General features: G+C 62.6%; 49 protein-coding genes and 10 pseudogenes (2 of these 59 cut by a window edge). 33 read left to right on the top strand and 26 right to left on the bottom strand.

Features of this window, described 5'->3' with window-relative positions:
- The 3 genes in view from M3I56_RS12880 to M3I56_RS12870 are tightly spaced (at most 31 nt apart) and all read left to right on the top strand, a layout consistent with a single transcriptional unit that may run on beyond the window.
- Nucleotides 1-1,796, top strand: the 3' portion of a protein-coding gene (locus M3I56_RS12880) for a PAS domain-containing protein (RefSeq protein WP_254354254.1). The gene continues 649 nt to the left of window position 1, outside the view; the window shows 1,796 of its 2,445 coding nt (coding positions 650-2,445); its start codon lies beyond the left edge, outside the window; its stop codon occupies nt 1,794-1,796.
- On the top strand, nt 1,796-2,167 hold the full coding sequence (locus M3I56_RS12875) for a response regulator transcription factor (protein ID WP_254354253.1): 372 nt from the start codon (nt 1,796-1,798) through the stop codon (nt 2,165-2,167). The genes M3I56_RS12880 and M3I56_RS12875 overlap by 1 nt, the downstream gene beginning before the upstream one ends.
- Nucleotides 2,168-2,198: 31 nt before the next feature.
- The gene (locus tag M3I56_RS12870) at nt 2,199-2,867 is read left to right on the top strand and encodes a response regulator transcription factor (RefSeq protein ID WP_254354317.1); all 669 of its coding nucleotides are present in this window, start codon (nt 2,199-2,201) and stop codon (nt 2,865-2,867) included.
- Between the two features lie 106 nt (nt 2,868-2,973).
- On the opposite strand, the gene M3I56_RS12865 is transcribed toward M3I56_RS12870, so the two are convergent.
- The 3 genes from M3I56_RS12865 to M3I56_RS12855 are packed head-to-tail and all read right to left on the bottom strand — an operon-like array spanning nt 2,974 to nt 4,238.
- Entirely contained in the window at nt 2,974-3,417 is a 444-nt protein-coding gene (locus tag M3I56_RS12865; protein ID WP_254354316.1) for a hypothetical protein, read from the bottom strand.
- A complete protein-coding gene (locus M3I56_RS12860; protein WP_254354252.1) occupies nt 3,417-3,659 on the bottom strand; it encodes a hypothetical protein in 243 nt (80 codons plus the stop codon). Before M3I56_RS12860 ends, M3I56_RS12865 begins: the two co-directional genes overlap by 1 nt.
- A 48-nt stretch (nt 3,660-3,707) precedes the next feature.
- A complete protein-coding gene (locus tag M3I56_RS12855; RefSeq protein ID WP_254354251.1) occupies nt 3,708-4,238 on the bottom strand; it encodes a lecithin retinol acyltransferase family protein in 531 nt (176 codons plus the stop codon).
- A 340-nt stretch (nt 4,239-4,578) separates the two neighbouring features.
- On the opposite strand from M3I56_RS12855, the gene M3I56_RS12850 reads away from it, so the two are divergent.
- From M3I56_RS12850 to M3I56_RS12840, 3 genes are read left to right on the top strand one after another with little or no spacing between them, the layout of a single operon-like run.
- Nucleotides 4,579-5,973, top strand: a complete 1,395-nt coding sequence (locus M3I56_RS12850) for a cytochrome ubiquinol oxidase subunit I (protein WP_254354315.1) — start codon at nt 4,579-4,581, stop codon at nt 5,971-5,973.
- 33 nt (nt 5,974-6,006) lie between these two features.
- A complete protein-coding gene (locus M3I56_RS12845) occupies nt 6,007-6,990 on the top strand; it encodes a cytochrome d ubiquinol oxidase subunit II (protein WP_254354250.1) in 984 nt (327 codons plus the stop codon).
- 44 nt (nt 6,991-7,034) lie between these two features.
- Nucleotides 7,035-7,355, top strand: coding sequence for a DUF3331 domain-containing protein (locus M3I56_RS12840; protein ID WP_254354249.1), 321 nt, complete (start codon nt 7,035-7,037; stop codon nt 7,353-7,355).
- A 128-nt stretch (nt 7,356-7,483) separates the two neighbouring features.
- Here M3I56_RS12840 and M3I56_RS12835 read toward each other — a convergent pair whose 3' ends face one another.
- A complete protein-coding gene (locus M3I56_RS12835; protein ID WP_254354248.1) occupies nt 7,484-8,779 on the bottom strand; it encodes an NAD(P)/FAD-dependent oxidoreductase in 1,296 nt (431 codons plus the stop codon).
- Nucleotides 8,780-9,172: 393 nt separating this feature from the next.
- Here M3I56_RS12835 and M3I56_RS12830 point away from each other — a divergent pair, with 393 nt between their 5' ends.
- From M3I56_RS12830 to M3I56_RS12795, 8 genes and pseudogenes are all read left to right on the top strand, one after another.
- Nucleotides 9,173-9,991, top strand: a complete 819-nt coding sequence (locus M3I56_RS12830; protein ID WP_254354247.1) for a 3-hydroxyacyl-CoA dehydrogenase — start codon at nt 9,173-9,175, stop codon at nt 9,989-9,991.
- A gap of 21 nt (nt 9,992-10,012) precedes the next feature.
- Complete coding sequence (locus M3I56_RS12825; RefSeq protein WP_254354246.1) at nt 10,013-10,990, top strand: 3-hydroxyacyl-CoA dehydrogenase NAD-binding domain-containing protein; 978 nt, start codon at nt 10,013-10,015, stop codon at nt 10,988-10,990.
- An 80-nt stretch (nt 10,991-11,070) separates the two neighbouring features.
- Nucleotides 11,071-11,406: an acyl-CoA dehydrogenase family protein gene (locus tag M3I56_RS12820; protein ID WP_254354245.1), complete on the top strand. Its 336-nt coding sequence runs from the start codon at nt 11,071-11,073 to the stop codon at nt 11,404-11,406.
- Nucleotides 11,407-11,408: 2 nt separating this feature from the next.
- Entirely contained in the window at nt 11,409-12,260 is an 852-nt protein-coding gene (locus M3I56_RS12815; RefSeq protein ID WP_254354244.1) for an enoyl-CoA hydratase-related protein, read from the top strand.
- 29 nt (nt 12,261-12,289) lie between these two features.
- Nucleotides 12,290-13,516 (top strand): CaiB/BaiF CoA-transferase family protein, encoded by a 1,227-nt coding sequence (locus M3I56_RS12810; protein ID WP_254354243.1) that lies wholly within the window; start codon nt 12,290-12,292, stop codon nt 13,514-13,516.
- Between the two features lie 32 nt (nt 13,517-13,548).
- The gene (locus M3I56_RS12805; RefSeq protein WP_254354242.1) at nt 13,549-14,337 is read left to right on the top strand and encodes an enoyl-CoA hydratase; all 789 of its coding nucleotides are present in this window, start codon (nt 13,549-13,551) and stop codon (nt 14,335-14,337) included.
- A 39-nt stretch (nt 14,338-14,376) separates the two neighbouring features.
- A pseudogene (locus M3I56_RS12800) lies at nt 14,377-15,133 on the top strand (globin domain-containing protein).
- 126 nt (nt 15,134-15,259) lie between these two features.
- Nucleotides 15,260-15,697, top strand: a complete 438-nt coding sequence (locus tag M3I56_RS12795; RefSeq protein WP_254354241.1) for a hypothetical protein — start codon at nt 15,260-15,262, stop codon at nt 15,695-15,697.
- A gap of 351 nt (nt 15,698-16,048) precedes the next feature.
- Here M3I56_RS12795 and M3I56_RS12790 read toward each other — a convergent pair whose 3' ends face one another.
- The 4 genes from M3I56_RS12790 to M3I56_RS12775 all read right to left on the bottom strand — a co-directional run bounded on the left by M3I56_RS12790 (nt 16,049) and on the right by M3I56_RS12775 (nt 21,308).
- Nucleotides 16,049-17,521 (bottom strand): NAD-dependent succinate-semialdehyde dehydrogenase, encoded by a 1,473-nt coding sequence (locus M3I56_RS12790; RefSeq protein WP_254354240.1) that lies wholly within the window; start codon nt 17,519-17,521, stop codon nt 16,049-16,051.
- Between the two features lie 82 nt (nt 17,522-17,603).
- Nucleotides 17,604-18,395: a 4-hydroxy-2-oxoheptanedioate aldolase gene (hpaI, locus tag M3I56_RS12785; RefSeq protein ID WP_254354239.1), complete on the bottom strand. Its 792-nt coding sequence runs from the start codon at nt 18,393-18,395 to the stop codon at nt 17,604-17,606.
- Nucleotides 18,370-19,704: an MFS transporter gene (locus tag M3I56_RS12780; RefSeq protein WP_254354238.1), complete on the bottom strand. Its 1,335-nt coding sequence runs from the start codon at nt 19,702-19,704 to the stop codon at nt 18,370-18,372. Before M3I56_RS12780 ends, hpaI begins: the two co-directional genes overlap by 26 nt.
- 56 nt (nt 19,705-19,760) lie before the next feature.
- The gene (locus tag M3I56_RS12775; protein WP_254354237.1) at nt 19,761-21,308 is read right to left on the bottom strand and encodes a UxaA family hydrolase; all 1,548 of its coding nucleotides are present in this window, start codon (nt 21,306-21,308) and stop codon (nt 19,761-19,763) included.
- Between the two features lie 251 nt (nt 21,309-21,559).
- Here M3I56_RS12775 and M3I56_RS12770 point away from each other — a divergent pair, with 251 nt between their 5' ends.
- Entirely contained in the window at nt 21,560-22,567 is a 1,008-nt protein-coding gene (locus tag M3I56_RS12770) for a LacI family DNA-binding transcriptional regulator (RefSeq protein ID WP_254354314.1), read from the top strand.
- Nucleotides 22,568-22,648: 81 nt separating this feature from the next.
- On the opposite strand, the gene M3I56_RS12765 is transcribed toward M3I56_RS12770, so the two are convergent.
- The 3 genes from M3I56_RS12765 to M3I56_RS12755 form a co-directional block, all read right to left on the bottom strand.
- Nucleotides 22,649-23,836 (bottom strand): porin, encoded by a 1,188-nt coding sequence (locus tag M3I56_RS12765; protein WP_254354236.1) that lies wholly within the window; start codon nt 23,834-23,836, stop codon nt 22,649-22,651.
- Nucleotides 23,837-23,943: 107 nt separating this feature from the next.
- On the bottom strand, nt 23,944-25,275 hold the full coding sequence (locus M3I56_RS12760; RefSeq protein ID WP_254354235.1) for an MFS transporter: 1,332 nt from the start codon (nt 25,273-25,275) through the stop codon (nt 23,944-23,946).
- Nucleotides 25,276-25,776: 501 nt separating this feature from the next.
- Entirely contained in the window at nt 25,777-26,847 is a 1,071-nt protein-coding gene (locus tag M3I56_RS12755; RefSeq protein WP_254354234.1) for a hypothetical protein, read from the bottom strand.
- A gap of 567 nt (nt 26,848-27,414) precedes the next feature.
- Here M3I56_RS12755 and M3I56_RS12750 point away from each other — a divergent pair.
- Nucleotides 27,415-29,418 carry a glycosyltransferase family 39 protein gene (locus M3I56_RS12750; protein WP_254354233.1) on the top strand — a complete coding sequence of 668 codons (2,004 nt, stop codon included), beginning with the start codon at nt 27,415-27,417 and terminating at the stop codon, nt 29,416-29,418.
- 68 nt (nt 29,419-29,486) lie between these two features.
- On the opposite strand, the pseudogene M3I56_RS12745 reads toward M3I56_RS12750, so the two are convergent.
- Nucleotides 29,487-30,405, bottom strand: a pseudogene (locus M3I56_RS12745) (LysR family transcriptional regulator).
- A gap of 334 nt (nt 30,406-30,739) precedes the next feature.
- Nucleotides 30,740-31,183: a hypothetical protein gene (locus M3I56_RS12740; RefSeq protein ID WP_254354232.1), complete on the bottom strand. Its 444-nt coding sequence runs from the start codon at nt 31,181-31,183 to the stop codon at nt 30,740-30,742.
- A gap of 123 nt (nt 31,184-31,306) precedes the next feature.
- On the opposite strand from M3I56_RS12740, the gene M3I56_RS12735 reads away from it, so the two are divergent.
- The gene (locus M3I56_RS12735; protein WP_375541721.1) at nt 31,307-31,594 is read left to right on the top strand and encodes an SDR family oxidoreductase; all 288 of its coding nucleotides are present in this window, start codon (nt 31,307-31,309) and stop codon (nt 31,592-31,594) included.
- A gap of 373 nt (nt 31,595-31,967) precedes the next feature.
- Here the strand turns inward: M3I56_RS12735 and M3I56_RS12730 are convergent, their stop codons facing one another.
- The 4 genes from M3I56_RS12730 to M3I56_RS12715 form a co-directional block, all read right to left on the bottom strand.
- Entirely contained in the window at nt 31,968-32,309 is a 342-nt protein-coding gene (locus tag M3I56_RS12730; protein WP_254354231.1) for an MAPEG family protein, read from the bottom strand.
- A 75-nt stretch (nt 32,310-32,384) separates the two neighbouring features.
- The gene (locus M3I56_RS12725) at nt 32,385-34,109 is read right to left on the bottom strand and encodes a cytochrome c biogenesis protein DipZ (protein ID WP_254354230.1); all 1,725 of its coding nucleotides are present in this window, start codon (nt 34,107-34,109) and stop codon (nt 32,385-32,387) included.
- 171 nt (nt 34,110-34,280) lie between these two features.
- Complete coding sequence (locus M3I56_RS12720; protein ID WP_254354229.1) at nt 34,281-35,039, bottom strand: alpha/beta fold hydrolase; 759 nt, start codon at nt 35,037-35,039, stop codon at nt 34,281-34,283.
- 78 nt (nt 35,040-35,117) lie between these two features.
- A complete protein-coding gene (locus M3I56_RS12715) occupies nt 35,118-35,435 on the bottom strand; it encodes a putative quinol monooxygenase (protein WP_254354228.1) in 318 nt (105 codons plus the stop codon).
- Between the two features lie 108 nt (nt 35,436-35,543).
- Between M3I56_RS12715 and M3I56_RS12710 the strand changes: the two genes are divergently transcribed.
- Complete coding sequence (locus tag M3I56_RS12710; RefSeq protein ID WP_254354227.1) at nt 35,544-36,503, top strand: GlxA family transcriptional regulator; 960 nt, start codon at nt 35,544-35,546, stop codon at nt 36,501-36,503.
- 307 nt (nt 36,504-36,810) lie between these two features.
- Here M3I56_RS12710 and M3I56_RS12705 read toward each other — a convergent pair.
- From M3I56_RS12705 to M3I56_RS12690, 4 genes and pseudogenes are all read right to left on the bottom strand, one after another.
- Nucleotides 36,811-37,707, bottom strand: a pseudogene (locus M3I56_RS12705) (NRAMP family divalent metal transporter); the annotation flags it as partial.
- 449 nt (nt 37,708-38,156) lie between these two features.
- A pseudogene (locus M3I56_RS12700) lies at nt 38,157-38,330 on the bottom strand (MgtC/SapB family protein); the annotation flags it as partial.
- Nucleotides 38,331-38,430: 100 nt separating this feature from the next.
- Nucleotides 38,431-40,092: an NRAMP family divalent metal transporter gene (locus tag M3I56_RS12695; RefSeq protein ID WP_254354226.1), complete on the bottom strand. Its 1,662-nt coding sequence runs from the start codon at nt 40,090-40,092 to the stop codon at nt 38,431-38,433.
- Nucleotides 40,093-40,205: 113 nt separating this feature from the next.
- Nucleotides 40,206-40,355 (bottom strand): hypothetical protein, encoded by a 150-nt coding sequence (locus tag M3I56_RS12690; protein ID WP_169739122.1) that lies wholly within the window; start codon nt 40,353-40,355, stop codon nt 40,206-40,208.
- 1,453 nt (nt 40,356-41,808) lie between these two features.
- Here M3I56_RS12690 and M3I56_RS12685 point away from each other — a divergent pair.
- From M3I56_RS12685 to M3I56_RS12665, 5 genes and pseudogenes are all read left to right on the top strand, one after another.
- Nucleotides 41,809-43,350: pseudogene (locus tag M3I56_RS12685) on the top strand (carbohydrate porin).
- 249 nt (nt 43,351-43,599) lie between these two features.
- The gene (locus M3I56_RS12680) at nt 43,600-43,872 is read left to right on the top strand and encodes a metal/formaldehyde-sensitive transcriptional repressor (RefSeq protein ID WP_028206235.1); all 273 of its coding nucleotides are present in this window, start codon (nt 43,600-43,602) and stop codon (nt 43,870-43,872) included.
- A 9-nt stretch (nt 43,873-43,881) separates the two neighbouring features.
- Nucleotides 43,882-45,171 (top strand): CDF family Co(II)/Ni(II) efflux transporter DmeF, encoded by a 1,290-nt coding sequence (gene dmeF / locus M3I56_RS12675; RefSeq protein ID WP_254354225.1) that lies wholly within the window; start codon nt 43,882-43,884, stop codon nt 45,169-45,171.
- 3 nt (nt 45,172-45,174) lie between these two features.
- Nucleotides 45,175-45,375 carry a DUF1289 domain-containing protein gene (locus M3I56_RS12670; protein WP_254354224.1) on the top strand — a complete coding sequence of 67 codons (201 nt, stop codon included), beginning with the start codon at nt 45,175-45,177 and terminating at the stop codon, nt 45,373-45,375.
- Between the two features lie 171 nt (nt 45,376-45,546).
- A pseudogene (locus tag M3I56_RS12665) lies at nt 45,547-46,104 on the top strand (transposase); the annotation flags it as partial.
- A gap of 46 nt (nt 46,105-46,150) precedes the next feature.
- Here the strand turns inward: M3I56_RS12665 and M3I56_RS12660 are convergent.
- A pseudogene (locus M3I56_RS12660) lies at nt 46,151-46,495 on the bottom strand (lipid A biosynthesis lauroyl acyltransferase); the annotation flags it as partial.
- Nucleotides 46,496-46,688: 193 nt separating this feature from the next.
- On the opposite strand from M3I56_RS12660, the gene M3I56_RS12655 reads away from it, so the two are divergent.
- The 6 genes and pseudogenes from M3I56_RS12655 to M3I56_RS12635 all read left to right on the top strand — a co-directional run.
- Nucleotides 46,689-47,855, top strand: coding sequence for a porin (locus M3I56_RS12655; protein ID WP_028207443.1), 1,167 nt, complete (start codon nt 46,689-46,691; stop codon nt 47,853-47,855).
- A 103-nt stretch (nt 47,856-47,958) separates the two neighbouring features.
- Nucleotides 47,959-48,231 (top strand): annotated as a pseudogene (locus M3I56_RS41610) (GNAT family N-acetyltransferase); the annotation flags it as partial.
- Between the two features lie 82 nt (nt 48,232-48,313).
- The gene (locus tag M3I56_RS12650) at nt 48,314-48,949 is read left to right on the top strand and encodes a glutathione S-transferase family protein (protein WP_254354222.1); all 636 of its coding nucleotides are present in this window, start codon (nt 48,314-48,316) and stop codon (nt 48,947-48,949) included.
- Nucleotides 48,950-49,036: 87 nt separating this feature from the next.
- A complete protein-coding gene (locus M3I56_RS12645) occupies nt 49,037-49,615 on the top strand; it encodes a hypothetical protein (protein ID WP_254354221.1) in 579 nt (192 codons plus the stop codon).
- Nucleotides 49,616-49,848: 233 nt separating this feature from the next.
- Complete coding sequence (locus tag M3I56_RS12640) at nt 49,849-50,193, top strand: energy transducer TonB (RefSeq protein WP_254354220.1); 345 nt, start codon at nt 49,849-49,851, stop codon at nt 50,191-50,193.
- Between the two features lie 25 nt (nt 50,194-50,218).
- Nucleotides 50,219-50,578 (top strand): annotated as a pseudogene (locus tag M3I56_RS12635) (MotA/TolQ/ExbB proton channel family protein); the annotation flags it as partial.
- Between the two features lie 251 nt (nt 50,579-50,829).
- On the opposite strand, the gene M3I56_RS12630 reads toward M3I56_RS12635, so the two are convergent.
- The 3 genes from M3I56_RS12630 to M3I56_RS12620 form a co-directional block, all read right to left on the bottom strand.
- Nucleotides 50,830-51,144: a DUF4148 domain-containing protein gene (locus tag M3I56_RS12630; RefSeq protein ID WP_254354219.1), complete on the bottom strand. Its 315-nt coding sequence runs from the start codon at nt 51,142-51,144 to the stop codon at nt 50,830-50,832.
- A 450-nt stretch (nt 51,145-51,594) separates the two neighbouring features.
- On the bottom strand, nt 51,595-52,086 hold the full coding sequence (locus M3I56_RS12625) for an aminoacyl-tRNA deacylase (RefSeq protein ID WP_028207434.1): 492 nt from the start codon (nt 52,084-52,086) through the stop codon (nt 51,595-51,597).
- Between the two features lie 169 nt (nt 52,087-52,255).
- A complete protein-coding gene (locus tag M3I56_RS12620) occupies nt 52,256-52,567 on the bottom strand; it encodes a DUF4148 domain-containing protein (protein WP_254354218.1) in 312 nt (103 codons plus the stop codon).
- A 228-nt stretch (nt 52,568-52,795) separates the two neighbouring features.
- Here M3I56_RS12620 and M3I56_RS12615 point away from each other — a divergent pair.
- Both M3I56_RS12615 and M3I56_RS12610 read left to right on the top strand, forming a co-directional pair.
- A pseudogene (locus tag M3I56_RS12615) lies at nt 52,796-53,514 on the top strand (MFS transporter); the annotation flags it as partial.
- Nucleotides 53,515-53,672: 158 nt separating this feature from the next.
- Nucleotides 53,673-54,506 (top strand): enoyl-CoA hydratase/isomerase family protein, encoded by an 834-nt coding sequence (locus M3I56_RS12610; RefSeq protein ID WP_254354217.1) that lies wholly within the window; start codon nt 53,673-53,675, stop codon nt 54,504-54,506.
- Here the strand turns inward: M3I56_RS12610 and M3I56_RS12605 are convergent.
- Nucleotides 54,481-55,077 (bottom strand): TetR/AcrR family transcriptional regulator, encoded by a 597-nt coding sequence (locus tag M3I56_RS12605; protein ID WP_254354216.1) that lies wholly within the window; start codon nt 55,075-55,077, stop codon nt 54,481-54,483. The genes M3I56_RS12610 and M3I56_RS12605 overlap by 26 nt on opposite strands.
- Before the next feature lie 327 nt (nt 55,078-55,404).
- Between M3I56_RS12605 and M3I56_RS12600 the strand changes: the two genes are divergently transcribed.
- Nucleotides 55,405-56,103 carry an SDR family oxidoreductase gene (locus M3I56_RS12600; protein WP_254354215.1) on the top strand — a complete coding sequence of 233 codons (699 nt, stop codon included), beginning with the start codon at nt 55,405-55,407 and terminating at the stop codon, nt 56,101-56,103.
- Nucleotides 56,104-56,259: 156 nt separating this feature from the next.
- Nucleotides 56,260-56,746, top strand: the start of a protein-coding gene (locus tag M3I56_RS12595) for an alkene reductase (RefSeq protein ID WP_254354214.1). 590 nt of this gene lie beyond the right edge of the window; only the first 487 of its 1,077 coding nucleotides appear in the window; it begins with the start codon at nt 56,260-56,262; its stop codon lies off the right edge, out of view.

Raw genomic sequence — 56,746 nt, 5'->3', positions numbered from 1 at the left:
GTGTGCAGGGCTTTCCGTTGCGTGACAACGAAAGGCGAATCGCGCTCTGGTATTTCCTTCAGACGGATATCGACGACCGCAAGCGTGCGGAGGCACTGCTTGCGGGCGAGAACCGCCTGCTCGAAATGATCGCCACGGGCCAGCCGTTGCCAACCGTGCTCGATGCGCTGTGCCGGCTCGTCGAAGAGATCGCGAGTGATTGCGTTTGCAGCGTCGCCTTTCAGGAGGCCCACGGCACGGCCTGCCGGCACCTGGGGTCTCCTGGCCTCCCGAAGCGCTTTCTCCCACATCCCGGTGCGCGTGCCGCCTCCCAGGACTCTGGTCCACTCGGCATGGCGGTGTCCCTCAAGGCTCAGGTGATCGTGCCCGATGTCGCATCAGACGTACGCTGGACCAGGGCGTGGCGGGAACGCAGCCTCGCGCACGGACTGCGCTCCTGCTGGGCGACACCGATCCTGTCGCGTACCAACGAAGTGCTCGGAACATTCACCCTGTTTCGGTCTGATACCGGCAATCCCACACCTCTGCAGCACGAGCTGATCGCACAGCTCACGCACATCGCGAGCATCGCCATCGAACGGGCGCACAGCATCGCAGCACGTCAACAAGCCGACGAGCGGTTACGGCAAAGCGCGGCGCTGATGGCCAAAGTGGAGCAGCTCAGCTCGAGCGGAAGCTTTTGCTGGTGCCCGCAGACCGGCTCGATCACGTGGTCGGAGCAGCTGTATGGCATCTTCGGCATCGAACCAGGCGTGCCGATTACGTTAGACATGATCGCAGCGCGCTTCCACCCTGGCGACCGTCTCATACTCGATGAAATGATCGAGCGGGCGCAAGCAGGCAAGGATCTGGAGTTCGAACACCGCCTGCTGCTGCCCGACGGATCGGTCAGGCACATTCACATCCAGGCACACCCCACGCGCGACTCGCAAGGCGGCCTCGACTACATCGGCGCCGCCCAGGACATGACGGAACGCCGGGAGTCCGAGGGGGCGCTCCTCGCGCTGCGCGCCGAATTGGCGCATCTGAGCCGGGTCAATAGCCAGGGCGCCTTGACGGCCTCGATCGCGCACGAAATCAACCAGCCGCTGGCTGGCATCGTGACCAACGCCAGCACCGGATTGCGCATGCTGAGTGCGCAGCCGCCCAATGTAGAAGGCGCGCTCGAGACGGTACGGCGTACGATCCGTGACGGGCACCGGGCGTCGGAGGTGATGGCACGCCTGCGTGCACTGTTCAGCAAGAAAGCCGTGACGACGGATGCGGTCGATCTGGTCGAAGCCACACACGAGGTGATCGAACTGCTGCAGTGCGAGATTCGCAACAAGCGGATCGTGCTCCATGTGAAGGCGGCCGACGACCTGCCGCCGGTCGTCGGGGACAGGATCCAGCTCCAGCAGGTGGTGCTGAGCCTGCTTCTCAACGCCGTGGAAGCGATGAGTGGCGTCGAAGAACGCCCACGGCAGATGCGGGTGAGCATCGAGCGCGACGATGGCGACTGCGTGCGCCTCGCCGTGACCGATTCCGGCGTGGGCATCGACCCGCAACACGCGGCCAAGCTCTTCGATCCGTTTTTTACGACCACGCGCGAAGACATGGGCATCGGCCTGTCTGTGAGCCGCCGCATCATCGAAAGTCACGGCGGCCGCCTGTGGGCCTCATCCAACGCAGACCCGGGCGCCACATTTACGTTTGCCCTCCCGCTTACGACGGACAGCGCCGCGGCTGCCGGCCAGCCCGTTCCGACGGGTCAGCCCGTGCGTTCAGACGCTGAGCAGGCCGAAAGGAACCTGTGATGGCCGAACGCCCGCTAATCGCAGTGGTAGACGATGACGAATCAGTGCGCGAATCGCTGCCCGACCTGCTGCGCGTGTTCGGTTTCGCAGCGCGGGCATTTGCGTCGGCAGAGGAGTTCCTGGCATCTGGCTGTGCCGGCAAAGCGCGCTGCCTGATTCTCGACATCGCCATGCCCGGCATGTCCGGCCATGACCTGCAGCACGAGCTCAAGCAGCGCCGGCAAGCCGTTCCGATCGTCTTCATTACGGCGCATGGTGACGAGGCGCTACGCCCACACATGCTCGAACACGGTGCCGTCGACTGTCTGTTCAAACCCTTCAGCGACACCGCCCTGCTCGGGGCGATCCAGGCCGCGCTCAAGGTCGAATGATTCCTTTCGGGGCCTGTGAATGGAGTTCGCAATGACACCCGCACATGCAGTTGAATTCGCATCGAAATCGTCGTCGCCGCAAGCCGCGCCGGTGGTCTTCGTCGTCGACGACGATGTCTCGGTGCGCGAGTCGCTCGAAGCCATGATCCGCTTTGCGGGTCTCAGGGCGGAGACGTACGCGTGCGCTCAGGACTTCCTCGGACGCCCGCGCGCGATGGTCCCGAACTGCCTGGTGCTGGACGTGAGCCTTCCCGATCTAAGCGGTCTCGACTTGCAGAATCTCATTGCATCCGAGCGCACCGACATGCCCATCATCTTCATCACCGGTTACGGCGACGTGCCGATGACGGTACGGGCCATGAAGGCCGGAGCGGCCGAATTTCTCACCAAGCCCTTTGACGACCAGGTTCTGCTCGATGCCATCCGGCACGCCATCGAGCGCAGCCGCGCGGCATTGAGCAAGGAAGCCGGGATGCAGTCGATCCGTGAGCGCTACACCTCGCTCAGCCGACGCGAGCGGGAGGTCATGGCGCTAGTGGTTTCAGGATTGCTGAACAAGCAGGTGGGCGCAGAATTAGGCATCAGCGAGATTACAGTGAAGGTGCACCGCCGGCACGTCATGCGCAAGATGGACGCCCGCTCGCTCGCCGAACTGGTCAACCTTGCGGGAAAACTGCACGCTGAGGGCGCATCCGCGTGACGGCCGCGTCAGCGCACCCTCAGTTCGCCGGGCGCCGCCTCGCGATCCCCGCCTCAGAGCGCCTTCGACAGCGCGATCGACAGCCATGCCCGCCCCAGGGCTCTCTTCAGGCCCATTTTGGGTCGTTAGCCGACGCGATTGCGAACGCGACAACGCATGCAGTCTTGGCAACGCACTCAACCACCGAGACGAGCGCTATGGCAACGCTGTGCGCGTACTCGAGAGGCAACGCCGGCGCTACGGCCAGCACACTCGCCGCGCAAATGAAAGCGAAGACGTGACGGGCAACGCGCAGGCCGACCACGGCGGCAAAACCAGTGAGGCATATCAGTATCTTCGACGCCAACACAGCGAGCAGTGAGGTCGAACTGATTGATCCGCTGAGTTCCAGCGGCGCCTCGATCAGTACCCAGCAACAGACCGCAACGACAGATCCCTTGAACGGGCGCTCTGCTCTGGACACCAGGTCGTCGGCATCCGCCTGGATTCCCGGCAACACCTCGCGCCTGGCCCGAGCGCGCTTCGTCAGATTGCCAGAGCCGTAGTTCATCACGCGGTCCTCCACACGGACATAGCCGGCCGAGCTTGCGCGGGCGGATACACATTCCACGATCCGTCGTCGTGACGGAAGAAGAAGATCGACAGCAGACCGCTGGGGCGCACCGCCTCGATGCACACGCAGCGCCGATGCCTCCGGGTACGGTGGACCCGCACGACATACGCGGGCATTGCGGGCCTGGGCGCGAGCCACTTCTCGACGGCCCAGTGCAGCGTCATTTCGGTCGGGCTCATGGTGGCCTCCTTCGCGTCGTTGTCTACATCAAGGTTGAGTAATGGGATTCACGCTGCGTTGACCACTGCGTGACCCGTCTTGCTTCGGTTGCCGATGAAGGTGCTCACAAGACACAGCAGCGCACGAATGCCCGCGAGCGGATGTCTGAGGCATGCATGAACCTGTTCGCTGCGGCTTTCGCCGAGCAGGCACCATGTGCAGAAGTGCTCGCAGTTATTGGTCAACAAGCGATAGCGGTTTTCGCCGAGCCGCGAGCGGGCGCGCAGCACGGCTTGCGCACCCGAGTACTTCGGAAGCTGACGCGAGCGCACAGAAACGGTGTGACCATCGGCGAACTGGTCGATTGGGACTTCTTCGACAGGGCCGCGATACACGGACTTCGCGAAACCCGCGTAGTGAATGACCCTGCCGCTACCGGCATAAATGCCGTGATGTTCGTAGCCGTGGCGTTTCGTGATCAGGTGGGCACCGAGCGCGAGTTCGCCATTCGATCCGTCAAGTGCGACATCCGCAGGCGCATAAGCGTCTGCGCATCGTGCGTCTCGTTCACTGACTGATTGGTGGCGGTCGCAGTCCATGGCTCTGCTCCAGCTCCGGGGGGTGTCGGTATGCGAATCAATTTACGGTGTGCCCGGAGGAGCCGCAATTACACCTTGGGTTCACGTCAAGCCATTACAGGCATGCGCGGGTGTTGCTAACACCATCGTGCTATGGCGCCCTGCACCACCTTCGGCCTAACGTTCGCTGGCGCTCGTAGCGAACTGCATGGTGCGTCGCACGATACGGCGGCTGCGTTACACCATCGTGCAATTGAGCCGCCCACCTCCAACAGCCTAAAGTTGCTCTGCACGGGCAACGTCTCCCAACGCTGGCGTCGCTCAAATGCAGCCATTCGCACACCGCAACGGGAAGGCCATCATGCTCACCGACGTACTCCCTCTCTCGCGAGCCCAGTTCGCGATGACGACGATCTTCCACATCGTGTGGCCGATCCTCACCGTCAGTCTCTCTGCTTTCCTGCTGCTCATCGAAGCACTGTGGGTTCGTACTGGCGACGTGATGTACTACCGCCATGCGCGCTACTGGAGCAAGCTGCTCGCGCTCAACTTCGCGGTCGGCGTCGTCACCGGCATCCCACTGGAATTTCAGTTCGGCACCAACTGGTCGCGTTTTGCGCAGTACAGTGGCCAGTTCGTCGGCAACATCCTGGGTTTCGAAGGCGCGATGGCGTTCATGCTCGAAGCCGGATTCATCGGCGTAATGATGCTCGGCTGGGGACGCGTACCGCGCGGTGTCCACCTCTTTGCCACAGCGATGGTGTCGCTCGGGTCCAGCATTTCCGTATTCTGGATCGTGGTCGCCAATTCGTGGATGCAGACTCCCGCCGGTTTCGCAGTGGTCAACGGCAAGATCGTCGTCACGGACTATCTGGCGGCCATCTTCAACCCCGACATGGTATGGGGCGTCTCGCACATGTGGACGGCCGCGATCGAAACCGGCATGTTCGTGATCGCCGGCATCTCCGCGTACCACCTGTTCCGCCAACGGCATGCGGAGTTCTTTGCGCGTTCGTTCAAGATCGCACTGGCCGTGCTCGTCTTCGTTGCACCGCTTCAGGTCTGGCTGGGAGACTCGAGTGGCACCAGCGTGTTCGCCACGCAACCCGCGAAAGGCGCCGCAATCGAAGGGCACTGGCAGACCAACAAGCCCGGCACGGGCGCCGCATGGTCGCTCGTCGCGTGGCCCGATCAGCAAAAACAGCGCAACGACTGGTCAATCGAAGTACCGGGACTCCTGAGCATCCTCGGCACGCACACGCTGCACGGACGCGTTTCAGGTCTCACAGACTTCCCCCGCGCCGACCAGCCGCCGATGGTCCCGCTTCTCTACTACGCGTTCCGCGTGATGGCCGGCATCGGCTTCGCGTTCATGCTGCTCGCGTTCTGGACCGCATACGCGCTCCATAAAGCGCGCGGCAGTCTCGAGCGCCTTGTCGCGCAACGCAAGCTGCTGCTCGCATGGGTGCTGTGCATCCCGCTGCCCTACGTAGCCGTCGAGGCCGGATGGATCGTGCGCGAGGTAGGGCGCCAGCCGTGGGTTGTATATGGCCTGCTGCGAACGAGTCAAGCCGTATCGACGGTGCCCGCTTCGTCCGTAACGGCCAGCATGGCGATGTTCTTCGTTTTCGACGTCGTGTTGCTCATCACCTTCTTCCTTCTCGCGCGACGTTGGCTCAAGAACGGCCCGGATCTCACGGCCACACCGCCCGCGACCACCCTCGTCCCGCCTCAAACGGCGGCGACCGAATACTGAATTTTCATTTTCCAACTGAAGGGAGATTGTTCGATGGACAGCACTACTCACACCCTGCTTACCCTCACCTGGTTCGGCCTGATCGGCCTGATGCTGGTCTTTTACGTCGTGACGGATGGATTCGATCTCGGCGTGGGCATGCTTACGCTGCTGAGCAGAAAGCGCGAAGACCACGACGTGATGATTCAGACCATCGGTCACGTATGGGACGCGAACGAGACATGGCTGGTCGTGGTCGGCGGCGGCCTGTTCGGCGCGTTTCCCGCTGCCTACGCGATCCTGATGCAAGCGCTTTATCTGCCCGTCATGGCGATGATTGCCGGACTGATCATGCGGGGCGCAGCCATCGAATTCCGTCACAGTTCGCAGCATGGAAGGCTATGGGACGCCGTGTTCGGCGTGGGCAGCCTCGTCGCGGCCATCTCGCAGGGCATCGTACTCGGCAAGGTGATCACGGGCTTCCTGCCTGATGGCCCCAGCGCCGCGTTCATCACGGTGACAGCCATTGGGGTGGTAAGCGGCTATGCCCTGCTCGGCGCGACCTGGCTCGTGAGGAAGGCGGCGGGCCCGATCCAGCGTTGGGCGCGACGGCTGGCCGTGGTGAGCGCGCAGTTCACCGTGGCTGCCGCAATCGTCCTCACCGCCGCGACCTGCTTTGGCGGCGTAGCGGTCCATGCCCGCTGGTTCCAGCCTGGCGTGCTTGCCCCGCTTGCGGTACTTGGCGCGCTCGCGGTCCTGTCGTTCGTGTGGCTCCTCGCGTCGCTCTATCGGGGACGCGAACGCCAGCCCTTCCGGGCGGCGGTGATGCTCTTCATGGTGTCATTCGCCGGCCTTGCGATCAGCCTCTTTCCCGACTTCATCCCGGGCCGGCTGACGATCTGGCAAGCGGCGTCGGATACCCTGACCCTCGCGTTCATGTTGATCGGCATTGGCCTCGTGTTCCCCGTGATGATCGGCTACAACCTGTACCAGTACGCGGTTTTCCGCGGCAAGGTGATCGACACGACCCGCGCATGAGGGTAGGCGAATTCATCAAAACGGCTCGATTCCAGGAGCAGCCAATGAAGACGAGCGAGTACGCCGCGGTAGACGCCGCACGAGTCCAGATCGAAATTCTCGAACGGTCTGAAAACATACTCATCATTCGCTGGGTGGAGCCCGGACGATGCCATTATGGCGAGCAGCGCTGGCGTCGCCGTTGTGCGCGCGCGTCTGGCGTATGCGTCGTGTCTCGACGCGCAATCCGCCGCGGCGACGCGGTCTTTCGTCCCGCCGAACGCCCCGCCCCTTCGAACGCATCGGCGATGATCGCCGTGGAAGCGTTCGGCTATTCAGGTCGCCGCTTCGGCGCCGATTCAACGGGATCCCGGCGTTGCGTGTAACCCGGATTCGTTTCCTCATCAGCGACGCTGCGCCTTAGCGTCGCTCCCCCAGACAACTTGCAACGAAGAATAAAAAGCCGCTCAACAGAGCGGCAAATATGCAGGGCTGTTGGGGCCACGAGATCCCGTCAAGCAAGCCGGATATCCGGTTGAGCCAGCCCGTTGATCTGCTCCGCCGTCCAGAGCAGCGTTGCCCGGCGAAAACCGTGCAGCGCCTGCTGATGGCGTCGGTACAACATCGCGTGGCTCAGCTGAGCGAGTTTGCCTCGAATGAGCCCCCCGGGAAACAAGCCAAAACGCCCCAAGGTGCCAAAGGAGTCGTACTCGCTCAGTGACACGAGCGAACCGAAATCCCGGAATGCAAAGCCCGGAAGTGGCTTGTTGTAACGAATCCAATCCGGCAGATGCCGCGCCAGGTACTCCGCCTGTTGAGCGGCGACTTGCGCAGTAGGAGGCAGCGGACGCTGCGCACCTTCTGGCGTGAGTGAAGCGCAATCGCCGAGCGCGAAAATATTTTCGTCGTGTAGCGCCTGCAGCGTGCCCGATACCACGATCTGGTTCGACCGGTTGGTCTTGAGGCCCGCTAGCTGGTTCATGAAATCAGGAGCCTTCACACCTGCAGCCCATACCATCAAATCCGCTTCGGCAAGCTTCCCGTCTCCGTAACGCAGGCCGCCCGCTTCAACGGCGGAGACGCCCGTCGAGGTCATGACGCGAAAACCGATCTTCTCGAGTCGCTGCTGGCTCGCTGACGAGATCTCCGGCGGGAAGGCCGGAAGCACACGCGGCCCGGCTTCGAGAAGCGTCAAGCACAGCCTTTCTCTGATCGCGGGATCGCCATAGCCGGCCGCAAGCTCGAAAAGATGACTGAGCTCGGCAGACAACTCAACCCCGGTCGCACCGGCGCCCACAATCGCCACCCTGAGTACCTCATCCTTGACCACAGAACGAAGCGAACGCTCGCGCAACGCGACGTTGAACGCCTCTGCCTGCTGCTGGCTGTCGATTAGATGGCAATGCTCCATGACTCCAGGCACGCCAAAGTCGTTCGCATGGCTGCCTATGCACAGCAGCAGCACGTCATATGGCACGGTTCGCGGCTCAAGCATCAAGCCGCCCTCGTGCGCCTCGATCGCGGCAAGCTGGACTTCACGCCGTTGGCGGTCCAGTCCGCACATCTCACCCGGCTGATACGTGAAGCCGTGTTCACGCGCATGAGACAGATAAATGACGCGCTGCTGATTCACATCGCGCGTCCCTGCCGCAATGGTGTGCAGCATCGGTTTCCAGATATGCGTGGGGCTTCGGTCGATCAACGTGACACTAGTCTCACCCGAACGGCCCAGCCTGTCGCCGAGCCTGGTTGCAAGCAGAATCCCGGCGATTCCCCCACCTACGATAACGATACGAGTTGGCGTTTTCATGGCGAGCACTCAATGAATGAAGGACGAATTCCAATACGCTTCGCCGATGGCAATTCACAGGTCGTGCAATAGCGCCCGCGCCAATGAGATCCATCGGTACTTTCGCAATTTAGGGTATGCAGCAAACCGCTGCAATTACACCTAGGGCGCAGGATTGAACGCGCCTTTCCACTTACACCAAGGTGTCGTTACACCATCGTGCAATTGAATCGCACGCCGATGCCCCATAAAGTTGGTGTCCATGAGCATGGGTCTTCCGAAATCGACATTGCTCAAACCTGTTAAGGATGCCAAATGACTATGACTCGCACCATCTCAAGCAACGGTCCTCAGGGAACGATTGCCTCGGGACGATTGTTTCTCCTTGAATTGAGCAGCAACTCCATTCATTCGATGAATCCAGACGGCACCGACCGCAAGACGATCGTCACAGATTGTCGCCTCCCCGACGGCATCGCAGTGGATGCGAACGCCGGTCATATCTACTGGACCAACATGGGCAGCTCTCTGAGCGCCAATGACGGCTCGATCGAGCGCGCCGACCTCGACGGCAGCAACCGCGTGGTCATCGTCGCGCAAGGCGTCACGCATACGCCGAAGCAGCTCCAGCTCGACAAGGATGGCGCCAGGCTTTATTGGTGCGACCGCGAAGGCATGCGCGTGATGCGCGCCAACTGCGACGGCTCTCAAGTCGAAACGCTGGTCGAGTCCGGGCGAGGCGACAACGACCGGCGCGACCAGAACAAGTGGTGCGTCGGCGTCGCCGTCGATCGCAAGGCAGGGAAGCTCTACTGGACGCAAAAGGGTCCGGACAACGGCGACCAGGGCCGTATCTTCCGCGCGAACCTGGAGATTCCGAGTGGCGAAGATCCGGCCACCCGCTCCGACATCGAAGTGCTGTTCGACCATCTGCCGGAACCGATCGACCTCGAGTTCGACCGCGCGAACCGCGTCCTTTACTGGACGGACCGTGGCGATCCCCCGCGCGGCAACACGGTCAATCGCGCCCCGGTCGACACAGCGGCGACGCCCGAGATCGTGATCACCCACCTGCTGGAAGGCATCGGCATCACGCTCGACCTGGCCGGTAACCGAATGTTCGTCACCGATCTGGGCGGCTCGGTCTATTGCGCGCAGCTCGACGGAAGCAACCTGCGCAACTTCCTCTATGCCCAAGGCAATCTCACTGGCGTTGCCTACGCCGAAGTCTGATCCGTACATCGGAGAAATTTCATGACTGACACCAAACCCATTCGCCGCGTCGCCCTCATCGGCACGGGCGTGATCGGCGCGAGCTGGGCCGCGCTGTTTCTCGCCAAAGGATTGCATGTGGTGGCTACCGACATCGCACCGAACGCGGAAGCGTCTTTGCGAAAATTCGTGGAGTCCGCATGGTCGGCGCTCACGAGATTGGGCCTCTCGCCTGGAGCGTCGCTCACTAATCTCACGTTCACGCCCGTGCTCGAGCAAGCCCTCGTCGGCGCGGATCTGGTGCAGGAAAATGGGCCTGAGCGGATCGACTTCAAGCAAAACCTTTACGGGCGACTCGACGAGATGCTGCATTCCGACGTGATCATTGCATCCAGCTCGTCGGGGCTCACCATGAGCGAAATCCAGAAAGGTGCCGCGACACATCCCGAGCGCTGTGTCATCGCGCATCCGTTCAACCCGCCCCACTTGATCCCGCTAGTCGAGATCGTCGGCGGCGCAAAGACCTCGGAAGCGACCATCCAGCGCGTGGCGGATTTTTATACGTCGATCGGGCAGCGCACGGTGCGGGTCAACAAGGAGATGCCCGGCCACGTTGCAAACCGGCTGCAGGCCGCATTGGCGCGCGAGGTGTACTACCTCGTTGCCGAGGGCGTGGTGAGCGCCGCCGATGTGGACACGGCCCTCTCGTGGGGCCCGGGTCTGCGCTGGGGCGTAATGGGCAACATGATGCTCAACCATCTTGGCGGCGGCCCAGGCGGCATCGAGCACTTCTTCCAGCAGTTCAGCGGCCCGATGACGGCCTGGTGGAAGACCCTCGGCGCGCCAGTTTTGAGCCCCGACGTGCAAAAGAAGCTTATCGACAGTGTCCACGCCGAGACCGGGTCGCGCTCCATCGAGACGCTGGAGGCACAGCGCGATGAAGTTCTGCTCGGTCTAATCGAACTGCGCCGCAATGTTCGCAGTGCGCAGCAGATTGAATCGCTAGATTCGGCCGCGTGATCCCAGGTGCAAACGACGAATCGATCGCCCACCTAATACTTCATCTTTGGCTTTCAAGCCAGAGCAACAGGAATGGCAACATGTCGACTACAGTCGCAGAAAACAAGACTACCCCGAAGCAGCTACCGCCGCCGGACAGTGACTTCTATCACTTCGCGGAGACCTTGAGCGAAGACGAGCGAACGGTTCTCCAGCGGGTGCGCACGTTCATGGAGTCTAACGTCGCGCCGATCATCAACAAGTATTGGGTTGAAGACGCCTTTCCGTTCGAAGTGATTCCAGGGTTCAAGGAGCTGAATATCGGCGGACTCGGCATCGAAGGCTACGGCTGTGTGGGCGGGAGCCAATTGCTGTTCGGTCTCACGATGATGGAGCGGGGAGCGCCTTGCCGTCACACTACCGATAAGGAAAGCTAATCATGTCTTCAACAACCATCGCGGATTCATCTTCACCCGGAGTAGTGCTTGAGACTTCGCCAATAGAAGTCATAACGCTCGCAACCGTCCTGTACGAGAAGCGCGACGCGATCGCTTACGTGACCGTGAATCGACCCAAAGTGCTCAATGCCCTGAGCACGCAGACATGGAAGGATCTGCGACTGGCTTTCGAGGATGCACGCGAGGACGCAGCCGTACGCGGCGTCATTCTCACCGGCGCGGGCGACAAGGCGTTCATTGCCGGCGCAGACATCAGCGAGCTGGCGCACGCGAGCGCGATCGAAGCGGAGCAGTCGAGCCGCTTTGGGCAAGCCGTGCTCGACTTGATCGAGAACCTTGGCAAGCCCGTGATCGCGGCGATCAACGGCTTTGCGCTCGGCGGCGGCTGCGAAACGGCCATGGCGTGCACCCTTCGAATTGCCGCGGCGCACGCGAAGCTTGGCCAGCCCGAGGTCAAGCTCGGCTTGCTGCCCGGCGGCGGCGGCACGCAGCGGCTCCCGCGCCTCGTCGGAAAGGGCCGCGCACTCCAGCTCATTCTGTCCGCGGAGCTGATCAGCGCGCAGGAAGCCTGGCGCATCGGGCTCGTCAACGAGGTCGTTCCGGCAGCCGATCTCCTCGGACGCGCTGAAGTCATTCTGAAGACGATCGCCTCGAACGCCCCCGTCGCCGTGAAGCTATCGCTCGAAGCCGTGAACAAGGGACTAGACGCGGCCCAGAGCGAGGGCCTCGCCCTCGAAGCCTCCTACTTCGGACTGTGCGCCGGGACAGAGGATAAAAGGGAGGGCACGTCCGCCTTCCTCGAAAAACGCGCCCCTCAGTTCCTGGGACGGTGAAACAAGGGCCACGCTTCAGGAGAGATTCAATGGCAAGCGATAACATTTTTGCTGGACTCAAAGTGGTTGACTTTTCCAGCTTCATCGCGGCGCCCGGCGCCGCCGTCATCCTGTCGGACTTCGGTGCCGACGTCATCAAAGTCGAACCGCCGGGCGGCGACCCTTGGAGACACGGGCACAAGATCGCGCCACAGCCCGCGGCGGATGAACCCTATCAATGGCATCTAGCCAACCGCAACAAGCGCAGCATGACGCTCAACCTGAAGTCGCCCGGCGCCCAGCAGGTCCTCCAGCAGCTTGTCGCGTGGGCGGATGTGTTCATCGTCAATACGCCTCACCCCGCGCGCGAAAAACTCAAGCTCGAATACGACGACGTGGCGCGCTGGAATCCGCGCCTGATCTACGCGGATCTCACCGGCTTCGGCGAAAGCGGGCCGGATGCGGAAATGCCCGGCTTCGATATCACCGCGTTCTGGGCGCGTAGCGGCCTGCTCTCCATGACGCGCGATGCCGGCGCACCGCCGACCTGGCCCGTGGCCGGCAGCGGCGACAACGCAACGGCGCTCGGAATCTACGCCGCGATCGTCACCGCGCTCTACCGGCGCGAGCGCACAGGTATCGGATCTTACGTCACGACCTCCCTCCTTGCCTCAGGTGTCTGGTCGGCAAGCGTCGCGATCCAGGCCGCTTTGGCCGGCGCGAAGTTCGCTCCGCCACACGATCGCAAGCATCCCGCGAATGCAGCGCTCAACGTGTACCGCGCGGCCGACGGCACCTGGTTCGTTCTCGTCGTGACACCCGACAAGCTGGCCGCAGTCGCGAACGCAATTGGCCGCGCGGATCTGCTGACCGATGAGCGTTTCTCCGATCCGGCGCAGCTGACGGCGAATATGCAGCAGCTCACAGCCATTCTCGACGAAGTCTTCGGCGCGCAACCCATGACGCACTGGCACGACGTGTTCAGTGGCGCACACGTCACGTACGGCGCGGTGCGCGGACCGCAGGAGGTGATCGACGATCCGCAGTTGCGCGCAAACGATGTCATCGTTCCACTTGAAGGTGCTGGCGGCAAGCTGATCTCGACGATCAGCAATCCGATTCAGGTGCATGGCGTCGCTAAAGTGCCGGCGCGGCGCGCGCCCGACCTTGGTGAGCATAACGAAGCGATCCTTCGCGAGTTGGGATTCGATGTGAAGGACATTGACAGCTTGCGCGAGGCCGGCACGGTGCCGAGCGTCAAGGCGCAAGTCGCTTGACACAGGCGCGAACAGAGAGTTTGGAGCAAACCATGAGTGACATCATTACCGAATGTACTGACGACGGCGTTCTTCGTGTCGCATTCAATCGTCCCGAGAAGAAAAACGCCATGACGGGAGATATGTACTCGCGCCTCGCGGATATCCTCAACGAAGCCTCCGAAAACGACGAAGTCCGCGTTGTGCTCTGGCATGGCGTCGGCCAGTCGTTCTGCGCGGGAAACGACATCGGGGACTTCCTCAATCGTCCTCCCAGGCCGGGCGATTTTCCACAGGGCCGTCTGATGGAGGCGCTTATCGCATTCGACAAGCCGATCGTCACGGCTGTGCAAGGCGCGGCGGTCGGCAGTGGAACCACAATGCTGACTCACTGCGATTTCGTCTACGCGGGCGAGAGCGCAAAGTTTCTGATGCCATTTATCAATCTTGGGCTGGTGCCGGAATTCGGATCGAGCTTTTCGATACCCGCTCGCATGGGTCATCTCAGGGCGGCGGAGTTATTCCTGCTGGGTGAACCCTTCACTGCCCAGCGAGCGGTGGAGTTGGGCCTCGCGACTCGTGTGGTGCCCGACGGCGATCTGCTCGCGACCGCCACGGCAACGGCGCAGAAACTCGCTGCAAAACCGTGCGGCGCGTTGCTGGCTAGCAAACGGCTGATCAAGCAGGCTTCTATCGATCCGCTCAACGACGCAGTGACCGCTGAAAACCAGGAGTTCATGGTGCGGGTTGGTTCAGCAGAGGCAAAGGAAGCGCTATCGGCTTTCCTCGAGAAACGTCCGCCTGATTTCACGAAGATTCCAAAGCAACCGGTGACCAAATAGTCCTTGCCTCCAACGACCCCACTTTTGAGCGAGATTCATATGTTGAGCGACAGCCAACGCGACATCATCAAGGTCACCGTTCCGTTGCTGGAATCGGGCGGCGAAGCACTAACAAGATACTTCTACAAGCTCATGCTCGACGGGTATCCGAAAGTGCGCCCGCTGTTCGACCAGACTCACCAGGCCAGCGGCTCCCAGCAACGGGCGCTTGCCAACGCCGTCCTCACATACGCACGCAACATCGACCACCTTGAAGCGCTTGGCCCGCTTGCGCCTCGTATCGTAAGCAAGCACGTCGCGCTACAAATCCAGTCCGAGCACTACCCGATCGTGGGCACCTGTCTGCTGCGTGCCATTCGAGAGGTTACTGATCAGTGGGGGCGTCGGTATCACACCCACGCTAGCCATGGCGCAAGCGGCTTTGGACGGCAACCAGCGGGACGTCATTTTCATCCACTACGCGCGCAATGCGCTGGTGCATGCCTTCGCAGATGGACTCAAGGCGTGGCACGGCCGTTTTCCACGGCTGAAGTCTTACGTCGTCTATGAAGAGACTGAAGCACGGGGGACGCAAATTTCCGAAGGGCGGTTCCCCGACGGGCATGTTCCCGACCGAGTGGGTCGGCCGACCCTGGAGCAATTGCGAAAGTGGCTTCCGCCGGCCGACGACCTCGACGCCTACTTCCTGGGTCCAAAACCGTTCATGGCTTTCATCAAGCGGTCACTGCGCGAACTGGGCGTACCCGAGGATAGAAGCCGATACGAGTTCTTCGGCCCCGCAGAAGCGCTGAATTGAGCTTCCATACGGTCGGCCACGTCGAGCCGGCGTCGGAATCCGCTAGCCGACGCCCGGCAAAGGGCGAGCAATTTCGCGCTATGGTGCGAGTTCTGCGCTGATGAAGCGCCAAAGGATATGGTTGCCGTGAGACTCCCTCATCTGATTCGGCACGCCGTTGTTGTTACGGCCCTCGCCTCGAACGCAATTTACGCGCATGAGATTGGCGCAAGCCTGGATTGCCATGCTGGGCCGCACGAATTCATTCAACAGCTGCTTGCCAAAAAGGAAATAGATCCACGACCAATGAAAGTGTCGGCCAATTCAGTCAATGCGTATCGCCCCAGGCAGAAGCAGAGCCTGACTGCGCTCGGATTTAAAGTCCAGGCTGTATTTGGCTCCGTACCGGACGATGGGACGTTCCAGCAGACGGCCGATGGTAACGGAGCGCCGCGTCAAATCTATGGTGTCGCCGTAGTGGCAGGGGAAGACGCGGTCAGGGAGCGCCTTCGTCAAATCGGCAGCACCGCGACGGTGAAGGTCGTCATGCCGCTTGTCATCTCCGCCGTTGTTTGTGAGAAGTAGCCGGCTTTCAAACTCCCTGCGACTCGGCAGTCGCTCGAGCGTTGCAGCACATAGTGCATCTACACCTCGCGCCTGACAGGATGTATGGCGCTATTCGAGGGTTATCCTTAAAATAGGCTTCATGGTCTTCGGCTAACTACTTCGTCATGCATCGAATTGGATTCTTCCACAGGTCGCGCATTCAACGGATCGTGGATTTACGCGTAGCTGTCCGTCGCCTGGGCGGACAACATCCGCAAACCGACGTCGGCGAATGGCAAGGCGCTTCGTCGCAAGAAGCACCGCGGTCAGGTCATCGAGCCATTCGGCCGCGCGGCCGGTCTCCGCATACCGGACCGCGCGCCGTCAACTTCAGTCGAGCCCGCCCTGGCACAGATACTTGATGCTGAGATAGTCGTCGAGGCCATACTTCGAGCCTTCGCGCCCATAGCCAGACTCCTTCACGCCGCCGAAGGGCGCCGCTTCGCTGGCCACGGCGCCTTCATTGATGCCGACGATACCGACTTCCAGTTTTCGCGCCACGCGATCGATTCGGCGTACGTCGTTTGTGTAGAAGTAAGCCGCGAGACCGAAAGGCGTGTCGTTTGCGATCCTGATGACGTCATTCTCATCCGCGAAGCGGAACAGTGGCGCGACAGGACCGAACGTTTCTTCGCAGCACAGCACCATCGCGTCGGTCGCATCGGCGAGCACGGTGGGCGCGTAATAGTTCGGCCCCAGTTCGGCGAGCCGTTTGCCACCCGTGAGTACGCGTGCACCATTCGCCACGGCGTCTTCGACGTGCTTTGCGATCTTGTCGATCGCACGCTCGTTGATCATCGGGCCGATCTGCGCCTTCGGGTCCGTTGCCGGTCCCACGTGAAGCGCAGCGACACATTGCGCCAGCAGATCACCAAATCGTTCGTACACCGATTCATGCACGTAGATGCGATTGGGGCACACGCAGGTCTGCCCGCCGTTGCGGAACTTGGCCGCCATCAGGCCGTTGACGGCCGCGTCGAGGTCGGCGTCCTCGAACACGATAAACGGCGCGTTGCCGCCCAGTTCCAGCGAGAGCTTCTTGAGCGTGCCTGCCGATTCGCGCGCCAGATGCTTGCCCACTGCCGTCGAGCCCGTGAAGGTGATCTTGCGCACGCGATCGTCGGCGAGCCAGTCGGCCACAGCGGCAATGCCTTCGTCCCGCGCGGCAGAGATCATGTTGAGCACGCCGTCGGGCAAGCCCGCTTCCTGCGCGAGCGCGGCCAGCGCGAGCGCCGTAAGCGGCGTGTCCTCGGCGGGCTTCGCCACGACCGTGCAGCCGGCTGCGAGCGCCGGGGCGATCTTGCGCGCGATCATCGCGAGCGGAAAATTCCACGGCGTGATCGCGGCGACCACGCCAATCGGCTCCTTGATCGCGCTCATGCGCTTGCCGCGCTGCGTCTGCGGAATGATGTCGCCGTAGACCTTCGTCGCCTCTTCGGCGAACCACGCGACGTACGACGCACCGTATGCAACCTCGCCGCGCGCCTCCGCGAGCGGCTTGCCCTGCTCCATCGACATGAGTCGCGCCAGATCCTCGGTGTTCTCGATGATGAGCGCGTGCCAACGGTTGAGCACGTGCGCCCGCTCGCGGGGCAGCTTGTCGCGCCAGGCGGGCAAGGCGCGGCTCGCCGCGTCCGTCGCGGCGCGGGCGTCGGCGGCGCTGCTGTTGGCCACCTGCGCGAGCGTGTCCTGCGTCGCCGGATTCATCACGGCATGCCGGTTGCCTCCGGCGGCGGCGATCCACTGGCCGTCGATGAAATTATCTTGTCGAAGCAGTTCGCCTCGCGTCAACTCCAAACTCACTGCGTGCTCCTTTCTACAGGGGATATCGTGAACCGCTAGACCGTCGCGACGGGCGTGACCGGCGAACCGACCGCGCGGGGCCTTAGTCCGCTGTGCGTACGTCCGCGAAATCGCGCGCGAGCTTGCGCGCCGCGTTCGCGAACATCAGGATGTCCACGCCCGTCGCGACGAACGTGCAGCCGAGCTCCAGGTAATGACGCGCGAGCGCCGGGTCGGACGTGAGTGTGCCTGCCGCCTTGCCCGACGCGACGATCGTGCGGATCGCGCCGTCGATCGCCTGCTGCACTTCGGGATGCGTGGCCTTGCCGCGATGGCCCATCGAAGCCGCGAGATCGGCCGGCCCGATGAACACGCCGTCCACGCCGTCCACCGCGCAGATCGATTCGAGGTTGCCCAGCGCCGTCGCCGTTTCGGCTTGCACGAGCAGGCACACTTCGTCATCCGAAATATTGAGGTAATCGGTACGCAGGCTCCAGCGCGACGCGCGGCCCACGGCGCTGCCCACGCCGCGAATGCCATGCGGCGGATAGCGCACGGCAGCGACGAGCGCGCGCGCTTCGTCGGCGGTATCGACCATCGGCACGAGCAGGTTGCGCGCGCCGATATCGAGCAGACGCTTGAGCAGCGCCGGATCGCCGTTCACGGGGCGCACGACCGGCTCGCCCGGGTACGCCGCCACGGCTTGCAATTGCGCGAGGATCGTGCGCAACTCGTTGGGTGCGTGCTCGCTGTCGATGAGGAGCCAGTCAAAGCCCGCCGTCGCGCTCACTTCGGCGAGATACGGATCGGCCATGGAAAGCCAGAAGCCGACCTGCTTCCTGCGCGCGGCGAGCGCCGCCTTGAACGGATTAAGCCCTGAAGTCTGCGGGTTCATGAATGCGTGTCTCCTGTGAGGGGTCGCCGAATTGAATGGGTTCCACCTTCCCGAGGAGGAACAGATAGTTGACGATCGCAATGCCGATCAGCGCCGCCGAGAACAGCAGCGCGGCAACGAACGAGCCGGTCGCGCCGACGATGGCGCCCGTGACGATCGGGCCGACCACACCGCCGAGATTCGACACCGTGTTTTGCAGGCCCGCGATCATCGAAACCGCATTGGGCGGCGCGACGTCGCCTGGCAGCGCCCACACCTGCGAGGCCGCGACCGTAGTGCCGGACTTCGCGATGCACAGCAGCAGCACCGCCACGAGCGCCGAATGCGCGAACGCCGCGAAGCCGATGCTCGATGCCATCACGAGCCCGATCACGAGAAACAGCTTGCGCGTTGCCGTGAGCGACAGTCTGCCGCTCGCGAACACGCGATCCGAGGCCCAGCCCGCGAAAATCTCGACGACGATCGACACGAGCAGCGGCAACGAGGCCATCCACCCCATTTGCAGCACGCTCATGCCGCGCTCCTTCATCAGATACGTGGGCAGCCACGTGATGAAGAAGTACGAGTTGTAATTGATCATGAAAAAGCCGATGCACATCGCCCACACGTTGCGGTGCACAAGCAGCTTGCGCCACGGCGGACGCACGGGCGGCTGCGCGCTTTGCAAGCCTTTATCGCTTTCAATGTACGCGAGTTCCGCCGCATTCACGCGCGGATGATCGGCGGGGGAATCGGTGAAGCTCACCAGCCACGCGACGAACCACACGATGCCGAGCAGGCCCGTGAGCACGAAGGTCATCTTCCAGTCGAACGCGGCCAGCATCCACGCGATTAGCGGCAAGGCGATCGCGCCGCCCAGCTTCGAGCCGCTGTCGAAAATGCCCGCGACGGTCGCGCGTTCCTTGCGCGGAAACCAGCGCGTGGCGATACCGGCGTTGCTCGGGTACGCACCCGCCTCGCCCACGCCCAGCGCCACGCGCAAACCGACCAGCGAGCGGAAACCGCTCGCGAGGCCCGTCACCGCGGTCGCGAGCGACCACCAGAGCACCGCAAAACCCAGCACTTTCTTCTGGCCCAGGCGATCGGCGAGCAGGCCTGCGGGCAATTGCAGCAGCGCATACGACCAGAAGAACGCCGACATGACGATGCCCATCTGCATCGCGTCGAGATGAAACTCCGACTGAATTTTCGGGGCCGCCGCCGATAGCACCGTGCGATCGATATAGTTGATCGCGATCGCGGCCCACATGAGGCCCGCGACCCACCAGCGCATCTTCGAGCGGCCATGCCGTTGCGCAGATTTGAGCATCTGCTGTCTCCCTACCTGTTCTATTGATGTCGATTCAAGACGCGCATTACGCGCCTTCAGCTTACGATGCCCATGTGCCAGGGCACGAACTCGTTATCGCCGAGTCCGAGAAGCTCGCTCTTCGTGCGCTCGCCCGAAGCCGCGCGAACGATCAGATCGAAGATGTCCTGCCCCATTTCCTCGATCGTGCGTTCGCCGTCGATCACGAGACCGCAGTTGATGTCCATGTCCTCTTCGAGCCGCGTGAACATGGGCGTGTTGCTCGCGAGCTTGAGCGTCGGCGCGGGCTTCGAGCCGAACATGGAGCCGCGGCCCGTGGTGAAACAGATCAGGTTCGCGCCGCTCGCGATCTGGCCTGTCACCGCGACGGGATCGTAGCCGGGCGAATCCATGAACACGAAGCCCGCGCGATCGATCGGCTCCGCATATTCGTACACGGCTTGCAGCGGCGTCGTGCCGCCCTTCATCGCGGAACCGAGCGACTTTTCGAAGATGTTGGCGAGACCGCCCTGCTGGTTGCCCGGCCCGACCACGCCGTTGAACTGACCATTCTGGCCGCGCGTATACCGCTCCCACCACGCGAGCCGGTCGAGCAGCTTCTGGCCGACTTCGGGCGACACGGCGCGGCGTGTGAGCATGTATTCGACGCCATGAATCTCGGGCGTTTCGGAGAGGATCGCGGTGCCGCCGTGCCGCACGAGCAGGTCCATCGCCGCGCCCAGCGCGGGATTCGCGGTGATGCCCGAGAACCCGTCCGAGCCGCCGCATTCGAGACCGATCTTCAGATGGCTGACGGGCACCGGCGTGCGCACGATGTCGTTCGCAGCGGGCAGCATTGCCTGCACGGCCTGGATGCCGGCTTCGATCGTCGCGCGCGTGCCGCCCGTATCCTGCATCACCAGCGCGTGCACGGCCTTGCCCGTCTTCAATCCTTGCGAGTCGAGCAGATCGCCGACCTGGTTGCGCTCGCAACCCAGCCCGACGATAAGCACGCCGCCCAGGTTAGGATGACGCGCGTAGCCCGCGATGGTGCGGCGGAGCACGTCGAAGTGCTCGCTCGGCGAGGACATGCCGCAGCCGCTGGTTTGCGCGAACGCGACCACGCCGTCGACATTGGGATAATCGCGCAGGCGCTCGGGTGTGAAGTAGTCGGCGATATGGCGAATGACCGTGGCCGAGCAGTTGACCGACGCGATGATGCCGACGAAATTGCGCGTGGCGACGCGTCCGTCGGGCCGCACGATGCCGCTGAACGTCGCGCGCTGTTCCGGCGCGACGTAGTCGACGGCCCTCACGTCGAGACCGAAGCCCGGATCGCGGTCGAAATCGACGAGCGTGATGTTGTGCGTGTGGACGTGGTCGCCGGGCTCGATGTCCCGCGCGGCCACGCCGATCACGGTGTCGTACTTGCGGATGGGCTCGCCTGACGCAATGCGCCGCGCCGCCACCTTGTGGCCCGCCGCGACCTGCGCGCGCAGGCGAATCGCCTGACCTTCGATCGAGACTTGATGCCCGATCGTCAGCGGCTCGCGCGCGATCAGGACGTTGTCGTTCGGGTTGAGCCGGATCAACGGCCCGTGATAGGACTTGTTGGACTGGAGCATTCGCCTGTCTCCGCTGACGATCCAGAGGGTGCGCAGCGGCACCTGCTCCGGTCCCATGCGAAATGGTTGCTGGCCGCGCCGGGGAACGCGCCGCCTTTCGTTCTGGAACAAAGTTACCGGTTAATGTAACCGGTAACATAGATGCCATCGTAGTACAGATTTGGGATAATTGCCAACACCTTTTTGCAGCAGGAGCGCCCGCGCCCGTGACCAAGACCTCGACAGAATTCGCCCCGCCCGCCGCCGGCACCGTGTCACGGCGTGCCCGCAGGAACACCGGCCGGGTCACGCTCAGCGATCTGGCCAGACTGACCGGGGTCACGAAGGTCACGGTTTCACGCGCCCTCAACAATCCCGAACTCGTTTCGGTCGAAACGCTGGAACGCGTGCGCGAAGCCGTGCGGCAAACGGGCTACACGCCCGACCTGATCGCGGGCTCGCTCGCCTCGAATCGCAGCCACCTCGTCGTCGCGCTGATCCCGGCGATGGCGGGCAGCGTGTTCCAGGAAACCGTCGCCGCCCTGACCGCCGAGCTGGAAACGGCCGGCTATCAGCTGCTGCTCGGCCAGAGCGGCTACGACGAATCGCGCGAAGAGGCGCTGCTCGACGCCATCATCGGCCGCCGTCCGGCAGGCATCGTGCTCACCGGCGTGATCCACTCGGAGGCATCGCGGCAGAAACTGCGCGCGGCCGGCATTCCCGTGGTCGAAACGTGGGACATCACGCGCTCGCCGCTCGACATGCTGATCGGCTTCTCGCACACGCGCGTGGGCGAAGCGGCGGCGCGCTACCTGCGCGAGCGCGGCGCGCGGCATCCGGCCATCGTCACGCCGGGCGATCGCCGGGCGAAGCTGCGTGCCGACGCCTTCATCGAAGCCTTCGGCAGCGAGCGCGAGATTCCCGTGGCCGCCGTGCCCTCGCCCGCGCATCTCGGCGACGGCCGGCGCGCGCTCGCGCAGCTGCTCGACGAACATCCACAGATCGACGCGATCTTCTGCGGCGCCGACATCATGGCGCTCGGCGTGCTCCTGGAGGCCCATGCGCGCAGGCTCGACGTGCCGGGGCGCCTCAAGGTGATTGGCTACGGCGACCAGAATTTCGCCGCCGACACGGACCCAGCGCTCACGACCATTCGCATCGACGGCACGAAGATCGGCAAGCTGGCAGCGTCCATGCTGATCGAGAAAATCGAGACCGGCACGAGCAAGCGCGCGAAAGTCGACGTCGGTTTCACGCTGATCGAACGCGGCTCGGCCTGAGATTCATCGCGTCGCGATGACCACGCAAAAAGGCCTCGCAAACAGCGCGAGGCCTTTCGCTTGTAGCATGTGAAAGCACGCTCAGAACTTCGTGCGGATGCCCGTGAACACGTCGACCTGACGATTCGTGGACGACGCGCCGCCCGCATACGCGATCGCCGCGATCCGGCTGTAAGACGAACCCACGCGCGTCGATGCGTCGCCCGCCGCGAGCTGATACGTGCCCGAGAGATAGACGTCCGTACGCTTCGAGAGCGCGTAGTCCACGCCAAGCGTGAACTGATGCCACTTCGGCTTGAGCGTCGCGCGGCCCGTGCCCGGCAGGCCGTTCGCGCGGCCGTCCGTGAACGTGTACACGCCGATCAGCGTCGTGGCCGGCGTGAGCAGGTAGCGCAGGTTCGCGTCGTAGTTGTTGAACTTGCGCGTGGAACCGTCGTTGTAGTTGAGTTCCGTGTGGCTGAACGCGAAGCCCGCAATCGCACTGCCGATCTTGTAGTTCGTGCCGGCCACCGCGATCTGCTGACGGGCCACGCCGCCGTTGAGGTTGTAGAAGAATCCGCCGCTGTAGTCGTCGCCGCTCGTGCTCGATGCGCCGCCGATCGCGCCGCTCGTGTTGGCCGTCGTGTTCGGATGATCGAGCAGCACGTAGCCGCCGCCGATCGAGAGCGGCCCGTTCACGTAGTTCGCAGCGATGCCCCATGCCCGATTGTTGCCGAAACCTTGCCCGGCCGAGCCGCTCGCCTGGTTGCTGAACGCGTACATGCCGTCGACGGTGAAGCCCGCGATGGTTTCGCTGCGGAACTTCACCGCGTTGTTGATACGGAAGGTCTGGTTCAGGTTGTCGTTGTCGCCCACGTGCGTGGACGGCGACCACGTGCCCGGACCTGCGTATTGCGCGACCAGATCCGCGAGCGGCTCATACTGGCGGCCGAGCGTGAACGTGCCGACGCCGCTCTTCGCAATGCCCACGAACGCGCTGCGGCCGAACAGACGCCCGCCTTGCGCGGCCGTGCCGTCGCTGGGCTTGAAACCGCCTTCGAGCGTGAACACCGCGCTCAGGCCGCCGCCGAGATCCTCGTTGCCTTTCAGGCCCCAGCGGCTGCCGCTCAAGCGGCCGCTCGTCAGCTGGAACGCCGAGCCGCCCTTGATGTTGTTGACGTAGCCGATACCGGCGTCGACGAGACCATACAACGTGACGGAGCTTTGGGCCTGCGCCACGACGGGTGCGACGGACAAAAGCCCGGCCGCTGCGAAAAGTGCTTTTTTCATACAGGTGATCTGTCTGGTTTTAATATTTACAGGACTACTACGGATTCCGGCTTGAGGGGATCAGCGGGAATGCTTCCATCGACACAACGAAGGTCGATTCGGTGGAATTACGGGGCGTTGCTGTACTCGCGCGCCTGCGGCTGCGTCGAAGCACCGTCGAGGCGAATCGGCTCGACCTTGCCCAGCAGGAACAGATAGTTGACGATCGCCACGCCGATCAGCGCCGACGACACTACGAGCGCGGGCACGAACGAACCCGTCGCGCCGACGATCGCGCCCGTAACGATCGGGCCAACCACGCCGCCGATGTTCGATACCGTGTTCTGCACGCCCGCTACCATCGACACGGCGTTGCGCGGCGCGACGTCGGCCGGCAGCGCCCAGACCTGCGAAGCTGCCACGGTCGTGCCCGACTTCGCGATGCACAGGAGCAGCACCGCAACGGCGGCCGAATCGGCGAACGCGGCGAAGCCAATGCTCGATGCCATCAGCAAGCCGATCACGAGAAAGAGCTTGCGCGTGGCGGTGAGCGAAAGCTTGCCCGAGGCGAACACGCGATCCGACGCCCAGCCCGCGAAAATCTCGACCACGATCGAGACGAGCAGCGGCAGCGACGCCATCCAGCCCATTTCCATCATCGTCATGCCACGCGCCTTCACGAGATACGTGGGCAGCCAGGTAATGAAGAAGTACGAGTTGTAGTTGATCATGAAGAAGCCGATACACATCGCCCAGATGTTGCGATGCGCGAGCAGCTTGCGCAGCGGTGGCCTCGCCTCCCTGTCGCTGCGCTGGGCCAGTGAATCGCTCTCGATGTGCGCGAGTTCCTCGGGATTAACCCGCTTGTGATCGCGCGGCGAATCACTGAACGTGAACTGCCACACCACGTACCAGATCAGACCGAGCAAACCGGTGAGCGCGAACGTGATCTTCCAGTCGAACGCCGTAAGCATCGCGGCGATGAGCGGCAGCGCGATCGCGCCACCGAGCTTCGAACCGCTGTCGAAAATGCCCGCGACCGTCGCGCGCTCGCTGCGCGGAAACCACTTCGACGCAATGCCCGCGTTGCTCGGATACGCGCCCGCCTCGCCTACGCCAAGCGCCACGCGCAACGCGACGAGCGACTTGAAACCGTTCGCGACGCCCGTGGCCGCCGTCGCCAGCGACCACCAAAGCACGGCGAAACCCAGCACTTTCTTCTGGCCCAAACGATCGGCGAGAAAACCCGCGGGCAGTTGCAGCAGCGCGTACGACCAGAAGAACGCCGACATGACGACACCCATTTCGACCGCGCTCAGATGGAATTGCGACTGGATGCGCGGCGCCGCCGCCGACAACACCGTGCGGTCGATGTAGTTGATCGCGATCGCCGCCCACATGAGGCCGGCAACCCACCAGCGAATCCTGGAACGGCTTCGCACGTTGGGGGCCAGATTCATCTCGTGTCTCCTGTTCTATTAATAATGGTCGCTTCCGGCCGCGCCGGGCTGGAGCGCGGTTTTGCTCACTCCAATGTTACCGTTTACTGTAACCGGTAACATTGGGCGCAATCGTAGTATGCGCGGCAGAGAAATGCCAGCGTCTTTTCCTTGGGGTAAGTGCGGATACCCACCTTTCAATTCGCAAACAGTGCCTGGGTTGGCGGGCTTGAAGCAGCGCAGGACTGGCAACCGGCATTTCCAGTCCAGGGAGATAAAAGGCTTCTGGTCCCACGACGCCCGATCCAGCAAACGTGAATTGCACAACTTGCTGTGGCCGGAACAGGCTGATTGATATCTACAGACCTCGCGCGCCATGAACCCAGAACGCGGCGTCGATTTGTCCGTGTAAATGGTAGGAGTCTTAACTAATGTGGCCCTGCCCTCAGCGCGCCTCGAATCTGTGGATGCTTTCAGATCCAGGCGCGCCGTTGACCTCGTGACAAGTATTCGAGTTCTAGCCTAGCCGCCGCCCCGGACACGTTCCCAACCGTGCCTCACAGCCGTCTTGAAGCGCTCCCATCCGCTTTCCGGATATCGCGATTCCCAGTTCGCGCGCGCACTCGCCTCCACGCCCTGCCAGTCGGCCCCGCGAAACCGCTCGTCGCGTCCGAGTGTAGCTCCATGTGAGTAGGCACGTCGATACTCGTCGTATGACGCACCCGTATTCGCATAATGTGCGTCGTAGTCCTTTCTAAATTCGTTGTCGTACGGCTGTTGGTCGTCGTGCTGACTGCCGAGTCCCGGGTCGCCCATGAAGCCCGTCCCCGATGGACGCTGGGCGTTTGACGCAGCGGCGTTGCCGTCGTGCGCTTGCGCAGTGTGCGCCTTGACGCCGGCATCAGGATTCGTGCGCGCGAACCCGGCTTCAGACGCGCCCGCGGCGTGCGGCTGCTTCTCCACGCCAGCGGTCGCACCGCGCCCTGCAGGGGTGCCCGTGGAAGGCGTCGGCCGCGCGGCCGATGCGGCCCGCGTGTCGCCTTGCCATCCGTGTGTGGCTTCGTGCGGCCTGGCGCGTTCGCCAGTCATGGCACTGCCCGGATGCGCCGCAGGTTCCTGACCTTGCACCTTCGCAGAACCAGTACGCCACGCGTTGGCGCGCTCCTCGATGTCGGCAGCGCCCATGCGGAGCATCGTTTCAATCGCCTGATCGACTTGCGATTCAGAAACATCGGCGCTGATTACCGTGCCACCGCGACGGAGGAACTCCCTGTAATCCTCCGCATCCGCTGGATACGCTCCTTTCGTGAAGATGCGCGCGAACAACTGCTCCAGTCGATCGAAGACTTTCTTGTGGTGGTGCGTATCGATAGCGCCCTGTAAATAGACACGTGGCCCCTTTTCGCGGGGAGCATCAACCGATATCGAGTAGATGGCAATATCCGCTTGCGCTATCCCAGCCTCGCCCAGTGCGCGCTGCGCCGAACACGCATTCGTGTAACTGTCGTACACGCCTAACACGGTTGGCCTCATGACTTTCCCCTCCGCAATTGGCGGGCGGCGTCCTCGCCGCCGTATCGGCGCAAGGCGCAATCCGCATGCCCATCTCCGTCGCAAAGGCCGCAGTGGCGATAAGGACCTGGCAATGAATCGAGCGCTTAACTCGCTGTCGTATCCCCCGAAGTGCGCGAAGGCCGGTACGTCCGCTATAGGCGCGTCACATAGTACGCTGATTGCCACGGCAGTCGCCCAGCCCACCACGGTGCCATCGAAACGCGCTCGAGTGAGACTGCGACCACCTTTTCGGTGTCGCTTCCGCGTGCGAAACCGTAACGTGGCCGTTCAAGCCCGGATATCCGGCGCTCCCGGTCAACCACCAGTTCGAAGGCGTGCACAACGCACTGATGCTGCCGATTCGCTATTGCCGATGCCGCGCCCGTCTCGCCCACCCGCACACGGCGTTATGCAACAGTGGAGCGCTGCTCTCCCCGCGCCACTTCCCGCCGCTCGCGCCAGGAAACGCACCTTTCAAGTACGCTACATTCATCTGTACTGTTTGGTAATAATCCGCACATACAATCGTGTTCGTGACAGCTGTCCCGTCGACGGCTATAACGAAACGTGCTGACCAGATAGTCGCGCACCGGGAGCAGAGGTTCCATGCAGGAAAGCAAAGATGACGCCGGCGTCGCGGAAGTTGGCATCGAACAGGTTTCCGTCTCCGATGGCGTGGCGCAGTTCGACGTGCCGCACCTTTGGGATCTGACCACGGGCAGCCAGCCGGCGGCGCCCGTCATTCCGTTGCCCCCGGAAGTACCGGGTACCCGCAAAGGCTTGCGGGCATTGGCGACTTCACGATTGTTCGTCGGGTTGCTTGCGCTCGCGCTCGTTTGCGCGTGGCTCCTGCCCGGCACGCTTGGCCACGATCCGTGGAAGCAGGACGAAACCTACACCTTCGGCATCATTGAACACATGCTCGACACCGGCGATCTGGTCGTCCCGACCAACGCCGGTCAGCCCTTCATGGAAAAGCCGCCCATCTACGATTGGGTGGCAGCCTCACTCGCCTGGATGTTCGGCCGGTTTCTCCCGCTGCACGACGCGGCCCGTCTCGCGAGCGTCGTATTCGCAGCGCTCACGCTTGCCTGCACGGCACGTCTCGCCCGGCGCGCTACCGGCGCCGTGCGCTGGACCGACCTGCGAGTGCCCGGAATGCTCGCGCTCTTCGCCAGCACGCTGGTGGTCGTCAAGCATGTCCACGACATGATGACGGACGTCGCGCTGATGGCCGGCGCTGCGCTGGCATTCTGCGCGCTTTACGAACTTGTCTGCGCTCATTTGCAGATGGGCGGCGGGTTGCATCGTTATCCTAATGGAGACTGCAACGCTGCACCTGCATGGCCTGATTCCACAGCTTCACAGCAAGCGACCAGCGATTGCCAGAACACCCGCACGCAAGGCCCCGCTGCCCGGCATGCCGCGGCACTGTTCGGCGTCGGCGTTGGCATCGCCTTTTTGGCAAAGGGTCTGTTCGTGCCGCTGGTGTTCGGTGCGACTATCTGCGCGGCGATGCTGCTTTACCCTGCGTGCCGCAGCAGCTGTTTTGCGCGGTCACTGGCACGCTCGGCGCTGTACTTCGCTCCGTTCGCGCTGATCTGGCCGCTTTGCCTCTATCTGCGCTCCGAAACGCTGTTCAGGATCTGGCTGTGGGACAACAACATCGGCCGCTTCTTTGGCTTTTCGGTAGCGCAACTTGGCTCGGAAAACGTCGGGCACCTGTTTGTGCTGCGCACGGCGTTGACAGTCGGCTTTCCGGTCGTCCCGCTCGCCCTCGTGGCACTTGCGGGCGGCGCATGGCGACGTCTACGCGAACCCGAAGTTGCGCTGCCGGTGCTGTTTTCGGGGATCGGCTTCGCGGTACTGCAGGCATCGGCGACAGTGCGAGAACTCTACATCTTGCCGTTCATCGCCCCGCTCTCCCTGCTGGCCATGCAGGGAGTCCGCTATCTGCCGCAGCGGGTGCACCTCGCGTGGGACATGACGAGCCGTATCGTGTTCGGCTCGTTCGTGGTGCTGGCATGGGCGGTATGGTGGACGATGACGGCCTCCCCCGACACCCATGGTGTCCTGCATTTGCTTGGCCGTTGGCTGCCGCTCGAATGGGTGCTGCCAATTCAGCCGAAGCTGATCATCGCGGCGCTCGCCCTCACGCTCGGGTGGGTAATGCTGCTGCCCCTGCTCAGGTCAGCGGGCAATTGGCGCGGCGCATTCAGCTGGTGCCTGGGCGCCATCGTCGCGTGGGGGCTCGTCGGCACGCTGCTGCTCCCCTGGCTCGACGTCGCGAAGAGCTACCGCGCACCGTTCGAGGATCTGCGTGCCAAACTGAACAGCACCTGGAAAGCCGGCGACTGCATGGCGAGCAGCGGGCTGGGCGAATCCGAGGCGCCCATGCTCTACTACTTCGCCGGTGTCATGCACGTGCCCACCACGGACACTCAGGCCACGTCCTGCACCTGGCTTATCGAACAGGGTCGACCTACGCAGGCACAGGTGCCCGCCGGAGGCTGGCGACTGTACTGGGAGGGCAGCCGTCCGGGCGACAACGACGAGGTGCTACGCGTCTATGTGCGCATGGCGACAACGACGGATCCAGATCGACTTTAACCGACCGCATTTCGCAAAAGCGATCGCTCCAGTCGCCGAAGCCTCGATTGACTCGATACGCGCTCTAGTCAAAGGTTGAATTGCACGGCGAGCGCGTCGACTACGCCACGGACCCGCGCCGTGCGCGCGAGGTCCGCGTGCAATACCCTCCACGCCTCATACGGCGAATGCCTTCGCCGGTTCGGCCAGATCCGTACAAGCTCCGGATATCGCTGCGCCATATACGTCGGCAATTCACCCAGTGCAAGACCGGCCCGCACGAATGCCCCTAGCATCAGGCTGGAATCCAGCTCCGCGACGACACGTCCCTGCGCTCTCGACTCACCGACGAGTGAGTCCTGCTGACGCTTCGTGACCCCGGGGCAGGTAGACCGCAAGGTCGTGTCCTGCGAATTCGCCGCCCGGCTTAGGCTCGCCTCTTCGCGCGACATAGCTGCGCGATGCGTAAAGCCCAACCTCCCAGCGTCCTAGTCGCCGCACGATCAAGCCCTGCTGTTGCGGCCGTTCCGTGTGGATGGCGATGTCGGCCTCGCGGCGCGAAAGATCGAGCAGACGCGGGGTCGTGCTCAGAAGCACCCGGATACCGGGATGTCGTGTCTGGAGCCGCTCGATCGCCGGGATGACGAAATCGATGGCCAGGGTATCGGTCGTCGTGACGCGTACTTCCCCTTCCACGCGCTCGTCGGTGCCCTCGCTGCGGCGCTCGAACGACACCGCGAGGCGCTCCATTTCCATGGCGGTTTCCAGCACCTGCTCGCCGCTCACGGTCAGCACGAAGCCATCGGTGGCGCGCAGGAACAAGTGGCTGCCGAGCGCGCCTTCGAGGCCTCCGAGCCGGCGCCCGACTGTGGTCTGATCGATGCCCAGATGCTGCGCGGCTCCGCTCAGGGTGGCCCGACCGATGCACGCCCAAAAAGATTCGAACGTCGTCCCAGTTGATGTCGAGCAATACCGTGCATTTTCACATGAAGCTCGACTCTCTAGCATGGCGGCTTCCACTGCCATAACCGCATGCCCTCTGGCGGCGTGCAACGAAGCGCACTTCATGCTTTTCGCGCTGCTCGCGGTGGCGGCGTGCATCTCGCCGCGGCTGGGGGGGCGAGTGTATCGAGTGAGATTCGGGCGAATAGAGTCGGATGCCTCCCTGAGCGCGGTAGGCGGACATACTGCCTGCACGTTTGCTCTCAATATCGATGTCGTTGCCGATCGTCGCGCCAACCGTCATCGGCCTGGACACAGACACTCGCGGCAAAGCCCCTGCATGATCAACCGTGCCGGCGTGACAGCGCGTCACTTTGGTGGCTTCGACAGCTTCCTGAGCTCACGTCGGCCAGGTCCTGCCTGGACGATAGCCATCGGCAACTTCCATCGCGTTCAGGCCGAGCGCCTGGGCGACCTCCTTCTTCGTGGCGAACCGGGCGGTAACGTGAAATTTCGTGGTGCTCTGGCGCATTCGCCCGATACCATAGGCACCCTTCTCGTTTTCCTTGATGATGATGTCCGCGGGATGCGCCGCCTCCCCACGGAAGTCTGCCGACTCAAAATCGATATGCTGACGATTTTTGATGTTGGTTTCGGCAGTTTCGTCGAGATCGTAGGCCACTAACCAGGCATTACCGGAAATTGCCTGCCCTGGCCGATAGGATTGTTCAAGGTCAAACACCCACAGCGCTGACCCGTTATGCGACATGAGCTTTTCCTCCACCGCGGTGGGTGCGTGCTGTTTGGGAATCCAGCGAAACAAGCTCCACTTTTTTGCCGGCATGAAAGTCTCCACGAGTGTTGTCGGACTCAAAGCATCTGTCGCGACCGGGTATCAGGTGCTTATTACAACAGTTCGCTAGCCGGTTTATTCCGTGCCTCATGCGGCGGCTCATAGCCGGATGGCATTCGGCGGGTATCGCGAACCCTTGCGCTAGAGGCGATAGGGCACGGAATCAGAGTGAACGCTGTCGGCTCCGGCGACGTACTCACGAATATCCTCAACACCCTGGCGGCGGATGAAAATGGCGTCGCCGCTCTGGCCGCTCACGGGGAGAGCGCGCCTATCGGGCGCGCAGCCGATCCAAAAGAAATTGCGGAAGTTGTGCTGTTTCTTGCCTCAGCGCGAGCCAGCTTCATGGTTGGATCGGTCGTGATGGCAGACGGCGGGATGAGCGTGAAGGTCGGTTCATAGCGTAGACGTCGTAGAAAGGGGAAACGGCGAACGGCGGATTCGGGGCGGCCTCTCGCCTTCTCCTTAACATGCGCAGCCGGGACGATCGTCACGTTCAGCCATGGGGCGCTGGCCGGCCATGACCTGCCGTTCGCCACCTCCGTCACGTGGTCATTCGAGCGGCGGCCACGCTCAAACAGCGGACCTTCACCGTCGGATGGCACGAGGCCAGTCATCTGCCTTTGCCGACGCTCACGTGTCGGCGGGAGCGGGGGGCGCCGCTTCAGGTGCATGATGTCCTCTCTTCTTCGAACAAACGACACGACACGACACGGCCGGAGGGCTAACGGCCAGCGAGCAATGCGATACAGAGGGCCACTCCGAACGCGTAGGTTCACAACGCCCCGATAGCACGGGCCGGATTGGGCTTCGACATGGTGTGCCAGGCAAGTAGCGAAGCCACCAGGAGCAAGCGGCAGGCCGTTGCACCTGCCATGCACCCGAGCTGCCAGTGCGGCGGATTCTGAGAGCCGAAATACAGAAATAGCACCGCAAGGAACGGCGCGTACTCGGCGGTCTTGCCGTGAGCGCGAACCAGTTTGGTTAGCAGCCGGTCAGGTTCAGGCGCATAGCCGCTCAGCGGCCCGACGCGAGAGCGAGTGACCGTGATGGTGAGTCCAGGTACGAACAGAAGCAAACCGAGGACACAGGTGCAAGCCAGTGCGATGCTGTTCATTCCATACTCCTTGCGTGACAGTCGAAATCAGTGTGAAGGTGGGACAGGAGGCCCTTCTCGTGCCAAAGGTGGGACTCAGCCGAACGTAAACGCGTAAGCCAGCACGCCAGGCTCAAGGAACGTGATTTCGAAGGTGCGTTCGCTGTCGCCGTTTGCCTGCCGCACGAGCTGGTAAAGGCGCTGTCCGGTGATCGTGCCGTAACCATCCGCATCGATGTCCGTGCCCCGGTCAGCGCCCGGCGCCTTGCCGTCGATCAGCACGCGAAAGCGCACCGGATGCCCGCCGCGGCCGGGCCCCAGCACCAGATGCAAGTCGCGGCCATGGAAGCGATAAACAATGCGTCCGTCAGGGCTGTCAAGCCGGGCGCTTTCGTCGCCCACCAACCAGCGGCCGTCGAGCGCCCACTGGTTGGCCGTCAGGGTCTGGGGCGCGTGATACGTGGCAGTCTCGTCCTGCGCCACCGGGCCACCGGCGAAGTTCTGTGCGCGTGCGTAGCCGACGTAGGTTTCCGGCGAGCGATTGGCATCGCCGGAGCCGGCGGCGGCCTGTGCGCCCTGCGCGACCGGTTGCACGTAACCGCCGGGCAGGTCCGTCTGGCCGGCCTCGGCGAGCAGCCGGCGAATCACGTCCTCGCTTTGCTTGTAGTCGCCTTCGCCAAAGTGGTGGTGACGAATATGCCCCTGCGGGTCGACGAAGTAATGCGCGGGCCAGTACTCGTTGCTGAAGGCCTTCCAGATGGTGTAACCGTTGTCGATTGCGACCGGGTAGCCTACGCCAAGGTCCTTCACGGCGTGGGCGACGTTGCCCGGATCCTTCTCGAACGCGAACTCGGGCGCGTGCACGCCGATCACCACCAGGCCGTAATCCCTATACTTGTCAGCCCAGCCTCGCACGTACGGCAGCGAACGGACGCAGTTGATGCACGAGTAGGTCCAGAAATCGACCAATACCACCTTGCCGCGCAGCGACTGCGCCGTGAGCGGTGGGCTGTTGAGCCATTGGGTGGCGCCATCGAGTGCGGGCAAATCGCCTTCCACCGGCAACGTATCGCCGGCCTTCACGGCGAGCTGCACGAGAGGCGCGGGACGCACCGCGTCAATCAGCTTCTGTTCGACGCCCCCCGTGCTGGCCAGCGACACGCGTGTCAGCAGTCCGGTATCCAGCCCCAGCGCGATGGTGGCCACACCCGCCAGCACCAGCATGCCCAGGGCGCGACGCACCCATTCTCCAGCGCCCAGCGAGCGCTTCATCACGGCGAAGACGCGCCCGCCAATCAGCAGCGCCAGCGCGAGCGAGGTCGCCGCGCCCGTCGCGTAGGCGAGCAGCAACAACGTTGTCCGTACGCTGGCGCCTTTGAGGGCCGCGCCCGTGAGCAGCAACCCCAGAATCGGGCCCGCACAAGGCGCCCAAAGCAGCCCCGTGGCCACACCCAGCCCAGCCGCCGAGAGTACCGAATCGCCCTGGCGCCCGGCGTGTTCGGTGAGCTTGTTGCCAAGCACTACGAACGGACGGGTGATCCGTTCGGCGACACGCTCCGAGAGCAAGGTCAGGCCAAGCACGGCGAGCGCCGCCAGGGCGGCGAAGCGGCCATACTGGTTGGCGCGCACGGCCCAGCCGCCGCCGACGGCAGCCAGCGTGGCGACCACGGCAAAGGTTAGCGCCATGCCCACCAGCATTGGCAGTCCATTGCGCGCGAACGGGCGGTCTGCCCGCGAAAATACGAAAGGCAGCACCGGCAGGATGCACGGACTGAGGATGGTCAGTGCACCGCCGAGGTAGGCAAGAAGCAGTAATAGCATGGTGGCAACATCCGTGAAGGTTTACGGTTATGTCCCGATCTGAGTGGCGTACACGCGCAATTGCCGCGATTTGACAGCCAGCGTGGGTATCCGCGATGGGGCGGCCCGACTCGCGACAGTGCCGGCCGTCGGCGCCAAGCCGACAGGCGCCCCCATCGAGACGATTACCGGTCAGTTCGTCGACTTCGCCGCAGCCTCGATCACTCGCACGACCGCGGCCGGCTGAGAGATAAAGACAGCGTGGCTTGCGCTCACCTCGGTCACGTTGGCACCCGAGCGTTGATACATCCAGCGCTGAAGCTGTGGGCTCACCATATGATCCTGGGTGGTTAAAATCGCGTAGCTGGGCTTGGTTCGCCATGCCGCCACAGAGACCGGCGCCCCCAACGCTTTCTCGGCAAGTTGGTCCTGCGAGTCCGCCAGGAATTGAGCGTCCAGGGGCGAGACGTCCGCTGCAAAGTTCTCACGAAATTTCGCAGGCGGGAGGAAGAAAAACTTGTCCGGCGTCGCCCGCATGGCATCGTTGGGCGCGGCAAACTTCTGCAACAGCTGACCGCTGGCTTCGCCGACGTCGGGTTGTAGTGCGGCCACATAGACGAGCGAGCTGACCTTCGGATCGGCACCGGCCTCCGTGATCACGGAGCCACCGTAGCTGTGGCCGACCAGCACCACCGGGCCCTGCTGCTGATCGATAACGCGCTTAGCGGTATCGACGTCTTCGGCGAGGCCCGTGAGCGGCTCTTGTACGATCGTCACGTGGTAACCATCCTTGACCAGGAGGTCGTGGACGGCCCGCCAGCCGGAGCCATCCACCAGTGCGCCGTGGACAATGACAACATCTTTCGCAGCCGCCTTTGCCTCAGCGTGAGCCATCGTGGCGCCAAACGCAATCAGGGCGGCAATCGTCAGTTTGTTTCGTAATACGAACATTTTGTACTCCAAAATTGTTAGCAGTATCCCGTCGTTTCGTGCAATCGCGCTTGACGGGTGAGACTTGATCGGTGATAGCTAACCGTGAATCACGGCAGCCATGTTCTTCATGGCCAGAACGTCGATCGGCTCGACAGACGGAGGGCTGGCCAGCATCTCGTCGGCCCGCGCCATCAGGGCGCCGGCCATACTCCCGTGCAGGTGTGCCTGGCGGTCCTCTTCGCTCGCAAAGGCGTCAAAGACGCCGAACGTCGTCGGTGACAGCCTGAGGGCGAACCAGATCGGCGTGGTCGCCTCCCGATTCGTCAGTTCCAGGCCGGCGTCGAGGAAGTCTGCTACCGCCTGCTCCTTTCCCGGCTTGGCTTCGAGTCGTACGAATAGTGCTTTCTTGATCATCTTTGCTCTCCTGTTCCGCGTGATCCATTCACTCGGTGAGCCACACTTTACAAACGGAGCGCCAGGGAGAATACTGTCTCGATCGACAATTTTGGTATCGATTCTGCCATGCGAATTTTTGTCCTGGCACTCGAGGGGGTGTTCGACACTGGCCTCGCCACGGTGCTCGACGCCTTGACGACGGCCAACGAACTGGCGCGCGCGACTGGGATGGCCACGCCGGGCTTCGAAATCACCGTTGTGGGGATGCGGCCAGAGGTGCGCACTGCGCTTGGGCTACAGGTGCCCGTGCGCGACATGGCAGACGCCCCCGCCCCGGACTGGGTCGTCGTGCCGGCGCTCAACAGGACGACGACAGACCTGCTCGTGCCGTCGCTCGGCCGGGCTGATGTGGTCGATGCGCTGGACGCATTGCGCTTGTGGCACCGTGCCGGCGCCCGTCTGGGCGCCGCCTGCACGGGCACGTTCGTGCTGGCCGAAAGCGGCCTGCTCGACGGGGGCGAAGCCACCACCACCTGGTGGCTCTCACCGGTGTTCCGGCAGCGTTACCCCGACGTGCACCTCGATGTGCATCGCATCGTCGTTCCCAGCGGCGACACGGTGACGGCGGGGGCCGCTCTGAGCCATCTCGACCTGGCGCTCTGGTTGATCCGCAACAACAGCCCGGAGCTTGCGGCGCTCGTGGGCAAGTACCTCGTATTCGATTCGCGGCCGTCGCAGTCTGCCTTTGCGATCTCCGATCATCTGGCCCATTCGGACCCGCTCGTCGAGCGTTTCGACCGCTGGGTGCGTGAACACCTCGACACGGCCATCGCGCTCGACAACGCCGCCGAAGTATTGGCGACCAGCAAGCGAACGTTGACGCGACGCCTAAACGAGGTGCTCGGTAAAACGCCCGTCGAATACATACAGGATCTGCGGGTCGAGCGGGCCGTCCATCTGCTGAAGACGAGCAAGCTTAGCGTAGATCGCATCGCCGAGCAGGTCGGCTACGCGGACGGCGTGACGCTGCGCACGCTGCTGCGACGGCGGATAGGTAAGGGGATCCGTGAGTTGCGGGCGTCGTGAATCTTATCGGCTATTGGAGTATGGCGGTGGCCGTGCGCGACAGGTCCCACGGGAGGATTTGCCAACGGAGGCGGAGGTGCGAATGACGGCTTCACCCTGCAAACGGCTGCCATTCCGACGTGAGCAGGTAAGACCGCTTCGGGTTGCGAGGTGCCTCCGGCTTTGCTTGTCAGCGTTCATACGCCAATCCGTGCTGCCACCGATCGGCGACCAAGGTGCGGCCCCATCGCTAACGCGTATTTGCGATAGGGCTGCGCGCAGGTCTACCGCCCCATGCTTCACCGTGCCTGCGCTCTGCTTCATTGAACGGACACCCGTCCAACAGCTCCGCGCAAAAGGACATCATCGCGACCTCGCCAACCATCACGAACACGATGCCGATCCACAGGTCAGCCCGTTCATAGCGAATGAAACGCGGCGTAATGCGTTTGTCGACCACGTAACTCTGCTGGAAGAACAACTGCCACGGGGCGACCGTCGTCCCGACGATGCCGATCACGAGCAGCATGACGTCGGAGAGCTTCGAGTGAGCGGGCCAACCCGGAACAAGGAGGTCACGCGTCACCTGCCCGACCGGCGGGTGGATCGACACCAGTACCGGCACCAGCAGCAGACTCAGCACGCACAGCACCATCGCGAAGCGTTCGAAACGCCAGAAGCTTCCCGTGCTTACCGCTGCCATCGTCAGCGCCGCGGCAATGCATACGCCGGCGAGCCTCGAAAAGCCGAAGAAGTCGAGCACGAACGTGATGCCGATGAACTCGGTAACGATCGTCAGTGCGTTCAGGAGAAACAGATCAATGATGCTGAACGCGCCCCAGAACCACCCAAAGCGCTCGAAAATCAGGCGCGCGTGCCCCACGCCGCTCACGGCGCCCAGTCGCAGCACCATTTCCTGATTCACGTAGAGTACCGGCACGAGCAGCAGGAGTGTCCACAACAGCGTGGTGCCGTAGTTCTGTCCGGCCTCCGTATACGTGGCAAATGCACCTGCATCGTTGCCGCCCACCATCACGATGACGCCCGGGCCGAGAATGGCAAGGAGCGTACGCAGACGCGCCCACCAATGGGTACGGGGCGCTACGTCGTGGCGCGCGATGGTGCCCAACGCACCGGTTATATCGCCAAGATGTGCTTCGTCGAGGACCGCGCTGCGCTCCAGCACGCCGCCGGCCGACGATGAGCTTTCCGTCTGGATTGACATGCTGTTTCTCCCCGCTGTTTCGGGTTACCGAAACGCAAATGCTCGCCTCCGGCGCACGCGAGCGAGCGAATCGCGACGCGAACGCATCGCCCGCTTCTGACGAAGGAGAGTGCTGCCATTTACGCGACAGACTACGAAATAATCGCCTTCAAACGGTTCCGGAAGGCAGCTAGCCGGTGCGACTCCCGGAACTGAAGCGACAGCATCGCGTCGTACTGCACGCGCGCCTCGTCAATGTGTGGGAGTTTCGAAAGAAGCAGGCCAAATATCATGATGTTTCTCCGTGCGTCTGGCGTTGACGCATCCGTGCGGATAGCTGACAGACACGAAGAAGGCGCGCCTCATGGGCGCCGTAACCGTCTGCTAACCGCTATCTCCAGGGGGTTGATGAGGCGGCGGCATAAGGAACAACCGTCACTTGCTGGCATTGAGACTCCTCCTCGTACATTCCCGGATACCCCGTTTCCGGCCAGCATCCCGAGCGTAACGAAAAGGCATGCCCCGCTCGTCACCAGCGTAATGGTTCGCAGACCGGCGGTGCGCTGGCGCATTTGCCGCTCCAGACCAATGGCTACACCACACGCAAAAGCGGCGAAGAGGCGCCAGATGAATTCTGCAATCATGTCGTGGACTCCTGATGGAGCAGCCCGGAGCCCGCCCTTAAGCGAAAATGCGCAGCGCGCCTTCGTAAAATCGGGCAGGCACACGCCTGCCCGATCCGCCTTAGTGAATCGCCATCTGCACGACCTTCACGACGACGAGACCCACTGCGACGACGAGGTAGGTGCGCAGCACGCCCATCCACACGCGTGTCGACAACGTCAGGTGCTGCGGCGCCGGCAGGTCTTCGAGCGGTGGCATGCGCCACGTGTTGCGCAACTCCTTGAGGGCCGGCTTGTTGAGCGGCAACGCACCATGGGTGACAGCCGCGCCGCGCGCCTTGCGCGAGAGTTCCACCGCGGCGTACACGGCCACGGCAAGCCCGCATCCGCCCACGAGAATCTTGACGATCGCCGCGCCGCTGATGTCCGGAAACACGGTGGCCGCCGTCAGGATGATCGACAGCACGACGAGCACGGCAATCACTGCACCCGTGAACACGTTCAGCTTCTTCGAATTCACCCACGGGCCAAGCACCGCCTTGTCATTGCACAACAGCAGCAGGAACACGGTTGCGCTCGGCAACAGCACGCCAGCGAGCGTCTGCACGGCCTCGGTCAGGAGGCCAAGGGGGCTGCCCGGCATCAGCACGAGGGCGGCAGCGAGCGCGATGATGCCGAAGTAGACGAGATAGAAGCCCTTCGCGTCGAGCACGCTGCGGTGCAGCGAGTGCTTGACCTTGAAGACGTCGCCAACCGCGTACGCCGTCGAGAGCGAAACAGCGGCGGCGCCGATGATCGACGCGTCGAGCAGCGCGACGGCGAAGATCGTGGCCGACGTCTGTCCGACGTATTTGTGCAGACCCGCAATCACGCCACCCGCGTCGGTGAAGTTGCCGAACTCGGACCTGCCGTCAAAGAGCGCGGCCGTGAAGGCCATCATCGCCACAGCGCCGACGATCACGAACGCGATGCCGATCCAGAGGTCCGCCTTTTCGTACTTCATGAAGCGCGGCGTGATGCGCTTGTCAATCACATAGCTCTGCTGGAAGAACAGCTGCCACGGCGCGACGGTCGTGCCGACAATGCCGATCACGAGCAGCATCACGTCGGAGAGCTTCGAATTCGCCGGCCAGGTCGGCACGAGGAAATCACGCGCGATGACGCCCACAGGCGGGTGGATCGAGACGAGCACCGGGATCAGCAGCAGACTCAACAGGCAGAGCACGATCGCGAAGCGTTCGAAGCGCCGGAAGTCGCCCGTACTGACCGCCGCCATGGTGAGAACCGCGGCGATGCAGACACCCAGCACCTTCGAGACGCCGAGAAAGTCGAGTGCGAACGTAATGCCGATGAACTCGGTGACGATCGTGAGCGCATTGAGCAGGAAAAGATCGATGACGCTGAAGGCGCCCCAGAACTTGCCGAAGCGCTCGAAGATGAGACGAGCGTGACCGACGCCGGTCACGGCGCCCAGGCGCAGGACCATTTCCTGGTTCACGTAGAGAACCGGGATCAGCAGCGCGAGCGTCCAGAGCAACGACGTGCCGTAATTCTGGCCGGCTTGCGTATACGTGCCGAACGCGCCGGCGTCGTTGTCGCCAACCATGACGATGAGGCCGGGGCCGAGGATGGCGAGCAGCGTGCGCAGGCGCGCCATCCAGTTGCTGCGCGGGGCGGTATCGTGGTGCGCGATCGTGCCGAGGGCGCCTCTGATATCGCCCACGTGCGCGTCGTCGAGCACGGCACTGCGGCGCTGCGCGATATTTGCGGGAGTGGTGGACATTTTTTACTTATTCCTTAGCAGTGCTTTTTTAAATCGATGATAGAGGCGTGGCACTGCCCTGCCGCCTGCCGGTGTTGAAGCAGTGGGCAGACAGTCGGCCACGCCGGGCCGTGTCAGCGCGCGAGTTTTTTAAGCGCCGTCCAGATGGCGGCGGCCACGCGGGCTGACGCATGCGAACGCGAGTCGAGCGCAAGCATGTCGTTGTAGTGCGTGCGAGCTTCTTCGACGCGCGGGAGTTGCGAAACGAGGAGTGCGAAGTGCATGGTGATTCCTCCAATAGCTTGAAACGTGGCGCCTTCGACCGGGCCTTCGTTTCAGTTCACACGGACCGAAGTGCTCGGACGTGTGGGAGGAACGTGTGCGGCCAGGATGTCAGGCGGAGAGCGCGGCGTTCAACGAGAACGCGCGGCGAGTCGTACAGGAACAAGGCTCAGGGTCGGGCATCGTGAGCTCCTCTATCGGCTGTGTCCGATTCAAGCTTTACGGACGTGTTTAACCGCACGGTGGATCCGGCACGGCGTTGCGTGCGCGAAAACAGCGTGAACAAGCGGCGCCACGAGCCAATGGCTCGGCGCGCCGAATCGTCTGGACGAATGCGCGTTACAACGCACGCGTCAAAGACGGCGGCCAATCGAATAGATGCGCGGGAAGAAACTGCGGAAGCTACTGCGGCGCGCACCGTCTGCCTGCTGGCAGGACGGCGGCTAGGGAAGAATCCAGGCGGGCGTCGTGCCGGTCAGGCAGAAAAACTTTTCGAAGGTCGACTACTGCAACTGTCCAAGGCATATGCCCCTTTCGTGGAAACAGGCGAATTCTAGTGACGGTGCTCGCGCAGAGTCAACGATTTTTTTGAAGATTTTTCTTTCGATTCTGTTACCTGCAGTGGATGCAAATCATTTTCCTCACGTCTTCGTATTGCATCTGCGCGGCGACTACTGCTGCGGTTGCAGTTGGCATACGAGCAACGCAGGGGACGCCCGCGCAGTGCGCTGGAATGCTTTGGCTCGGCATGGTCAGTGCGCTCGATGCTGCACTTTTGAAGCGATTAAGCACTGCCGAGCAATTTTTGCTTGTGCATTCCCAAACGGCGCGCATAGAATCCGCCCTGACTTAGAAACAGGAGAGTCCTTCGTGGACGCAAGCTCTAGTAGTCGATCCTGGAAGCCGGCCTGTGCCGGCACCGAGGCTGCAATCGCGCGTTAGTGTCGCCGGACTTTCCCTCCTGCCGCTGACTCCGATTGTCGGGTCAGCGCGCTTCTTCTGGACCGCCCGTGCGGTCTGTCTGTAGCCCGCTCCCTTTTTTGCTTAAGAACACCGACAGCGCCTGATTGCGCTGACGGCGTGTCGCTTATCGAACGTTGCCCGGCCTGGCCTGGCTCGACGGGAGTTGAATCATGCATATCGAACGCTTTCTCCGCGTCTCACGCGCTTACCTGCGTGCGACGCCGGCCATCGCACCGCGCCGCGAACTTGACGGACCAGGCCAGCTCTGGGGGCACACACGCGCCGGCACAGGCCAGGCAGTGCAACGCGGCACTTCAGTCGCGGCCCTCTGGATGACGTCAGGACGCAGCGTTGGCGGTACATCATGGCCCGCCTGAGCGGGCTATCGCGAATACGACTTCACAAAACCGCGACCCCGCGGCGAGTCGGCGCCGGACACTTTCCAGCTTCGGCGTCGCTCGCTCATCGGCTCGTTTCCCAGAAGAAAGCAAAATGACCTCCTTTGGCACGCCCACACAAAACGACAACGGCATTGACACGCAGCGCCTCCTCGCCCCGTCCTTGCGCGTGAAGCCGGTCTGCGCCACCGCAGCGCTGTTGGTGGCACTGGCCGCCGGCGCAACGGCTCCGGCTTATGCCCAATCGGAGTCAGTCGCCCCGACAGCGACAGACCAGAACTCCGGCGCAGCCACGAACACCGACGCAAACCCCGCACCGGATGGGGCCGCCGCCGCGCCAACTGGCTTCTGGGAGCGCTCGAACCTGCTCGGCGACATGGGCGGACTGCGCACACTGCTGGGCGACCACGGCATCACGTTCAACGCGCAGGAAACCAGCGAGCTTTACGGAAACTTCTCCGGCGGCACCTCGAAGGGCGCCTCATACAACGGCGCCACACAATTTGGCCTTAGCGTGGATACCGACAAGGCGTTCGGCCTGAAGGGCGGCACTTTCTTCGTCGATGCATTGCAGATTCACGGACACGGCATCACGGCTGCACGCCTCAATGCGCTGCAAGCCGTGAGCGGCGTCGAGGCCGAAGCGTCGACGCGTTTGTGGGAACTCTGGTACCAGCAGGCGTTCGGCGACAGGTTCGACGTCAAGATCGGCCAGCAGAGCCTTGATCAAGAATTCATCATCAGCCAGTACGCCAGCACGTTTGCGAACGCGACATTCGGCTGGCCCGTCCTGGCTGCCACAGACCTGCCTGCGGGCGGCCCCGCTTACCCGCTGTCGTCGCTTGGCGTGCGTCTGCGGTTCAGGCCGACTGATTCGATGACGATTCTCGGGGGCATCTTCGACTGCAACCCCGCGCCGGGCAACGGCGATCCGCAGCGGCTCAACCCCAGCGGCACCCAGTTCAACCTGCACAACGGCGTCATGATGATCGGCGAGGTCCAGTACGCGATCAATCAGCCGCCGGCAAGCGGATCCGGTGCGGCATAGCCGGGCGGGCTGCCGGGCACCTACAAGCTTGGCTTCTGGTACAACAACAATCGCTTCGCGGATAAGCACCTCGACACGAACGGCATCTCGCTCGCGAGCCCCGCGTCGAACGGCGTGCCGGCCACGCATCGCGGCAACTTCAGCATTTATGCCGTTGCAGATCAGATGGTGTGGCGCCCGAGTGCCGACAGCCCGCAATCGGTCGGCGTGTTCACGCGTGTGATGGGCGCGCCGGGCGACCGTAACCTGCTCGACTTCAATCTCAACGCGGGCGTCGTGCTGAAAGCTCCGTTCAAGGGCCGGGACAGCGACTCGGTCGGGCTCGCAGTGAGCTACGCGAACGTCAGCTCGAGCGCGAGCGCGCTCGATCGTGACATCGCAACGTTTCAGACGCCGGGTTACCCCGTGCGCTCGGCGGAGACGGTGATCGAGGCGACGTACCAGTACCAGGTTGCGCCGTGGTGGCTGCTGCAGGGCGAACTCCAGTACATCTTCCATCCAGGTGGCGGCATCCCCGATCCGAACAACAGCGGCGCACGTATCGGCAACGAGGCCGTCGCCGGACTGCGGACGGTCGTGACGTTCTGATGGCGTGATGCTCTGCGGTGTCCGGGCCTGCCAACCATTTAGCGAACAGGCCCGGATATATGGTCACTCGATCAACGCGTTCGCTCCAAAATAGAGCAGTTATCCGATTCGCTTCCCCCTCCCTGCAAAGCAGCTGTCTGGCCTTGGAGTCGAACCGACAACACTCCCTGGCAACGCTTTCTACATCGACGTATACCCCCGTACCCTATCCAGGGTAATATAGCCCCCTACCGTATTGAGGGGCCACCCGTGAGCCATACGATTCGCGAAAAACAGAAGCTACTCAACCGGGTTCGCCGCATCAAGGGACAGGTTGAAGCCATCGAGCGCGCACTTGAAGAAGAGCGCGGCTGCATGGACGTGCTCCAGCTCATCACCAGTAGCCGCGGCGCGATGAACGGGTTGCTTGCCGTGGTTCTCGAAGACCACATCCGAACGCATCTTGTCGACGCGGAGCCGGACGACGAGCACGGCAGCGGCACCGAGCAGCTGATTGAGGTAGTGCACAGCTACTTCAAGTAAGAGGGAACCATGAGCAACTTCGAAAATTCCGCTTTTGGAGCGGGCCATGACCACATTTTCCTGGGTGCGGCCCACGAAGACAACGAGCGCAGGACCTGGATGGTGATCGCGCTGTGCAGCGCGATGATGGTCGCTGAAATTGTCGGCGGCAGTCTTTTTGGCTCGCTGGCGCTCGTCGCCGACGGTCTTCACATGTCGACACACGCCGGCGCGATGCTCATCGCCGCTTTGGCGTACACCTACGCGCGCAGGCACGCTGCCGACAACCGCTTCGTATTCGGTACGGGCAAGCTGGGCGATCTCGCGGGTTTTACCAGCGCCATCGTGCTCGCGATGATCGCGCTGCTGATCGGATACGAAGCCGTCTCGCGCTTTCTCTCACCCGTACCCATCCACTTCGGCCAGGCGATTCCCATCGCGGTACTGGGTCTGCTGGTCAATCTCGCGAGCGTCTGGCTGCTCAGTGGCAACCACCACGGCCACAGTCATGGGCATAGCCATGGTCATGGTCACGGCCATGAAGACGAACACAGTCACGAGGGCGAGGTGCATCGCATCTTCAGCAGCGCTGGCGTATTTGCCTTGTCGGTCTTCGAAGACGATGTACCGCCCGTTTTCCGCATTACGCCCGAAACGGCTTCTTCGAGGCTGCCTGCCGATTCTGTTTCGGTCACGACGGTTCGCGCCGACGGCACGCACCAGACCTTCGCGTTTGCCGATCGCGGTGACTACCTGGAGTCGAAGGACGACATTCCCGAGCCACATGCATTCAGGGCCACTGTTAGTTTGCCCGATGGCAAACACTCAATTGAATTCGAAGAACACGATCATCGTCACGGCGACGCGCATGCTGCGGCGAATCGCGATCACAACATCCGCTCGGCGTACATCCATGTGATTGCGGACGCCGCGGTTTCCGTGCTGGCGATCATCGGCCTGCTGCTGGCCCGTGCGTTCGGCTGGGTCTGGATGGACCCGCTCGCAGGCGTAATCGGCGCCCTGGTCATTGCAAACTGGTCGTGGGGCCTGATGCGCGATACCGGAGGCATTCTTCTCGACATGAATCTGGATAAGCGCATGGCCGAAAACGTTCGTCACGTCATTGAAGACAACGGTGACGCCGTGCTTGACCTCCATGTCTGGCGCGTCGGTCCCGGGCACATGAGCGCAGTAGTGTCGGTCGTCACCAGTGAAGCACAACGCAGCCCGAGCTTCTATCACGCGGCGCTCAAACGCTTTAAGGGGCTGTCACACGTGACGGTAGAAGTGAACCCGCCGCGTGCCGCCGCCTCAGCCTGAGCGATGGCAGTCAAATCACGGTGCGTCGAGGTATACGCGTTCGACAGTAAAACCGGGCTTTGCATCGGCTGCTTTCGAACCCGCGATGAGATCCGGGACTGGGAGAAGCTGACGGACCGCCGGCGACACCAGATCCTGAATGGGAAATCCCGGCGACGGGCGAAGATGGCGCGGGGCGCACTGATGGCTCCGGCAGAAAGCTAAAGGGGCCGTGCGTGTGTGCTGACGCAGTCTGGGTGTCCGATTGGCAGCGTATTGCAGCCTGTTCGCGGGGAACTGGTCAACGGCAGAAGTGGGTCTATTTCGTTGAAAGACTCCCCTGAGAGTCAGATTATTCGCTATCCTGGATTCATCAATCGATGGGAGTGCATCCTCATGATGCGTCAGCGAAGCGGCGATCAGGAGCAGTTGTTTTACGCGTTCAACCTTGATGATCACGTTCCGAAAGGCCATCTGTTACGCGGCATAGATCACTTCTTCGATGCCGGAGATCTCCGTAAGCACATGGCGTCGTTTTACAGTCATACGGGACGCCCTTCGTTCGATCCGGAGTTGATGATTCGCATGCTGATCGTCGGGTACTGCTTCGGCATCCGCTCCGAACGGCGCCTGTGTGAAGAGGTCCATCTGAATCCGGCGTATCGCTGGTTTTGCCGCCTCGGCCTTGAGGACGCGCTTCCCGATCACTCGACGTTTTCAAAGAATCGCCATGGCCGGTTTCGCGACAGCGACGTGATGCGCCACGTATTCGAATCAGTTTTGCGGCGCTGCATGAGCGAAGGCCTCGTAGGTGGTGAAGGGTTCGCGATCGACGCCAGTGTCATCAAGGCCGACGCCAATCGTACCCGAGGCATCGCAGGGAGTGAGGTAATCGACTGCAGTCGTGGCGAGGAGCCCAGCCGTGCGGTGCGTGAGTACCTGGCAACGCTCGACGCGAACAACAAACGTTCCCTGCAGGCCCCATGACCAGGCGAACCGTTCAATATACCGATTCCATACCCGGTGGTCGGTGCTTAAAACGTCGGTGCACCCGGTAATACTGCTCGGGAAATTTCACGACCTGTTCCTCAAGGAACGCATTCATGCGGCGCGCGTCGGCTACATCACTCCCCGATGGGAAATCCGTGAGCGGATCGAAAATCGTCCACTTATACCCTTGACAATTCGGAAGCACCTCAGTCACGAAGGGAGCAACCCGCGCGCGCCCCAGTCTCGCGAGACGCGAAACAGCTGTGAGCGTGCAGGCGGGAACGCCAAAGAAAGGGACAAAGGCGGAGTTTTCAACGCCTTGGTCCATATCCGCCGCGAGCATGACCGGTTTGCCGGAAATTCGCCTTTGCCGACCTGGTACGGAATAGTCCGTCGGTCGCCCGCCGCACAAGACATTGCGCCTTTTTGTTACGTTTTTGCGACAGTCTTTTTTTTTCGTTTCTTGAGATTGCGAGAGGTGCCGTATCCTCCGGCGCGCAGTAACAAGTAAACCAATCCAAAAGATACTCAGGGACACTAAATTACAGATGAAGAACAGCACCATCAAGGCAACGGTTATCGCTGTTGCCGCTTTCGCCGCATCCTCGGCAGCAATGGCACAGTCGTCGGTCACCCTGTACGGCATGCTGGACGCAGGTATCAGCTACACCTCGAACGTTAATGGCCACTCGGAAGTCGCCCTCGTTGGCGGTGCCTCGGGTTCGAACAAGTGGGGCCTCCAGGGTCAGGAAGACCTCGGCGGCGGCCTCAAGGCGGTCTTCAAGCTCGAAAATGGTTTCAACATTGCCAGCGGTGGCATCGGCGGCCAGGGCCCCATTGGCTCCTCGCGTTCGCTGTTCAACCGCCAGGCCTACGTAGGCCTCACGTCGGACCAGTACGGTACCCTGCGCATGGGTCGCCAGATCGACGCCGTGACGGAAATGGTTCAAGGCCTGACGGGCGACGCCGTTTCGGCTTCGACATTCTCGACCCCGGGCGACGTGGACAACAACGACAACACGACGAACCAGAACAACGCCGTAAAGTACATTTCGCCTATCTTCAAGGGCTTCCAGGCTGAAGGCGCGTACTCGTTCGGCGGCGTTGCCGGTGCTATGGGTTCGGGTCAATCGTGGTCGGTGGCTGCGGACTACGCTCAAGGTGGTCTGACGGTCGCTGGCGGCTACTTCCATGCCGCAAACCAGGGTGAGAACGGCTGGCAGAACGCAACGGCGCAACCGTCGTTCGGCGGTGCGCTGGGCTATCCGAGTTCGGGTTACTACGGTGGCAATGCGTTCAAGAGCGCAGGCATCGCTCAAATCGCTGGCCAATACCAGTTTGGTCCGTACACGGCTGGCCTGCGGTACTCGAACGCTCAATATGAAGGCAACGATGGCCAGGCATCGATCCACTTCAACGTAGTCGGTGCCCTTCTGCAGTACCAGGCAACCCCGGCGCTGTCGCTGGCTGCTGGATACACGTACGTCTACGGTTCGGCAGCCACGCCTGCTCAAGCCGCTGAGGGTCGCACGATGGCTTCGATCAACCAGGCGTCGCTGGGTGCTACGTACGCGCTGTCGAAGCTTACCTCGGTATACGTGATGGGTGCCTACGTTCACGCTCAGGGCGCTCAGGCTTCGGCTGCTGACTTCGGCAACACGGCATCGGGCGGCAACCAGGTTCAAGCCAACATTGGCATGTACCACAGGTTCTAATAGCAGGTTCAGAAGCCCGGGGTAGTGGACGCATTACCCCTGGCCAAGAAAAGCCGCGCTCGTCAATTGCACCCCAAAAGTTGGACATTGGTCCAGGTTTTGGGGTGTTTTTCGTGGCTATGCATCTCAAGCCGTTAAGCTTGCGAGGGATATTGCCGCGAGAGAATTGAATTTGTCGCGAGTGGAAGCAATTGTACGGCCTCCTAACATCGGATCGACGCGAGTTCTGGAGCCGGACAGCTTCGTGGCGTTTGGGCGAGCCAGCAGGGGCATGCATTTTCATCGCGAGTGGCATGACGTCGCGCATTTCGAATGCCATCTCGACGAGCCGGGAGCGCCGCCTGCAACAGGTACTCACTTCGCGCGGGCTCCGTAATCCATGAATTTAAGCGCAATATCCGGAGTGTTGAGCGCGGGCCACATCAGCCATAGTTGGGCTTCCTGACTCAGGAGTCGACATGCTGCGCTTATACGACTATCTGCCCTCCCAGAACGCCTGGAAGATCCGGGTTCTGTTTCATCTGCTCGGCGTTCCCTACACGACCCAAGAGATCTCCATCTTCGAGGGAGCGGGGCAGACCGACGCCTTCCTCAAACTCAACCCCTCAGGCGCCGTGCCCGCGCTCGAACTGGAAGACGGCCGCGCTCTGTCCGAGTCGAATGCGATCCTTCAGTTTCTGGCTGACGGGACCGACTTCCTGCCATCTGACCGCTTCGGGCGCGCCAAGGTTGCTCAATGGCTCAGCTTCGAGCAGTACTACATCGAATCGGTCATCGGCTCCTTGCGTTTCTGGACATTGACGGGGCGGTTGAAGCGTAATGCTGCGATGGTCCCAGCCAAACAGGAGACCGCCACGAAGGCGCTGCGAGCCCTCGATCGGTCTCTGGCGGACGCGACTTTCCTGGTCGGTGATCGCCTGTCCATTGCCGACATATCGGTCTACGCGTACACGCACCTCGCAGGCGATGTCGGTATCGACCTGCCAGCCTATCCTGCGCTCGCTGCCTGGCTGTCGCGCGTCGCTGCCGAGATTGGTCCCAACAATCCCGTGCATCCTTACACCATCGATCCGCACGCCATCGTGCGTGATTAATGGGCGCTCGAAGTTACACCCGCGGTCGCGCGCATAGCGAACAATGCCTTTATATGCCATCGAAGCACCGGCGCCGACCCGCAAAACGTGGATCCGCGCAGAGGACGCTGCTTCTGGTCTGCGCCTGTTCATTCAGGCTTTCGGACGTTTGCGCAAGCTTCTTCACATGATCGACTTGCCTTCCAGCGCGGTGTCCATTTCATCGACGCCCCGGCTAAACTGACTGACGTCACCGCTCTGCGCATCGCTCGCGGAGCTTACCTGTTCGATCAATCTGGCCACGCTGCTCACTGTTTTGACGGCATGATCACAGACCGCAGCCATCGCCCTGAATCACAGCAAGGGTATCGGCAACGGTGTGAAGCCGCATGCCGGTGGTCTCGCCCTTTCCAGCAATGGCGGATCCTCGTCGTTGCCAACAACTACAACGACTCGATCACCATCATCGACACGACGACGAACACGGTCACGTCGGAATATGATCTGCGTCCGTTCAACACGTCGGGCACGCAAGGCGCTGCAGGTGGCGAATACCCGTGGGCCGTTTCATTGAAATCCGACGACACCGCGTTCATCTCGTCGGTGCGAGACCGTGAAGTCGTGGTGCTGAACCTGTCGAACCCGGCCGCACCGCAATTCATCACTCGCATCCGGCAGATCTGCTGAGTCCCACACCGGTTACGGCACCCGCCGTCGTCCAGTCGCCTCCTCCCCAGCTCGAGCACCGTGCGACATCCGTCGACATTGCGAAACCAAAGGTGCAGCCGCAAAATATAAGGAAAACAAATCATGTGACGACGCTGCATGAAACCATGGCCCCATCGCCGCGCAGGCTTACCGCAACCGAACCCGTCGCGGCACAGCCAGCCGCTTCTCCCTCCTCGAGACCAGCAGAGCCCGTGGCCGCGGCAGCCGCATCGTCGCCCGATGCCGTCGCCGCCCGCCCAACAATCGCACTGGCCGCTCCGCAGGACATCTCGCATCTGCACTGCAGCATCGCACAGCCGCCCTACCCGCCGCCCTCGCTACGACGAGGCGAAACAGGTTCTGTGATGGTGAAATTCATCGTGGGACTGACGGGCCAGCCTGAATCCGTGGAACGGAAAAGCGGCAGCGGCCACAGCCGCCTCGACGAAGCGGCACTTGCCGCCGTGCGCGACAGCACGTGCCAGCCCTATCTCGAGAACGGTACGCCGCGCCGTGTGCCGACGTCTGTTCCTTTCGTGTTCTCCCTGAACAACTAGCGCGGACGTCTATAGGGAACCCGCCATGCAAAACTATGGTATTTCGCACTTCCTGGCAGCCGGAGACTTCGTGACGCGCGGCATTGCGCTCGCACTGCTGGTCATGTCGGTGCTCTCGTGGAGCGTGATGATCGTCAAGGGCTGGAATGTCATCCGACTCAGGCGACTGGCCCGTGACATCGATCAAACAGTTGGACAACTCGACGATTTCACGGACAGCGCAATGCAATCGGAAAGCCGCACGACCACGGCGCGAGAAAACCCGTTTCTCGCACTCGCGCTGGCCGGCAAGGAGGCAGCCGATCATCATCGCAGAGCGCAACCGCTCTTGCGCGAACGCGTGGACGTATCGGACTGGATAACGCGCTGCCTGAAAGCGACAATGTGGCGACACCGACGACCGTCAACAATATCGAAACCGTCGTGTACGACAGCCAGCGCACACAGGGTGGCGAGGCGTCTCTCGACCCTTAGCGCGTACGTTACCCTGCACGCAGATTTTTGAGGGAGATCTACGCCAGCGGCGGGGACCCATAACGACTGACTCCTCGTACGATGGGTTAGCTGTTCACCCAGAACCCCAAGCGCCGCCGACGCAGTTCGTAGTGCAAGTAGCAGGTACATGGCGTTCGGCCGCTATTGACTGGCTCCCTGCCCAATCCCCGCCTTTTTTTGCGCGTTCTGAAGATCCTGCGGATAGTTCTGATCATTGGCGCGGCCGGGTTGATAGCCCGCAGCCTCAAGCTTCTTCAATTCGGCGTTCTTTTTCGCCCGAGCTTCCTTTCGGGCCTGCTTGCGCTCGGCTTTGGTTGGCTTTGCAGACGACGCGCCCCCCATCGCTGCGGCATTGGCTGCACCCGAAGCGTCGTTCTGCGCGAAGCTTGGTGTGACTGCACCAATCCCGAACGATGCCGCGACGAGCAGCACCGATATTTGTCTGGCGATACGCATTTTCTCCCTCCTGTTCCCGGTTGATTGATGCCGTGAAGCAGCCCATGGAGTTGGCTCAATGGGAAATACGAAGTATAGGACAGTGAATATCGCGCGAGGCCGGGACGCATCCAGGGAATGCTTCGGACACGCGCAGTGTTCATCACTTCTCCAATCCGGGCGAAGTCCCCGCTCGCACGCTCGTGGTGTTTTCTCCCGCCAACATCGGACCTGACTATTTTCGCGAGGCGGCCGCGGCGTTGGGCGCGGGCGCCCCAACGAACATGGACATGATGAAGGCCGTGATGAAGCGCCACGGGATCGAACTGGCATCTTGAGTATTGCGAGGACGGCGCCGTGAACAGTTGCTTGCGCAACCAGCCATGCGCACGGCACGAGCACGCGATCGCCCGGCGCGATGGGGTTAATCAGCACCGCGCCGGGCTGAACGCACGCTGTTCGGCTACTCACTCACGCACGTCCACCCATGCCTCGCATGCGCCTTGCGAAATGGGCTCGCTCCGCGTCGTCCATCAGCGCCAGAAACTGGTCCCCTTCCATATGAACCAGTTCTTCGTGATCGCCCGCCTCGAAGTAAACGTCCGGTTGGCCGGCCAGGTTCGTCTCGAGGTAGGTTTTCATTCCATACGCTGCGCAGATCGGTGGCAGCGCCCCTGCATCGCAGTCCTTGAACAGCTCGCGCAGTTCGTCTTCCGTAGCAAGACCGAGCCTGCGCCCTGTCTTGTTCCAAAGCTCGGACAATTGCACGGCATAGGTTGAGGGCAGCACGACGGCCACATAGCCGTGCTCGTCCTCGAGCAGCACCGTTTTTGCAAGACGGTCGCCGGGAATGTGCGCCGCAGCAGCGCTTTCCATGCTCGAATGACTGTATGGATGGCGCACGATTTCGTAACGCGAGCCCTTGCTGCGCAGGCGCTCCTGCAAAGTGGTCGACATCGACATGGCACACCTCCTGTCGAATGCGTAGAAAAAACCAGCCTCCACTAATCCTTTCAGAATAGTTCACTCGCGCGCAAATAGCACGCCGGCACCGCCGCCGTGAATCTGCTTTACAAAGATCCGGCAGCAGGACTCCACGTTGTCGCCGGGGAGTGGTGCGAACCCGCCTTTCTCACTGGGGTTGGGACTGGTGGCACTCCGTGTTGAACCAATAGTCGACCAGACGCTGCGCCGCCTGTAGATCGTCTGGGTAGTATGGGTCGTCGTACCAGGGTGACGGGTTGTAGCCCGCTTTCCTCAGGGCCGCCAGTTCGCTTTGGTGTTGCGCCATCGTCGGAGGCGCGTTGCTTCTGAGCGCGGCCAGGTCACGGCACTCCGTTGGGCTCAGATGTGGCCCGCTTTGTGGCGCGCCGCCGACGGCGCATCCAGCCAGCAGGAGCGCCAGCGCGGTCAGCGTCGGGGCGATTTTCAGGAGGCTCTTCATGGCGCATCTCCACGCGTCTGATCGGTGCCGCGCAACCCGGGCTTCTATCGCGCCGCAACTCCATGTTACGTCCATGCGAGCCACCGGGCAGGCGGAGCAGGAACACGAATCAATCGCGACCTACGCAGCCGCAACGCATGAAAAAACTGCGGTAGCATGCGTTTGCTGCTCGAGAGACTCTGGTACTTTCCTGTCTTGAGTACACGTATCTCCGGAGCCAGTGCAGTGCTGCCTGAGACGCCCGCTACCTCACGCATCCCCATACCCCGCGCGGTACGCATGCTGGGATACGTGAGCCTTTTCATGGACCTTTCTTCCGAACTCATTCACGCGCTGCTACCCCTCTTTCTCGTCACCACGATGGGCATGAGCGTGAGCGCGCTGGGCTTGCTCGAAGGGGCCGCCGAAGCGACGGCGATGATCGTCAGGATCTTCTCGGGCCCCCTGAGCGACTGGCTCGGCAAGCGCGAGGCGCTGTTGCTGCTCGGCTATGGACTAGGGGCGCTGTCCAAGCCGCTCTTTCCGCTGGCGCACACGCCCGCGCTGGTCGCCGCGGCGCGCCTCATCGATCGCGCCGGCAAGGGAATTCGCGGTGCGCCGCGTGACGCGCTCCTCGCAGATGTCGCACCACCGGATTCAGTGAAGCATTCCTTGTATTGCGCGCGCAGCAGACGGGAATCGATATCGCGCGGATTCCCGGCGTCATGGTGGTGATGAGTCTCGCGTATGCGCTCAGCGCGTACCCCGCGGGCGCGCTGTCCGATCGAACCGACCGCCGTGTTTTGCTTGCGCTCGGCATCGTCATACTGATCGCGGCGGATCTGGTGCTCGGCGCGAGTGCATCGATCACCACCGTGCTCATCGGTGTCGCACTGTGGGGCCTGCACATGGGGCTCACGCAAGGCATTCTCTCCTTGCCGGCGCCGTCCTCGCAATCCTCCCCCTCGTAATGTGCCGATTCGCACCGCGCCTCGCGAAGCTCAAATCCTGCGTTGGCCTTGTGGCAACCGCGACGCTTTAATCGAAGCATTTATTTACGCGCGTGCGGTAGACACTTCTTTTTCTGAGCCCGAACTGCGCGACGCGCGCTGAGAGGATTTCGTAATTGGGCCCCCATCCGGGCCGATGGACAGTCACCTTCAGCAACCCGCCGATCAACATGTTTGTTCCCGCAACGATCGTCGAATTTGACGCGCTAATGACCGACCTCGACGCAGACCCTTCCGTGAAGGTCGCAGTGTTCCAGTCGGCGAATCCGGATTTTTTCGTTGCCCATCTCGACGTAGCCAAGGCAGCCGAGCAGCCGGAGGTGCTGGTTCTTTGGCGCGACTTCGTGCTGCGCCTGGCGTCCGCACCTGTTGTGAGCATCGCCAGGATTCGGGGGCGCACGCGCGGCATCGGTAACGAGTTCGTGCTGGCCTGCGACATGCGTTTCGCCAGCCGGCAGAATGCAATAGTCGGGAACCCGGAGGTCGGCGTTGGCCTGGTCCCGGCCGGCGGAGCGCTGGAATGGCTCCCGCGCCTGGTCGGCCGTTCGCGGGCACTGGAGTTTGTTCTCAGCGCCGACGATTTCGACGCCGACCTCGCCGAACGCTATGGCTGGGTGAACCGCACGCTGGATGACGACGCCCTCGACGCCTTTGTCGATACGCTTGCCCAACGTCTGGCCACGTTCGACCGCGAAACGCTCGGCGCGGCGAAGACCCAGATCAATCGTTTCGGACTGCCGACTGCTGCCGAACTCCAGTCGAGCATCGACCTGTTCTTCCCGGCTCTGGCCTCGCCAGCTGGGCAGGCCCGCCGCGCCAAGCTCCGTGGCCTGGCCTACGGCGTTCCGAGCGACTTCGAAATGAACTTCGGCAGGTACCTGCCTACGCTAGGGCAAGCAGGCGACGATCACGCAGATCCGCCGCTCACCGGCGCGCACTATCCGGCGTGAGCGGGTCGTCGAGCGCATCGACGAGCGTCCGCCGGCCTGCGTCGAGGATTTCGTCGGCAAAGGCCGGATCTGTTTCTGCGACAGCACGCGACAGCACGAGCGCCCCCACCATCTGGTTGAACGCTGCAATCGCAGCGCGGCGGGTTTGTTGCGCCGTCGCGCCGTTCGTGGCGATCATGGCAACCAGCCGGTCGAGATACACGGCGAGGCCACGCGCATAGGTCGCACGCGCCGCGTCGGTCATGCGGGGAGCGTCGCCAGCGAAGCCGGACAGCGGGCATCCGGCCTCGACGTTGTCGCGGTGCGAGGTCGACAGGTAGCGCGCCGCCTGCTTCGCCACGCTGCCGGCGTTCGGCGAATCGGCAGAGTCCTGCATCGCCTTTTCCATCACCGCGGCGACCAGCGCGTCCTTCGACTTGAAGTGGTTGTAGAAGCCGCCCTGCGTGAAGCCGGCTTCCTTCATCAGTTCCGCCAGCCCGACGGCGTCGACGCCGCGCGCCCGGAACAGCCTCTCTGCAGCCGCGACGATCGCGCTCCGGTTCTCGGCGGCCTGCTGTCTTGAGACACCCATCGATCCCTCCCTTATACAGGCGATCGCATCGATTTAAAAACACAATGTCGATCACCATTGACATGCCCGTGTTACGTCGACACAATGCGCCATAAGACGATGGTGATCGACATTGAGATGAGTGTAGCCGACTTTCGCGCACAACGCGAAGCCACGTCGGCGCGGCACAGATGACAGTCGAGGTCCATCGCGGCCGTTGATGCCGGCGAATGCCGACGCCGTTCGGCGGCCCAACGGTTCGGTACGCAATGGCAGGTTTGTTTTCAGCGGATCTCACGCGCGCGGCGAAGCGGCGCACATGCGGTTCCTCATGCGAAAGGATGAAATATGAAGATCGAAGGTGCTGTTGTTTTCGTGACGGGCGCGAACCGTGGGCTTGGCCTTGAGTTCGCAAAACAGGCGCTCGAAAGAGGCGCGCGCAAGGTCTATGCTGGCGCGCGCGATCCTGCCAGCGTGACGCTGCCGGGCGTCGTGCCCGTGAAGCTCGACGTAACCGATCCGGCGGCCGTGGCCGCTGCCGCCGATGCGGCGCGCGACGTCACGCTTCTGATCAACAACGCGGGCATCGCGCGGCTCGGCAGCCTGACGGACGACGGCGCGCTCGACGCCTTGCGCGATCACTTCGAAACCAACGTGTTTGGGGTGCTGGCGATGTCGCGGGCGTTCGCGGGCAACCTCGCCGGCAACGGCGGCGGGACGATTCTGAACGTGCTGTCGGTTGCGAGCTGGATAAACCGGCCAATCCTCGCCGCTTACGGCGTGTCGAAGTCGGCCGCGTGGGCGGTAACCAACGGCCTGCGTCATTCGCTGCGCGATCAGCACACGCAGGTTGTCGGGCTGCATGCCGGGTTTATCGATACGGATTTGACGCGCGCACTGGAAGTCCCGAAGGCAACGCCGGCCGACGTCGTGCGTCAGGCATACGACGCGATCGAGGCAGGTGCGGAGGAAGTGTCCACTGACGAGTTCACGCGGGAAGTGAAGGCCGGGCTGTCGGCAGGCGTCTACCTCGACACGCCGCGCTGAAGGCGCTGGAGCGCCCGCCCGTCGTGCGCGTGCGCTCGCGACGGGCGGGCCTGCCGGTCAGGCCATGAGCCCAACGATGCCGTAGATGCCCGTGCCGGCGGTTGCCAGCCGGGCAGCACGATCAGTATCACCCCAGTGCGTAAGGTAAGCCTGCATATGTCTACACTCTTCGACCCCATCCAGATGGGTGCGCTAAAGATGGCGAACCGCATCGTCATGTCACCGCTCACTCGCATGCGGGCGTTCGACGAGCGCAGCCCGGGTCCGCTCAACGCGCAACACTATGCGCTGCGCGCAAGTGCAGGCCTGATCATTACCGAAGCCACTTCGGTCACGCCTCAGGGTGTTGGCTACCCCCATACGCCGGGCATCTGGACGGAAAAACAGGTCGCGGGCTGGAAGCAGGTGACCTCGGCTGTTCACGCAGCCGGCGGCCTGATCGTCTCCCAGCTCTGGCACGTCGGGCGAGTCTCCGATCCCGTCTTCCACGACGGCGAGCCTCCCGTGGCGCCAAGCGCCGTGGCGGCGCAAGGCCACGTCTCCCGCCTGCGTCCGCAGCGGCCCTTCACCGTGCCACGCGCGCTAAGGACCGAGGAGATTCCCGTCATCGTCGAAGATTTTCGGGTGGGTGCGGCAAACGCCA

It is taken from the genome of Paraburkholderia sp. CNPSo 3281, assembly GCF_024206515.1.
Taxonomy (GTDB): domain Bacteria; phylum Pseudomonadota; class Gammaproteobacteria; order Burkholderiales; family Burkholderiaceae; genus Paraburkholderia; species Paraburkholderia nodosa.
This window is presented reverse-complemented; position numbering and strand designations above follow the sequence as displayed.

Bases quoted from the DNA above. Each gene is read 5' to 3' on its own strand.
- M3I56_RS12875 (WP_254354253.1), top strand. From the start codon at position 1,796: ATGGCCGAACGCCCGCTAATCGCAGTGGTAGACGATGACGAATCAGTG.
- M3I56_RS12870 (WP_254354317.1), top strand. From the start codon at position 2,199: ATGACACCCGCACATGCAGTTGAATTCGCATCGAAATCGTCGTCGCCG.
- M3I56_RS12865 (WP_254354316.1), bottom strand. From the start codon at position 3,417: ATGAACTACGGCTCTGGCAATCTGACGAAGCGCGCTCGGGCCAGGCGC.
- M3I56_RS12860 (WP_254354252.1), bottom strand. From the start codon at position 3,659: ATGAGCCCGACCGAAATGACGCTGCACTGGGCCGTCGAGAAGTGGCTC.
- M3I56_RS12855 (WP_254354251.1), bottom strand. From the start codon at position 4,238: ATGGACTGCGACCGCCACCAATCAGTCAGTGAACGAGACGCACGATGC.
- M3I56_RS12850 (WP_254354315.1), top strand. From the start codon at position 4,579: ATGCTCACCGACGTACTCCCTCTCTCGCGAGCCCAGTTCGCGATGACG.
- M3I56_RS12845 (WP_254354250.1), top strand. From the start codon at position 6,007: ATGGACAGCACTACTCACACCCTGCTTACCCTCACCTGGTTCGGCCTG.
- M3I56_RS12840 (WP_254354249.1), top strand. From the start codon at position 7,035: ATGAAGACGAGCGAGTACGCCGCGGTAGACGCCGCACGAGTCCAGATC.
- M3I56_RS12835 (WP_254354248.1), bottom strand. From the start codon at position 8,779: ATGAAAACGCCAACTCGTATCGTTATCGTAGGTGGGGGAATCGCCGGG.
- M3I56_RS12830 (WP_254354247.1), top strand. From the start codon at position 9,173: ATGAATCCAGACGGCACCGACCGCAAGACGATCGTCACAGATTGTCGC.
- M3I56_RS12825 (WP_254354246.1), top strand. From the start codon at position 10,013: ATGACTGACACCAAACCCATTCGCCGCGTCGCCCTCATCGGCACGGGC.
- M3I56_RS12820 (WP_254354245.1), top strand. From the start codon at position 11,071: ATGTCGACTACAGTCGCAGAAAACAAGACTACCCCGAAGCAGCTACCG.
- M3I56_RS12815 (WP_254354244.1), top strand. From the start codon at position 11,409: ATGTCTTCAACAACCATCGCGGATTCATCTTCACCCGGAGTAGTGCTT.
- M3I56_RS12810 (WP_254354243.1), top strand. From the start codon at position 12,290: ATGGCAAGCGATAACATTTTTGCTGGACTCAAAGTGGTTGACTTTTCC.
- M3I56_RS12805 (WP_254354242.1), top strand. From the start codon at position 13,549: ATGAGTGACATCATTACCGAATGTACTGACGACGGCGTTCTTCGTGTC.
- hpaI (WP_254354239.1), bottom strand. From the start codon at position 18,395: ATGAACCCGCAGACTTCAGGGCTTAATCCGTTCAAGGCGGCGCTCGCC.
- M3I56_RS12780 (WP_254354238.1), bottom strand. From the start codon at position 19,704: ATGCTCAAATCTGCGCAACGGCATGGCCGCTCGAAGATGCGCTGGTGG.
- M3I56_RS12775 (WP_254354237.1), bottom strand. From the start codon at position 21,308: ATGCTCCAGTCCAACAAGTCCTATCACGGGCCGTTGATCCGGCTCAAC.
- M3I56_RS12765 (WP_254354236.1), bottom strand. From the start codon at position 23,836: ATGAAAAAAGCACTTTTCGCAGCGGCCGGGCTTTTGTCCGTCGCACCC.
- M3I56_RS12760 (WP_254354235.1), bottom strand. From the start codon at position 25,275: ATGAATCTGGCCCCCAACGTGCGAAGCCGTTCCAGGATTCGCTGGTGG.
- M3I56_RS12750 (WP_254354233.1), top strand. From the start codon at position 27,415: ATGCAGGAAAGCAAAGATGACGCCGGCGTCGCGGAAGTTGGCATCGAA.
- M3I56_RS12740 (WP_254354232.1), bottom strand. From the start codon at position 31,183: ATGCCGGCAAAAAAGTGGAGCTTGTTTCGCTGGATTCCCAAACAGCAC.
- M3I56_RS12730 (WP_254354231.1), bottom strand. From the start codon at position 32,309: ATGAACAGCATCGCACTGGCTTGCACCTGTGTCCTCGGTTTGCTTCTG.
- M3I56_RS12725 (WP_254354230.1), bottom strand. From the start codon at position 34,109: ATGCTATTACTGCTTCTTGCCTACCTCGGCGGTGCACTGACCATCCTC.
- M3I56_RS12720 (WP_254354229.1), bottom strand. From the start codon at position 35,039: ATGTTCGTATTACGAAACAAACTGACGATTGCCGCCCTGATTGCGTTT.
- M3I56_RS12715 (WP_254354228.1), bottom strand. From the start codon at position 35,435: ATGATCAAGAAAGCACTATTCGTACGACTCGAAGCCAAGCCGGGAAAG.
- M3I56_RS12710 (WP_254354227.1), top strand. From the start codon at position 35,544: ATGCGAATTTTTGTCCTGGCACTCGAGGGGGTGTTCGACACTGGCCTC.
- M3I56_RS12695 (WP_254354226.1), bottom strand. From the start codon at position 40,092: ATGTCCACCACTCCCGCAAATATCGCGCAGCGCCGCAGTGCCGTGCTC.
- M3I56_RS12690 (WP_169739122.1), bottom strand. From the start codon at position 40,355: ATGCACTTCGCACTCCTCGTTTCGCAACTCCCGCGCGTCGAAGAAGCT.
- dmeF (WP_254354225.1), top strand. From the start codon at position 43,882: ATGAGCAACTTCGAAAATTCCGCTTTTGGAGCGGGCCATGACCACATT.
- M3I56_RS12670 (WP_254354224.1), top strand. From the start codon at position 45,175: ATGGCAGTCAAATCACGGTGCGTCGAGGTATACGCGTTCGACAGTAAA.
- M3I56_RS12655 (WP_028207443.1), top strand. From the start codon at position 46,689: ATGAAGAACAGCACCATCAAGGCAACGGTTATCGCTGTTGCCGCTTTC.
- M3I56_RS12650 (WP_254354222.1), top strand. From the start codon at position 48,314: ATGCTGCGCTTATACGACTATCTGCCCTCCCAGAACGCCTGGAAGATC.
- M3I56_RS12630 (WP_254354219.1), bottom strand. From the start codon at position 51,144: ATGCGTATCGCCAGACAAATATCGGTGCTGCTCGTCGCGGCATCGTTC.
- M3I56_RS12625 (WP_028207434.1), bottom strand. From the start codon at position 52,086: ATGTCGATGTCGACCACTTTGCAGGAGCGCCTGCGCAGCAAGGGCTCG.
- M3I56_RS12620 (WP_254354218.1), bottom strand. From the start codon at position 52,567: ATGAAGAGCCTCCTGAAAATCGCCCCGACGCTGACCGCGCTGGCGCTC.
- M3I56_RS12605 (WP_254354216.1), bottom strand. From the start codon at position 55,077: ATGGGTGTCTCAAGACAGCAGGCCGCCGAGAACCGGAGCGCGATCGTC.
- M3I56_RS12600 (WP_254354215.1), top strand. From the start codon at position 55,405: ATGAAGATCGAAGGTGCTGTTGTTTTCGTGACGGGCGCGAACCGTGGG.